This window comes from Amycolatopsis sp. NPDC031561, from assembly GCF_055580625.1.
Genome location: NZ_JBVILA010000002.1, coordinates 112,939 through 167,605, shown reverse-complemented (window position 1 = coordinate 167,605; position 54,667 = coordinate 112,939). Strand labels below are relative to the sequence as shown.

58 protein-coding genes (2 of these 58 running past the window's edge) are annotated in these 54,667 nt (G+C 69.0%); 23 read left to right on the top strand and 35 right to left on the bottom strand.

Going from position 1 to position 54,667, the window contains the following annotated elements; genetic code table 11:
* Window positions 1-1,682 carry the 3' portion of a DUF6541 family protein gene (locus ACZ5IK_RS06290; protein WP_465486831.1) on the top strand. The gene continues 256 nt to the left of window position 1, outside the view, so 1,682 of the gene's 1,938 nt are visible here — the last part of the coding sequence; its start codon lies off the left edge, out of view; the stop codon is at window positions 1,680-1,682.
* Between the two features lie 39 nt (window positions 1,683-1,721).
* On the opposite strand, the gene ACZ5IK_RS06285 is transcribed toward ACZ5IK_RS06290, so the two are convergent.
* The 7 genes from ACZ5IK_RS06285 to ACZ5IK_RS06255 are packed head-to-tail and all read right to left on the bottom strand — an operon-like array spanning window position 1,722 to window position 8,115.
* Window positions 1,722-2,690, bottom strand: coding sequence for a lysylphosphatidylglycerol synthase transmembrane domain-containing protein (locus ACZ5IK_RS06285; RefSeq protein WP_410601746.1), 969 nt, complete (start codon window positions 2,688-2,690; stop codon window positions 1,722-1,724).
* Window positions 2,691-2,723: 33 nt separating this feature from the next.
* The gene (locus tag ACZ5IK_RS06280; protein ID WP_465486830.1) at window positions 2,724-3,965 is read right to left on the bottom strand and encodes an acyl-CoA reductase; all 1,242 of its coding nucleotides are present in this window, start codon (window positions 3,963-3,965) and stop codon (window positions 2,724-2,726) included.
* The gene (locus tag ACZ5IK_RS06275; protein WP_465486829.1) at window positions 3,962-5,014 is read right to left on the bottom strand and encodes a LuxE/PaaK family acyltransferase; all 1,053 of its coding nucleotides are present in this window, start codon (window positions 5,012-5,014) and stop codon (window positions 3,962-3,964) included. The genes ACZ5IK_RS06280 and ACZ5IK_RS06275 overlap by 4 nt, the downstream gene beginning before the upstream one ends.
* Entirely contained in the window at window positions 5,011-6,408 is a 1,398-nt protein-coding gene (locus ACZ5IK_RS06270; protein ID WP_465486828.1) for an AMP-binding protein, read from the bottom strand. Before ACZ5IK_RS06270 ends, ACZ5IK_RS06275 begins: the two co-directional genes overlap by 4 nt.
* Window positions 6,408-7,133: an SDR family NAD(P)-dependent oxidoreductase gene (locus ACZ5IK_RS06265; protein ID WP_465486827.1), complete on the bottom strand. Its 726-nt coding sequence runs from the start codon at window positions 7,131-7,133 to the stop codon at window positions 6,408-6,410. The genes ACZ5IK_RS06270 and ACZ5IK_RS06265 overlap by 1 nt, the downstream gene beginning before the upstream one ends.
* Window positions 7,133-7,372: an acyl carrier protein gene (locus ACZ5IK_RS06260; protein WP_101611778.1), complete on the bottom strand. Its 240-nt coding sequence runs from the start codon at window positions 7,370-7,372 to the stop codon at window positions 7,133-7,135. The genes ACZ5IK_RS06265 and ACZ5IK_RS06260 overlap by 1 nt, the downstream gene beginning before the upstream one ends.
* Before the next feature lie 17 nt (window positions 7,373-7,389).
* Window positions 7,390-8,115 carry a UDP-N-acetylglucosamine acyltransferase gene (locus ACZ5IK_RS06255; RefSeq protein WP_465486826.1) on the bottom strand — a complete coding sequence of 242 codons (726 nt, stop codon included), beginning with the start codon at window positions 8,113-8,115 and terminating at the stop codon, window positions 7,390-7,392.
* Between the two features lie 158 nt (window positions 8,116-8,273).
* Here ACZ5IK_RS06255 and ACZ5IK_RS06250 point away from each other — a divergent pair, with 158 nt between their 5' ends.
* From ACZ5IK_RS06250 to ACZ5IK_RS06240, 3 genes are read left to right on the top strand one after another with little or no spacing between them, the layout of a single operon-like run.
* Window positions 8,274-9,380, top strand: coding sequence for a DegT/DnrJ/EryC1/StrS family aminotransferase (locus tag ACZ5IK_RS06250; protein WP_465486825.1), 1,107 nt, complete (start codon window positions 8,274-8,276; stop codon window positions 9,378-9,380).
* On the top strand, window positions 9,377-10,336 hold the full coding sequence (locus tag ACZ5IK_RS06245; RefSeq protein WP_465486824.1) for a Gfo/Idh/MocA family protein: 960 nt from the start codon (window positions 9,377-9,379) through the stop codon (window positions 10,334-10,336). The genes ACZ5IK_RS06250 and ACZ5IK_RS06245 overlap by 4 nt, the downstream gene beginning before the upstream one ends.
* Before the next feature lie 44 nt (window positions 10,337-10,380).
* Entirely contained in the window at window positions 10,381-10,887 is a 507-nt protein-coding gene (locus tag ACZ5IK_RS06240; protein ID WP_465486823.1) for a hypothetical protein, read from the top strand.
* Here ACZ5IK_RS06240 and ACZ5IK_RS06235 read toward each other — a convergent pair.
* The 3 genes from ACZ5IK_RS06235 to ACZ5IK_RS06225 form a co-directional block, all read right to left on the bottom strand.
* Window positions 10,877-11,617, bottom strand: a complete 741-nt coding sequence (locus ACZ5IK_RS06235; protein ID WP_465486822.1) for a hypothetical protein — start codon at window positions 11,615-11,617, stop codon at window positions 10,877-10,879. The two genes, ACZ5IK_RS06240 and ACZ5IK_RS06235, sit on opposite strands and share 11 nt — an antisense overlap.
* Window positions 11,614-12,123, bottom strand: coding sequence for a SigE family RNA polymerase sigma factor (locus ACZ5IK_RS06230; RefSeq protein ID WP_465486821.1), 510 nt, complete (start codon window positions 12,121-12,123; stop codon window positions 11,614-11,616). The genes ACZ5IK_RS06235 and ACZ5IK_RS06230 overlap by 4 nt, the downstream gene beginning before the upstream one ends.
* Before the next feature lie 139 nt (window positions 12,124-12,262).
* Complete coding sequence (locus ACZ5IK_RS06225; protein ID WP_465486820.1) at window positions 12,263-12,844, bottom strand: copper resistance CopC family protein; 582 nt, start codon at window positions 12,842-12,844, stop codon at window positions 12,263-12,265.
* A gap of 198 nt (window positions 12,845-13,042) precedes the next feature.
* Here ACZ5IK_RS06225 and ACZ5IK_RS06220 point away from each other — a divergent pair, with 198 nt between their 5' ends.
* On the top strand, window positions 13,043-13,615 hold the full coding sequence (locus tag ACZ5IK_RS06220; protein WP_465486819.1) for a hypothetical protein: 573 nt from the start codon (window positions 13,043-13,045) through the stop codon (window positions 13,613-13,615).
* Between the two features lie 48 nt (window positions 13,616-13,663).
* Here ACZ5IK_RS06220 and ACZ5IK_RS06215 read toward each other — a convergent pair whose 3' ends face one another.
* Window positions 13,664-13,864 (bottom strand): hypothetical protein, encoded by a 201-nt coding sequence (locus ACZ5IK_RS06215; protein WP_465486818.1) that lies wholly within the window; start codon window positions 13,862-13,864, stop codon window positions 13,664-13,666.
* Between the two features lie 41 nt (window positions 13,865-13,905).
* Between ACZ5IK_RS06215 and ACZ5IK_RS06210 the strand changes: the two genes are divergently transcribed.
* Complete coding sequence (locus tag ACZ5IK_RS06210; protein WP_465486817.1) at window positions 13,906-14,295, top strand: hypothetical protein; 390 nt, start codon at window positions 13,906-13,908, stop codon at window positions 14,293-14,295.
* On the opposite strand, the gene ACZ5IK_RS06205 is transcribed toward ACZ5IK_RS06210, so the two are convergent.
* Window positions 14,296-14,871: a Uma2 family endonuclease gene (locus ACZ5IK_RS06205; protein ID WP_465486816.1), complete on the bottom strand. Its 576-nt coding sequence runs from the start codon at window positions 14,869-14,871 to the stop codon at window positions 14,296-14,298. It lies immediately after the preceding gene.
* 374 nt (window positions 14,872-15,245) lie between these two features.
* Here ACZ5IK_RS06205 and ACZ5IK_RS06200 point away from each other — a divergent pair, with 374 nt between their 5' ends.
* Window positions 15,246-15,614 carry a hypothetical protein gene (locus ACZ5IK_RS06200; RefSeq protein ID WP_465486815.1) on the top strand — a complete coding sequence of 123 codons (369 nt, stop codon included), beginning with the start codon at window positions 15,246-15,248 and terminating at the stop codon, window positions 15,612-15,614.
* Here ACZ5IK_RS06200 and ACZ5IK_RS06195 read toward each other — a convergent pair whose 3' ends face one another.
* Genes ACZ5IK_RS06195 through ACZ5IK_RS06180 form a run of 4 tightly spaced genes read right to left on the bottom strand, consistent with a single transcriptional unit; the run spans window position 15,615 to window position 19,518 of the window.
* Window positions 15,615-16,241, bottom strand: coding sequence for an acyltransferase (locus ACZ5IK_RS06195; RefSeq protein ID WP_101611763.1), 627 nt, complete (start codon window positions 16,239-16,241; stop codon window positions 15,615-15,617). It abuts the gene before it with no gap.
* Entirely contained in the window at window positions 16,228-17,424 is a 1,197-nt protein-coding gene (locus ACZ5IK_RS06190) for a glycosyltransferase family 4 protein (protein ID WP_465486814.1), read from the bottom strand. The genes ACZ5IK_RS06195 and ACZ5IK_RS06190 overlap by 14 nt, the downstream gene beginning before the upstream one ends.
* Before the next feature lie 26 nt (window positions 17,425-17,450).
* Window positions 17,451-18,380, bottom strand: coding sequence for an NAD-dependent epimerase/dehydratase family protein (locus ACZ5IK_RS06185; RefSeq protein ID WP_465486813.1), 930 nt, complete (start codon window positions 18,378-18,380; stop codon window positions 17,451-17,453).
* A 7-nt stretch (window positions 18,381-18,387) separates the two neighbouring features.
* The gene (locus ACZ5IK_RS06180) at window positions 18,388-19,518 is read right to left on the bottom strand and encodes a DegT/DnrJ/EryC1/StrS family aminotransferase (RefSeq protein ID WP_465486812.1); all 1,131 of its coding nucleotides are present in this window, start codon (window positions 19,516-19,518) and stop codon (window positions 18,388-18,390) included.
* Window positions 19,519-19,622: 104 nt separating this feature from the next.
* On the opposite strand from ACZ5IK_RS06180, the gene ACZ5IK_RS06175 reads away from it, so the two are divergent.
* On the top strand, window positions 19,623-22,754 hold the full coding sequence (locus tag ACZ5IK_RS06175; protein WP_465486811.1) for an AfsR/SARP family transcriptional regulator: 3,132 nt from the start codon (window positions 19,623-19,625) through the stop codon (window positions 22,752-22,754).
* Here ACZ5IK_RS06175 and ACZ5IK_RS06170 read toward each other — a convergent pair.
* Window positions 22,736-23,419 carry a hypothetical protein gene (locus ACZ5IK_RS06170; protein WP_465486810.1) on the bottom strand — a complete coding sequence of 228 codons (684 nt, stop codon included), beginning with the start codon at window positions 23,417-23,419 and terminating at the stop codon, window positions 22,736-22,738. The two genes, ACZ5IK_RS06175 and ACZ5IK_RS06170, sit on opposite strands and share 19 nt — an antisense overlap.
* Window positions 23,416-23,631: a hypothetical protein gene (locus ACZ5IK_RS06165; protein WP_465486809.1), complete on the bottom strand. Its 216-nt coding sequence runs from the start codon at window positions 23,629-23,631 to the stop codon at window positions 23,416-23,418. The genes ACZ5IK_RS06170 and ACZ5IK_RS06165 overlap by 4 nt, the downstream gene beginning before the upstream one ends.
* Before the next feature lie 155 nt (window positions 23,632-23,786).
* Here ACZ5IK_RS06165 and ACZ5IK_RS06160 point away from each other — a divergent pair, with 155 nt between their 5' ends.
* A complete protein-coding gene (locus ACZ5IK_RS06160; RefSeq protein ID WP_465486808.1) occupies window positions 23,787-24,884 on the top strand; it encodes a C45 family autoproteolytic acyltransferase/hydolase in 1,098 nt (365 codons plus the stop codon).
* The gene (locus tag ACZ5IK_RS06155) at window positions 24,881-26,416 is read left to right on the top strand and encodes an MFS transporter (protein WP_465486807.1); all 1,536 of its coding nucleotides are present in this window, start codon (window positions 24,881-24,883) and stop codon (window positions 26,414-26,416) included. Before ACZ5IK_RS06160 ends, ACZ5IK_RS06155 begins: the two co-directional genes overlap by 4 nt.
* Before the next feature lie 61 nt (window positions 26,417-26,477).
* Here ACZ5IK_RS06155 and ACZ5IK_RS06150 read toward each other — a convergent pair whose 3' ends face one another.
* On the bottom strand, window positions 26,478-26,969 hold the full coding sequence (locus tag ACZ5IK_RS06150; protein WP_465486806.1) for a nuclear transport factor 2 family protein: 492 nt from the start codon (window positions 26,967-26,969) through the stop codon (window positions 26,478-26,480).
* Window positions 26,966-27,562, bottom strand: a complete 597-nt coding sequence (locus ACZ5IK_RS06145; RefSeq protein ID WP_465486805.1) for a TetR/AcrR family transcriptional regulator — start codon at window positions 27,560-27,562, stop codon at window positions 26,966-26,968. The genes ACZ5IK_RS06150 and ACZ5IK_RS06145 overlap by 4 nt, the downstream gene beginning before the upstream one ends.
* A gap of 8 nt (window positions 27,563-27,570) precedes the next feature.
* On the opposite strand from ACZ5IK_RS06145, the gene lhgO reads away from it, so the two are divergent.
* Window positions 27,571-28,827 carry an L-2-hydroxyglutarate oxidase gene (gene lhgO / locus ACZ5IK_RS06140; RefSeq protein WP_465487234.1) on the top strand — a complete coding sequence of 419 codons (1,257 nt, stop codon included), beginning with the start codon at window positions 27,571-27,573 and terminating at the stop codon, window positions 28,825-28,827.
* Here lhgO and ACZ5IK_RS06135 read toward each other — a convergent pair.
* A complete protein-coding gene (locus ACZ5IK_RS06135) occupies window positions 28,824-29,816 on the bottom strand; it encodes a DUF3558 family protein (protein ID WP_465486804.1) in 993 nt (330 codons plus the stop codon). The genes lhgO and ACZ5IK_RS06135 overlap by 4 nt on opposite strands.
* 18 nt (window positions 29,817-29,834) lie before the next feature.
* Complete coding sequence (serS, locus tag ACZ5IK_RS06130; RefSeq protein ID WP_101611750.1) at window positions 29,835-31,103, bottom strand: serine--tRNA ligase; 1,269 nt, start codon at window positions 31,101-31,103, stop codon at window positions 29,835-29,837.
* A gap of 157 nt (window positions 31,104-31,260) precedes the next feature.
* On the opposite strand from serS, the gene ACZ5IK_RS06125 reads away from it, so the two are divergent.
* Window positions 31,261-32,544, top strand: coding sequence for an aspartate aminotransferase family protein (locus ACZ5IK_RS06125; RefSeq protein ID WP_465486803.1), 1,284 nt, complete (start codon window positions 31,261-31,263; stop codon window positions 32,542-32,544).
* 69 nt (window positions 32,545-32,613) lie between these two features.
* On the opposite strand, the gene ACZ5IK_RS06120 is transcribed toward ACZ5IK_RS06125, so the two are convergent.
* From ACZ5IK_RS06120 to ACZ5IK_RS06105, 4 genes are read right to left on the bottom strand one after another with little or no spacing between them, the layout of a single operon-like run.
* The gene (locus tag ACZ5IK_RS06120; RefSeq protein WP_465486802.1) at window positions 32,614-33,519 is read right to left on the bottom strand and encodes a haloalkane dehalogenase; all 906 of its coding nucleotides are present in this window, start codon (window positions 33,517-33,519) and stop codon (window positions 32,614-32,616) included.
* A gap of 47 nt (window positions 33,520-33,566) precedes the next feature.
* Entirely contained in the window at window positions 33,567-34,019 is a 453-nt protein-coding gene (locus tag ACZ5IK_RS06115) for a DUF350 domain-containing protein (RefSeq protein WP_101611747.1), read from the bottom strand.
* A 53-nt stretch (window positions 34,020-34,072) separates the two neighbouring features.
* Window positions 34,073-35,239, bottom strand: coding sequence for a glutathionylspermidine synthase family protein (locus ACZ5IK_RS06110; protein WP_101611746.1), 1,167 nt, complete (start codon window positions 35,237-35,239; stop codon window positions 34,073-34,075).
* Window positions 35,240-35,857, bottom strand: a complete 618-nt coding sequence (locus tag ACZ5IK_RS06105; RefSeq protein ID WP_465486801.1) for a DUF1190 domain-containing protein — start codon at window positions 35,855-35,857, stop codon at window positions 35,240-35,242.
* Window positions 35,858-35,951: 94 nt separating this feature from the next.
* Between ACZ5IK_RS06105 and ACZ5IK_RS06100 the strand changes: the two genes are divergently transcribed.
* The 4 genes from ACZ5IK_RS06100 (at window position 35,952) to ACZ5IK_RS06085 (ending at window position 39,284) form a co-directional block, all read left to right on the top strand.
* Window positions 35,952-36,953, top strand: a complete 1,002-nt coding sequence (locus ACZ5IK_RS06100; protein WP_465486800.1) for a septum formation family protein — start codon at window positions 35,952-35,954, stop codon at window positions 36,951-36,953.
* A 4-nt stretch (window positions 36,954-36,957) separates the two neighbouring features.
* On the top strand, window positions 36,958-37,308 hold the full coding sequence (locus tag ACZ5IK_RS06095) for a metallopeptidase family protein (protein WP_007030570.1): 351 nt from the start codon (window positions 36,958-36,960) through the stop codon (window positions 37,306-37,308).
* A 213-nt stretch (window positions 37,309-37,521) separates the two neighbouring features.
* Window positions 37,522-38,787 carry an MFS transporter gene (locus ACZ5IK_RS06090; protein WP_465486799.1) on the top strand — a complete coding sequence of 422 codons (1,266 nt, stop codon included), beginning with the start codon at window positions 37,522-37,524 and terminating at the stop codon, window positions 38,785-38,787.
* A 59-nt stretch (window positions 38,788-38,846) separates the two neighbouring features.
* Window positions 38,847-39,284, top strand: coding sequence for a hypothetical protein (locus ACZ5IK_RS06085; RefSeq protein WP_101611744.1), 438 nt, complete (start codon window positions 38,847-38,849; stop codon window positions 39,282-39,284).
* A 1-nt stretch (window position 39,285) separates the two neighbouring features.
* Here ACZ5IK_RS06085 and ACZ5IK_RS06080 read toward each other — a convergent pair whose 3' ends face one another.
* The 3 genes from ACZ5IK_RS06080 to pheA all read right to left on the bottom strand — a co-directional run bounded on the left by ACZ5IK_RS06080 (window position 39,286) and on the right by pheA (window position 41,681).
* Window positions 39,286-39,939, bottom strand: a complete 654-nt coding sequence (locus ACZ5IK_RS06080) for a DUF4232 domain-containing protein (RefSeq protein WP_465486798.1) — start codon at window positions 39,937-39,939, stop codon at window positions 39,286-39,288.
* Between the two features lie 213 nt (window positions 39,940-40,152).
* Window positions 40,153-40,776 carry a histidine phosphatase family protein gene (locus ACZ5IK_RS06075; RefSeq protein WP_465486797.1) on the bottom strand — a complete coding sequence of 208 codons (624 nt, stop codon included), beginning with the start codon at window positions 40,774-40,776 and terminating at the stop codon, window positions 40,153-40,155.
* Window positions 40,773-41,681: a prephenate dehydratase gene (gene pheA, locus ACZ5IK_RS06070; protein ID WP_465486796.1), complete on the bottom strand. Its 909-nt coding sequence runs from the start codon at window positions 41,679-41,681 to the stop codon at window positions 40,773-40,775. Before pheA ends, ACZ5IK_RS06075 begins: the two co-directional genes overlap by 4 nt.
* Window positions 41,682-41,776: 95 nt before the next feature.
* Here pheA and ACZ5IK_RS06065 point away from each other — a divergent pair, with 95 nt between their 5' ends.
* The 3 genes from ACZ5IK_RS06065 to ACZ5IK_RS06055 all read left to right on the top strand — a co-directional run bounded on the left by ACZ5IK_RS06065 (window position 41,777) and on the right by ACZ5IK_RS06055 (window position 44,058).
* The gene (locus ACZ5IK_RS06065; RefSeq protein WP_465486795.1) at window positions 41,777-42,418 is read left to right on the top strand and encodes a macro domain-containing protein; all 642 of its coding nucleotides are present in this window, start codon (window positions 41,777-41,779) and stop codon (window positions 42,416-42,418) included.
* 157 nt (window positions 42,419-42,575) lie between these two features.
* Entirely contained in the window at window positions 42,576-43,508 is a 933-nt protein-coding gene (gene coaA, locus ACZ5IK_RS06060; protein WP_101611740.1) for a type I pantothenate kinase, read from the top strand.
* A 379-nt stretch (window positions 43,509-43,887) separates the two neighbouring features.
* The gene (locus tag ACZ5IK_RS06055; protein WP_168214462.1) at window positions 43,888-44,058 is read left to right on the top strand and encodes a hypothetical protein; all 171 of its coding nucleotides are present in this window, start codon (window positions 43,888-43,890) and stop codon (window positions 44,056-44,058) included.
* A 51-nt stretch (window positions 44,059-44,109) separates the two neighbouring features.
* Here ACZ5IK_RS06055 and ACZ5IK_RS06050 read toward each other — a convergent pair whose 3' ends face one another.
* The 5 genes from ACZ5IK_RS06050 to ACZ5IK_RS06030 form a co-directional block, all read right to left on the bottom strand.
* Window positions 44,110-44,526: a type II toxin-antitoxin system VapC family toxin gene (locus ACZ5IK_RS06050; RefSeq protein ID WP_101611739.1), complete on the bottom strand. Its 417-nt coding sequence runs from the start codon at window positions 44,524-44,526 to the stop codon at window positions 44,110-44,112.
* Window positions 44,523-44,822, bottom strand: coding sequence for a type II toxin-antitoxin system Phd/YefM family antitoxin (locus tag ACZ5IK_RS06045; RefSeq protein ID WP_233223062.1), 300 nt, complete (start codon window positions 44,820-44,822; stop codon window positions 44,523-44,525). Before ACZ5IK_RS06045 ends, ACZ5IK_RS06050 begins: the two co-directional genes overlap by 4 nt.
* Before the next feature lie 60 nt (window positions 44,823-44,882).
* Window positions 44,883-46,439, bottom strand: a complete 1,557-nt coding sequence (locus ACZ5IK_RS06040) for a DUF1841 family protein (protein WP_465486794.1) — start codon at window positions 46,437-46,439, stop codon at window positions 44,883-44,885.
* 199 nt (window positions 46,440-46,638) lie between these two features.
* A complete protein-coding gene (locus tag ACZ5IK_RS06035) occupies window positions 46,639-47,952 on the bottom strand; it encodes a hypothetical protein (RefSeq protein WP_465486793.1) in 1,314 nt (437 codons plus the stop codon).
* Entirely contained in the window at window positions 47,949-48,842 is an 894-nt protein-coding gene (locus ACZ5IK_RS06030) for a nitrate- and nitrite sensing domain-containing protein (protein ID WP_465486792.1), read from the bottom strand. Before ACZ5IK_RS06030 ends, ACZ5IK_RS06035 begins: the two co-directional genes overlap by 4 nt.
* A gap of 151 nt (window positions 48,843-48,993) precedes the next feature.
* On the opposite strand from ACZ5IK_RS06030, the gene ACZ5IK_RS06025 reads away from it, so the two are divergent.
* Entirely contained in the window at window positions 48,994-49,314 is a 321-nt protein-coding gene (locus ACZ5IK_RS06025) for a nucleotide pyrophosphohydrolase (RefSeq protein ID WP_101611734.1), read from the top strand.
* On the opposite strand, the gene ACZ5IK_RS06020 is transcribed toward ACZ5IK_RS06025, so the two are convergent.
* Window positions 49,311-50,813, bottom strand: coding sequence for a 3'-5' exonuclease (locus tag ACZ5IK_RS06020; protein WP_465486791.1), 1,503 nt, complete (start codon window positions 50,811-50,813; stop codon window positions 49,311-49,313). The two genes, ACZ5IK_RS06025 and ACZ5IK_RS06020, sit on opposite strands and share 4 nt — an antisense overlap.
* 187 nt (window positions 50,814-51,000) lie before the next feature.
* Between ACZ5IK_RS06020 and ACZ5IK_RS06015 the strand changes: the two genes are divergently transcribed.
* The 3 genes from ACZ5IK_RS06015 to ACZ5IK_RS06005 form a co-directional block, all read left to right on the top strand.
* A complete protein-coding gene (locus ACZ5IK_RS06015) occupies window positions 51,001-51,840 on the top strand; it encodes an excalibur calcium-binding domain-containing protein (protein ID WP_465486790.1) in 840 nt (279 codons plus the stop codon).
* Window positions 51,841-51,931: 91 nt separating this feature from the next.
* Window positions 51,932-54,451 (top strand): M14 family zinc carboxypeptidase, encoded by a 2,520-nt coding sequence (locus tag ACZ5IK_RS06010; protein WP_465486789.1) that lies wholly within the window; start codon window positions 51,932-51,934, stop codon window positions 54,449-54,451.
* 25 nt (window positions 54,452-54,476) lie between these two features.
* A protein-coding gene (locus ACZ5IK_RS06005; protein ID WP_465486788.1) for a hypothetical protein crosses the window boundary here: on the top strand, window positions 54,477-54,667 show its 5' portion. Its footprint extends 952 nt past the window's final position; 191 of the gene's 1,143 nt are visible here — the first part of the coding sequence; it begins with the start codon at window positions 54,477-54,479; its stop codon lies off the right edge, out of view.

Below are 54,667 nucleotides of genomic sequence, written 5' to 3'. Positions count from 1 at the left end.
GGCTCACCCTGCGCCGATGGCCACCTGAGCCGGAGGAACCGCTGTGGGGCCGGGCCGGGCACCTCGCCGTCGGGGCCTGTCTGCTGCTCGCGGCCGCCGTCGGGATGTACGCCGTGGTGCGCGGGATGGGCAGGCTGGACGCCATCCCGCAGGGTTTCGACGCCGTCTATCACGCGAACGGCGTGCGGCAGATCGCCGAAACCGGGGACGGCAGCCTGTTCGGCACCGGCGAGGTCAACTGGTACGGCGACGCGGCGCCGGTGTTCTACCCCAACGCGTATCACCTGCTCGCGTCCGTGGTGTACCTGCTCAGCCCGGCGACCATCCCGCTGACCCTGGACGTGAACACCGCACTGCTGCCCGCGCTGCTCGCGTTGTCGCTGATCACGATGGTGCGCGTGTTCCGGGGCCGGGCGGTGCTCGCGGGCGCGGTCGCGCTCGTCTCGATCGCGCCGGTGATGGGCCTGTACGAATCGATGAGCAGGGGACCTTTGCTGCCGTTCCTGCTCGGCCTGGCGCTGACCCCGCTGGCCGCCGTCGCGGTGAAGCGGTACCTCGACCGTCCGGCGCCCGACACCGGCTTCGTCCTGGTGATCAGCGCCGTCGGCCTGCTGTGCGTGCACTCGTCGGCGTTGTTCGGCGCGATGCTGTTCGCCGGTCCGCTGCTGCTGCAGCGCTGGGTCGCGCCCGGTGAACGGTGGCCGCGGATCGTGCGGGACCTGCGCGCGCTGGCGATCGTCGGCGCGATCGCGGTCGTCGTGGCGGGGCTGCAGCTGTTCGGCGCGATCGGCCTCGCGAACGGCGAGGTGCCCTACCGCAGCTGGCCGGTGGAATGGCGGGCGACGACGGCGCTCGGCGCCCTGCTGGGCTTCCAGCACCACGAGCCCTATCCGCAGGTGTGGCTTTCGGCCGCGTTGCTGGCGGGGTTCATTTTCTTCGCGCGGGCGGGCGCGTTGCGCTGGATCGGCGTGACGGCGCTGATCACCGGGCTCGCCTACATCGCGGTGACGTCGTCGGAGCAGCCGATCGTGCTGACACTGTCCCGGCCGTGGTGGAACGATCCGTACCGGTTCATGTCGATGGCCGCGATCCCCCTGTCGATCATCGCGGCGCACGGGCTCGCCGAGACGCAGGCGTGGCTGCGGGACACCGTGGTGCACCGCAAGGTGCCCGCGCTCGTCGTCGCGGTGGCGGTGTTCGGCGGGTTCGCTTTCTTGAGCAATGGTTTCTACGCGCGGTCCAACGCGGAGAAGATCGCGTCCGGCTACGCGAACACGCCCGGCATCAACACGCACAAACTGCCGGTGAGCCCGGACGAAGCCGCCGCAATGGAGAAGCTCGCCGAGTTCGCGAAGCCCGGTGAGCGCGCGGTGAACGACCGTCTGGACGGGACGGTGTGGACCTACGCGCTTTCCGGCGTCCGGACGACTTCGGGGCATTTCGACGAGACGCTGTCGCCGTCGGACGCGCGGCTGCTGGAGTGGCACTTCCGCGAGTACCCGTCGAACGCCGAGGTGCGGGCGGCGGTGCGGCGGCTGAACGTGCGCTGGGTGATCCTCGGGCAGTACGGCTACCCGCCCGGCGCCCAGCGTCAGGCAGGGCTGCGCGATCTGGACGGCTTGAGCTTCGTGACCGAGGTCTACCGGAACCCGGACGCGGTGATCTACCGGCTGAACCCCTGACCGCGTTTCGTCCTCTAGTTGCGGGACACGCCCCGGGGGTCAGCGTGGGGTGGCGAGGCGCGCGGAGAGAGCGGCGGCGCCGGCGGTGATCAGGTCCGCGACCGTGAACATGACCCGCGAAGCGATGGCGAAGGCGGTCGCCTGGCCGACGGTGAGGCCCGAAGCGGTCAGCACGGCGACCTGCGCGACCTCACGGACACCGACCCCGCTGGGCAGGATGAACGCGAACGTCCCGACGGTCATCGCGACGGCCATCGCGCCGACGCACAGCACGAATCCGCTGAAGCCCGGCGTGCCGACGGAGTTCGCCAGCAGCCACAGGTGCACGCCCTGCAGCGCCCACGCCGCCGTCGACGAGCCGAAGACCTTCCCGACGACCGACCAGCTCAGCCGGTGGTCGAGCGGCGGGCGGCGCAGGATGCGCAGCACGAGCGACGTGCCCCAGGTGAGCACCTTCGGGTGCAGCATCGCGAGGCCGACCGGGATGAGCACGAACAACCACATCGCGCGCGGGCTATTGCTGAACACCGCGGGGGCCGCGAGCAGCGAGACGACCAGCGCGGACACCACGCCGACGCCGAGCTGGATCAGCGAACCGGTGAAGATCCGGGCCCTGGCGAGCCCGGCCTTGCGCCCCAGTTCCATCTGCAGCAGGTACGCCCACACCGAACCCGGCACGTACTTGCCGAGCGAGCCGACGAGGCAGATCTGCGCGCCGCGGGCGTAGCCGATCGGCTTGCCGAGGTCGTCGACCATGACCTGCCAGCCGTAGGTCGACACCATGATGGCGGCGATCAGCGCGAGCAGGCTCAGCGTGGAGGATTCCCAGGCGACGTCGGACAACGTCCGCCAGAATTCACCCCAATTGGCGACAAGTGTCTTCGCCGCGAAAGCGACGACCAGCAGGATGGCAACCCAGCGGACGACGTCGAGGATCTTCGCCTTGGTGGATTTCGGTTGCTTTACCGCAACCGGGGATTCCCCCTCCGGCGTTTCGACTGTCGTCACTGAACCTCCTCGCTTGGCCTCTTTCGCCGCTGGTCAGGCCTGTACGGTCACCAAGCGGCTGAACTCGGTCAGCAGATCGTAGCCGTCCCAAATCGCGGAGAACGTCAGGGCCGATCCGAAGGGAACGACACGGTCGACGCCGCGCCCCGCCAATTCCGTCACGAATTGCGTCAATTCTTCTTTGCTGAAGCCGAATTGACCGACGGTTTGATCTTTGCGGAGCACGATCGGGACGAGGTCGGAAAGCGTGTCGACCCGCGCGTTGGCGAAAGTGCCCGCGCCGAGCCATTCGCGCGGGAGGATCGCGGGGTCGGCCAGTTCGAGCGTCGCGATGCCGTTGCCCTGGAACTCGATGCCGTTGACGAGCCCGTCGACGGCCGCGCCGTACGCCGAAACCCGCTTCTGGACGGCCATCGCGGGCTCGGTGACGTGCTGTTTCTTCGCCAGGACCTCGGCGAGCAGCTTCCGGAACTCCTGCCCGGCGGCCTTCGCGCCCGCTTCGTCACCGACCCAGAACACCGCGCGCGGCGACGAGCAGGCGGCCTGGTCGAACCAGTACGAGTCGTTGTAGAACCCTTCGGCGGCACCGCGGCGCTCGGTCTCGGAGGCCTCGTGCCAGCCACGCACCGAAGCGACCGCGAACGAAGACCGGTCCGGGAAGGTCAGGTCGCGCGCGTGCGGCGCCAGCGGGTACTTGCGCAGCGCCGCGACCGAGGCGTCGCCGCCCCAGATGACCCGCAGGTCCGCGGCGACCGACAACGCACCGCTGATCGCGTCACTGCGGTCGTAGGTGACCATCCGCTGCGTCGCGGTGATCGCGGCGGCGGTGTCGGAGTCCACTTCGGACAGTGCGGCGTTCAGTGCCTCCAGCACCGTTTCGGCGGCACCGGCCGAACGCGAGGACACGCGGACGACGTTGTGGTTGCCCGCCAGCGCGGAAAGCGCCCACGAGTACACGAAGATCGTGTCGACGTTGGCGGGCGGCACGTGGAAGACCAGTCCGCGAGGGAATCGCAGCGCGTCGCCGGAAGTTTCCAAAGTGGACAGAGCCTTGGCGATCTCTCCCTTGCGCAGGAAGAAACCGAGCGAGGCCAGCTCGGGGAAGCGGCGGGCCGTCGCGGGCGCGAGCAGCTTGCGCGCGAACTTCGTCAGGAACTCGACGACGCGCGGGTCTCCGACGCGAAGCCGTCCACCGACGGGCTCGGCACGCAGCTCTTCGACGAGCTTGTCGACCTCGATGCCGTCCGAAAGCGGGAAACGCTGGTTGAGGGTCATGCCGCCGCTCCCTGGAAGGTGTCCGAGCAACCGCGGGCTTCGGCCTTGGGCAGCCTGCCCATGACCGAGAAGTGCTTGCCCGGCCAGTCGCCGTCGTCGATTCCGTTGTAGACACCGAGGTCCTCGGTGAGCAGGACGTGTCCCGGATACGAGTGCGGCAGCGTGCTGACGACCTCGATCACGCCGGGCGCTCCGACCGGCTGTTCTTCCCAGGTTTCCGGGTTCCGGATCACGACATCGGCGAAATCGGGGCAGTACAACGAGTTCCCGGACGGTCCTTCGAGGAACACGGTGCCGATCTGCTCGATCATCCCGTAGTAGTTGTGGATCCGGGTGAGCCCGGTGTCCTCTTTGAAGCGGCGGCGGAACTCGGTGTTGTCGACCGCGCGGTCGATCAGCTTCTTCCAGCCGCCCGAGTGGATCAGGATCCCGTTCGACAGGTCGAGCTCGTGCTCACGCGCGACCTCGTACAGGTACTGCCACACCATGAAGGTGAACCCGAAGATCAGGAACGGCTTGTCGCCGTAGGTCGCGAGGAAGGTCTTGACCGCCTCGACGTCCGGCTCATCGTTCTCGTCGAGCACGTAGGTGTGCTTGCGGCCGAAGTTGGCCATGCCCAGCACTCCGGCGCCGCGCGCGGAGAACGAGCGGCGGTTCTTGATGATGCCGATGGTGTCGACCATCAGCATCGGCAGCCGCTCACCGCCGAGGACCTCCTGCAGCGTCGCGCCGAGCTGTTTGGTCTGCGCGCCGGCGGCGGCCTTGTCCAGGTAGATCCGCGACGCGCCCGCGCCGGTGGTGCCCGACGACGTCAGCGTCTTGAAGATCTCGGACTCCGGAATGGACCGGAGGTCGTGCGTCTTGAACATCCGCACCGGCAGCCACGGCAGGTCCGCGATCGAAGAGAACGAAGCGTCCCGCGCGATGCCCAGCGACGAGAGGATCCGGTCGTAACCTTCGGAGTTCTCGCGGTGGTGCGCGGTGAGCTCGGCCAGCTGCGGAAGCAGTGACTTCTCGCGCTCAGCCTGCGAAAGCGTGAACACACTCATACCTGGGCCTCCAGCGACCGGTAGTCGATCTTGCCGCTGGCCAGCAGCGGCACGGTGTCGCATGCGCGGACGTCGAACCCGCTGGTGTGCAGGTGGAGCCGCTCGGACAGCGCCTTCGCGGCGTCCTTGCACATATCTTTGTCCGCCCCTTCGGCGAACAGGACGACCTTGTCCCCGGCCGGGACGGCGGCCACGACGTCGATCCCCACCGAAGCAGAACGCACGGCGTGCTCGAGATCATCCAGGCTGACCCGGTTGCCGAAGACCTTGCCGATCCGCTTGAGCCGTCCGGTGATGTAGAGGAACCCGTCCTCGTCGAGGTAGCCGAGGTCGCCGGTGGGCAGCACGCCGCCCCATTCGTCGCCCGCGGCCAGCCCGGCCTCGTCGTCGGCGTAGCCCATCATCACGTTGGGCCCGCGGTACACGACCTCGCCGACGATCTTCGGGTGCTTGGTCTCGGAGCCGTCCTCGCGCCGGACGGCGAACGAGCCGCCGGGCAGCGCGGGCCCGGCGGAACCGAGCTTTTCCGCGAGCCGTTCCGCCGGGACGGTGGTCATCCGCGGCGCGGCCTCGGTCTGCCCGTACATGACGAACATCCGCCCGCCGACCGCGCGGATCTTGTCGTTGAACTGGGCGACGAGGTCGTCGCGGAGCTTGCCGCCCGCCTGGGTCAGCGTGCGCAGCGTCGGGTACTTCGCCGGGTCGAACTTGAGGCGCCGCAGCATCTCGTAGTGATACGGGACCCCGGCGAGCGACGTCACCTCGTACTCGTTGACCGCGTCCCAGAAGCCGCGCCCGAGCACCCCGGAGGGCTCGATGACCACGGTCGCGCCGCGGACGAGGTGGGAGTTCAGCACGGACAGGCCGTAGCTGTAGTGCAGCGGGAGGCTGGTCGGCGCGACCTCGTCACGGTCGATGCCGAGCACCTGCGCGATCGCGTCGGCGTTGGCGAACACCGCGCCACGAGAGAGCCGGACCAGCTTCGGGTTTCCGGTGGAACCGCTGGTCGGCAGGAGGACGGCCAGGTGGGGATGCGGCTCGACCCCTTCGGCGGACTCCCGGACCCAGTGCCCGTCGGAGACGCCGTAGCCCTCGGGTGCGGGCGCGTCCGGCGCGGACAGCACGGCGGCCGGGCGGAAGCGCTCGATGAGCCCCGCCAGGACGTCGGCGTCGAGCGCCGGGTCGATCAGCGCGATCGCGCGGCCCGCCTCGAACGCGCCGAGGTAGTTCAGCACGCTGGGCAGGTCCACCGCCATCCGCGCGAACAGCGCACCGGGCGGCAGCAGCGACAACGCGGTCCCCACGCGGGCGACCTCGGTGTCGAGTTCCTCGCCCGCGAGCGTCTTGCCGCTCGTGACGTCTATCAGTCGTGCGCCCACACCCAAAAGGGTCATTAGAGAACAAGTCCTCCGTCGATGCCCAGCACCTGCCCCGTGATGAACGCGGCGTCATCACTGACCAGGAACCGGATCGCGTTCGCCACGTCCTCGGGCGTCCCGAGCCGTCCGAGGGGCGTCTTGCCGATGTTCTCGGCCTTGGCATCCTCGGTCAGCCCCGAGGTCAGGTCGGTGTCGATGACGCCGGGCGCCACCGCGTTGACCCGGATCCCGGACCGGCCGAGTTCCTTCGCGGCCGAACGCGCGATGTTCGCCACCGCCGCCTTCGAGGCCGCGTACACGGTCTGACCAGCACTTCCGTGCTCGCCGACGATCGAGGCCAGCACCACGATCGCGCCGGTCTTCTTGCGCATCATCGCCCTGGCCGCGGCCTGGACGGTGTGCAGCGTGCCCGCGACGTTCGTGCTCAGCGTGGTGTCGATCAGTTCGTCGCGGATCATGCCGAGGAGCGCGTCCTCCATGATCCCGGCGTTGGCGACCACGATGTCGAGCTTGCCGTGCTCCTTGGCCACGCCGCGGACCACCGTCGACACGGCCTTGGCGTCGGTGACGTCCAGGGCGAGCCCGCTCGCGGCACCCGCCGCCGCGGCCGCTTCCTTGGCCTTCGCCTCGTCACGACCGGTCAGCACGACGGTGGCGCCCGCCTCGGCGAGCGCCCGCGCGGTGGCCAGCCCGATCCCCCGGGTACCGCCGGTGACCAGGGCGACCTTGCCGTCCAGCATCACTTGGACTGGAGGTCGGTGACCATGTCGACGGCGACCTTGAAGCTCGACATGTCGATCACCTGGTCGGTGTCGAATTCCACCTCGAACTCGTCCTCGATGGCCGCGACCAGCGCCATGTGCCCCACCGAGTCCCAGGCCTCGATGTCGCGGTACTTCAAGTTTTCGACGTCGACCTCGCCATCGAGGTCAAGCGCCTCGACGAAGACCTCACGCAGCTTGCCGGCGACTTCCGCCATCGTTGAACTCCTAGCACTCACTCGCGCGGACGGGCGTCCCACGCCTTCACCAAGGTAGAGAGGTCGCCGGGCAGCCGGTCGGCCAGCCCGTCCTCAGGGAGACCGCCCTTACCCTTCAGCCACGGTCCCAGTGCCTCGATGGTGGCCTCGTCCAGCCCGCGGCGGGACAGCCCGACGGTATTGACGCCGGTCACCCGCGCGGGGTTGCCGACGGCGATGGTGAACGCGCCCACCTCCTTGCGGACCGCGGAGCTCATCCCGACCATCGCACCGGGGCCGATCACGACCCGCTGGTGCAGGATCGCGCCCATGCCGAGGTTCGCCCCGGCCCAGATGTGGCAGTGGCCACCGGTGATCACGTTCGACGCGACCGTGACGGCGTCCTCGACCAGGCAATCGTGGGCGATGTGGGAGCCGCGGAGGAAGTAGCCGCCGTCGCCGATGGTGGTCGTGCGCCAGGTGCCCTGGTGGACGCTGACGTACTCGCGGATCCGGTTGCGGCTGCCGATGACGACGCCGTGCCCGTCGTGATCGGGATCACCGTTCGGCGCGGAGTCCCAGGCGGCGGGGTGCTCACGGCCGCGGTCCTCGCCGGGGGTCCCGATGGTCACGTGCGGGCCGATCCAGTTGCCGTCACCGATCCGTGCCGGGCCCACGATGACCGTGAACGGTCCGATGACGTTGTCGTCACCGAGCTCGACACCCTCGCCGATGACTGCTGTCGGGTGGATGCGGTTCACCACGTGAGATCCGTTCGTTGTGGCTGGGAGGCAGCCTGGGGTAATGGGCGCTTCGGCGGTCCCGGTAACGTGTGGCCCGCGCCAGAGAGGGCGGCCGGGCGCAGAACCGGCGGCTCACTGTACCGGACGCACCAGAACGCCCAGTCGAGAGAGACTTGCAGATGATCCCCATTACCGTGGTCGACGTCCGTGACGCGGAGGACCTCGTCGTCGAGGTGCTGCGATCCGGCGCCATCGCACAGGGACCGATGGTCAAGCGCTTCGAGGATGCGTTCGCGAGCGTTTCCGGCACGAAGCACGCGATCGCCGTCAACAACGGCACCACCGCGCTGGTCGCCGCCATCCAGGCGCTCGACCTCAAGCCGGGCGACGAGGTCGTCACCTCGCCGTTCACCTTCGTGGCGACGCTGAACGCGATCCTGGAGGCGGGCGCGACCGTCCGCTTCGCCGACATCCGCCGCGACGACTTCGCGATCGACCCGGACGCCGTCGCCGCCGTGATCACCGACCGCACCAAGGTCCTGATGCCCGTGCACCTCTACGGGCAGACCGCGGACATGGGCAAGCTCGCGCCGCTGGCCGCCGAGCACGGCCTCAAGGTGATCGAGGACTCCGCGCAGGCCGTCGGGGCCTCCTTCGAGGGCAAGCAGGCCGGATCCTTCGGGATCGGCTGTTTCTCCTTGTACGCCACCAAGAACATCACCACCGCCGAGGGCGGCGTCATCACCACGGATGACGACAAGCTGGCCGACGCGCTGCGCGTGCTGCGCAACCAGGGCATGCGCGCCCGCTACCAGTACGAGGTCGCCGGGCACAACTACCGGATGACCGACCTGCACGCCGCCGTCGGCATCCCGCAGCTGGAGAAGCTGGACCAGCTCACCGCCTCCCGCCAGGCCAACGCGAAGCGCCTCTCCGAAGGCCTCGCCGGCACGCCGGGTCTGGACCTCCCGCAGGTCCTTCCGGGCCGCGAACACGTGTGGCACCAGTACACCGTGCTGGTCGGCCCGCACGCGTTCCTCTCGCGCGACGAACTCGCCGCCGCCCTCACCGAACGCGGCATCGGCAACGGGATCTATTACCCGAAGATCGTCTTCGACTACGACTGCTACCGGAACAACCCGCTGATCCCCGACGCGAAGGTCGAGGACTTCCCGGTGGCCGCTTCCGTCGCCGCGCAGGCGCTTTCGCTGCCCGTGCACCCGCACCTCTCCGAGTCCGACCTGGACACCATCATCGAAACGGTTCGCGAGGTTCTCGGCGCATGACGACGCACAAGATCGCCCTCATCGGCACCGGCAACATGGGTTCGCTGCACGCCCGTGTCCTCGCCGCGAACGAGCGCGTGGACCTCGTCCGCGTGATCGACCCGCGCGAAGAGGCGGGCCGCAAGGTCGCCGAGCGCTACGAAACCCAGTGGACGCCCGAAATCGGCTCGCTGTCCGATGTGGACGCCGTCGTGCTCGCCTCGGCCACCGAGGCGCATTACGAGCTGGCGCAGGAGATCCTGGGCCAGGGCAAGCCGTTGCTCGTCGAGAAGCCGGTCTGCAACAGCCTCGAGTTCTCCAAGGAGATCGTCGGACTCTCGGCGAAGAAGGACGTTCCGCTGATGTGCGGGCTCCTGGAGCGCTACAACCCGGCCGTGATGACCGCGCGGGCGCTGGTCAACGAGCCGATCCACCTGATGGCCCGCCGCCACGGCCCGTACGCGCCGCGCATCAAGACCGGTGTCGCGTGGGACCTGCTGGTGCACGACGTCGACCTGGCGATCCAGTTCTTCGGCGGCGCGACCCCGCAGCGGGTCGCCTCCGGAGCGGGCTACTTCCACCCGAACTCGGTCGAGGGCGCCGAAGACACCATCGAGACGGTGCTGTCGTTCGAGTCCGGCCTCGCCACGGTTTCCGCGTCCCGCCTCGGGCAGCGCAAGGTCCGCTCGCTGTGGGTGTCCGAACTGGACCGCATGATCGAGATCGACCTGCTCCGCCGCGACGTCACCATCTACCGGCACGTCTCGCACGACTCGGTCACCGAGGACGGCCTCGGCTACCGGCAGCAGACCGTCATCGAGATCCCGGAACTGGTCACCGCGCGCGAACCGCTCGCGACCCAGCTGGACCGGTTCCTCGAACTGCTCGAAGGCAAGATCGACGCCGACGTCGAGCGGGATCTGATCCTGCCGTCGCACGCCGTCGTCGACCAGGTGCTGACCCAGGCCGCCGCCTGACCTTCCCGGGACCCGTCCCGGCTGGGCACGGCTACCATCCGCGAGTGCCCAAGACCCTGAAGCGTGCGACGACCGTTCTGGCCCTGGCGGCCTTGACGTGGATGATCACCTCGGGGCTGTTCTCGATCCTCGCCTTCATGCAAGCCGCGGACGGGTCCCGCTTCCGTCCGGAGGATTCGGATCCGCCGGTCGTCGTCTGGTTCCTCGTGCTCGGCGTCGTCCAGATGGCACTGTGCGTGGTGACCCGGGCGGGCCGGAACTGGGCACGGGTGGCCGTCACCGTTTCGGCGAGCCTCATGAGCCTCATCTTGCTGATCACCGTGATCGCCGCGGTGGTCGACTATCTGTACGCGACAGGGCGCGCCACCACGGTGGGCGGCGAAGTACAGGTGTCAGGCCTGGGGATCGTCCTCGTCGTGATCGACGCGGTAACCCTCGTGGGGACGGTGCTCGGCATCGTCGGGTTGTACCGGTCCTCGGTCAAGGCCTATTTCGCCGAAATCCGGCGACCACACCTCGGCTCGGGTGAAGATCGGTCGCTCACTTCGTGAGGCGCTGGCCCCTCGCGTCGTAGGCGACGAGTGGGGTCAGCACGCCCGTCGACTCCACGTCCGACGGGGAGAACCAGAAGATCATGACCGACGGGTCCCCGCTCCAGGGCACCACGTTCGCCTCGACCGGCTTTCCCCGGACCGTGCTGGTGATCCGCGTCGCCGGACCGGCGAAGTAACCGAACACGGGCACGAAGGTGTCCTGGACGATGTCGCCGCCGTCCACCGCGTGGAAGCCGAACGACCGGTCGGACCCCTTGAACTCGTTGCTGCCCAAGAGCGCTTCGTAGCTGCCGTCGACGTTCCGGTAGGCGACCTGCAATCCGAACTCGACGCCCGGCAGCGCGGGCTCGTCGATCGGGAAGGCGTAGATCACCAGCTCCCGGCCATCCTCGCCCTTCGTCCCGAGCGAGGTGGTCTCGCCCAGCGGTACCGGGCTCGTCTTCGACGGGGCTTCGGTGACCATCGGCTCCGACGCCACCGGCGGCTGTGCGGACGGGGTGCTCGCGGCGGGCGGCAGCGGGCGCTGCGAGGGTTCCTTCAACGCGACGGCGCCGACGATGACCAGCACCGTCACCACCGCGGCGGCCACGCCACCCGCGCCGGTCGCGAGACGGCGACGGCGGCGGATGCGCCTGCCCTTGGTCATGATCGCGCCGAGGTCGGGCTCGGCGAACTCCTCGGCAGGCGGTTCCCGCAGTGCCGAGCGCAGCGACTCGAGGTCGGTCATCGTCCCAGCCCGCCGATCAGTTCTGTTCCGTCCTCCGCGGTGATCCGCAGCTTGGTGAGGGCGCGGGAGTTCGTGCTCTTCACGGTGCCCACCGAGACACCCAGCTCGCCGGCCACATCGGACTCCTTCAGATCGAAGAAGTGCCGGAGCACTACGACGGCTCTCTCCCGGTCTGTGAGCGTACGCAACGCGTCAAGCAGCCATTTCCGCTGGACAACGGCCCCGGCGACGTCCGCGCCGCTCGGCCGCTCGGGGATCTGCTCGGTCGCGTTCTCGCGAATGGGGCGCCGCCAGCCGTCGATGATGTGGTTGACGAGGACCTGCCGCGCGTAGGCGTAGGCGTCCTTGCGGCGCACCCGCGACCAGGCCGCGTACGTCTTGGCGAGCGCCGTCTGGGCGGCGTCCTCGGCCTGATGGCGGTCGCTGGTCAGCAGGTAGGCCGCGTGCTGCAGACGGTTCGACGAGTTCCGCACGAACTCGACGAACTCGTCATCGCCGCGAGCCACCCTGGTCCTCATCTCAGTTCGACGGTTGACCACCTGAAAGGTTGCCTCAACCTTTTCGGGCGCTCTCCCGTAGAGGTCTTTGAATGATCTTCGACCACGGGGAGGTAGGGCAAAGAAGATCACCCGGGAAGTGGATGCCTCAGTCGTTCTTGCGCCGGACGAAGCGGAGCGCGACGACCAGCCCGGCGACGACCACTGCGACCGCGAGGACGATCCACACCCAGGTCGGCACTAGGTTGTCGGGGGTGGTTTCCTCCGCCGCCGGAGCGGGCGTGGCACTGGCCGCGGGTGCCGCGCTGCTGGCCTGCGCCTGGCTGCTCGCCGTCGCACTACTGGACGACGGCGGCGCGACCGGGGCGCTGAGGTTGAACTTCACCGAGCCGCTCGCGGCGTGCGTGTCCTCGAAGGTCACCTTGTAGCGGAGGGTGTACTCACCGGCGGGTCCGACCGCCTGCACCGGCGCCGTGACGACCATCCCGGCGACCTCCGCCCGGCCGACCGTCCACGACGCGTTCTCGGGTCCGGTGATCTGGATCGGGTCGTCGGCGAGGGTGACCGGGCCGGAGAAGGTCAGCTTGATCTGCGTCGGCGGCGTCGCCAGCGAAGCACCCCTTGCGGGGTCGCTGCTCTTCAGCTCCGAGTGGGCCAGCGCCGGGGTCGCGGCGCTCAGCAGGGCGATGCCCGCGACCAGTAGCGACGCGCCGAACCGGTTGAACCTCATCTGACACCCTCCTCGCCGGGAACTCCCCGTCGAGCCTAGTAGTCGGGCTCGGGAGGGCAATGGTTCCCGGTGGGGTCGTGGGTGGGACGTCGAGTGTCTCCATTCGACCAGTACGCACGAGCACTCTTCGAAGTTGCCCCCACGCAAGAACCATCACGGAAATCCCCGATGTTTCCGCAGGTCAGCTACATTTCGAGGATGAAAAGAACCTGGGGGCTCTTGTTCGTCGGCATGCTCTTTTTCGTCACCTCCTGTAGCGGCGAGCCAGCGCCGCCGCCGTCCCCGTCGGCCCCGTGGCCCACCTCGGTGAGCAAACCCGCGAGCACCACTCCCACGACACCGCCACCACCCGCCTCGCCCGCCATGATCAGGGAGGCCTGTCCGTTCCTCCCGCTCACCGAGGTCCACCAGATCATGGGCACCGCGGAGTTGGGCCAGGGCAAGAGCCAGCAGGAGGCGGAGGTACAGGAAGAGGACGGCATCACCAAGTACGCGTGCCAGTACAACGGCGTGAACGGCCTGTACCTACACGTCGTTCCGGAGAAGGAACAGTCAGTGCCGTCGATGGTGACGCAGACCAAGAAGCTGTGCGTGCAGTCGCCGACGATGTTGCCGGGCATCGGCGATGCGGCCTGGTACTGCGAAGTAGAGGGCGACTTCATGTCGACGGTGGTCTACAAACGCGGACACGGCCAGATCAGGTTCGCACTGGTCTACCTCATCGGCACGACCCGGTCCGACGTCTACGAGAGGCTGGCAGAACGCCCCTGATCGCTCAGGAAGAATTGGCTGATCGCCCAGCATCCTGAACAGCTAAGTTCACGCCGTGCACAGATCGAGGGGGACCCTCACCACCGCATTCCTGCTGTTCGCCGTCACGGCCTGCTCGAGCGGCGCCGCGACCGAGCCCGCGCCGGCAGCGCCCGCATCGTCGGCACCGCCGACGTCCTCGGCGCGGCCTGCCAGCAGCACGCCACCCAGCCCCACCACGGCGCCACCGGCGCCGCTCGCCAAGATCACCGCGGGCCTGCCCTGTCCTGAGCCCGACTGAGTTCCTTCAAGTGATCGGGAGATCAGACGATCTGGTCGCCAACGAAGGCGAAGCCGAACGGGTCGGCACCGGCAAGGCCTACCGGTGCGCTTTCGAGGACCCCAAAGGGAAATACGGGAAATCGGCGGAGCTCTTCGTCGCGGCCATCCCCGGGAACCAGCCGCCTCACACGACGATCGACAAGCTCGCGAAGGAATGCAAGCAGCCGATCACGCAGCTTCCGGGTATCGGTGAGCAGGCCTTGTGGTGTTCGATCCCCACCGACGGGCCGGATCTCGACATCCTGGTGACCGCGGGGAAACGCAGCCATGGTGAAACGCGGGTCGCGACGCTGTACATGTACAGCACCAGGAGCGACGTCTACGCGACGCTGGCGAAAATGCTGGCCGACAGGCTGTGATCAGGGGCGCTGCGCGTGGCGGGTGGTCAGCGCGTCGAGGTCGAGGGTGAGCGGGGTGCCGTCGAAGTCGAGACCGACCTTGCCGGTGTGCTCACCGAAGTTCTCGTACTCGCCGTCGACCAGGCGGTAGGTGACCATGCTCGCCGGGTCGTCGAGGTCGACGATCCAGTAGTGCTCGATGCCGACCTCGGCGTACTCGGAGAACTTGGTGACCCGGTCGGTGCGGACGGTGCCCTCGGACAGGACCTCGATCACCAACCGCGCCGCGTCGGCCGGAACACGAGCGGGACTGCTTTCCATGATCTCTGTTCTGGCCACCACCACATCGGGTACCCGGACGGTGAGCGGAGCGACGCCGACGATCATCTCGGCCTCGCTCCAGGCGCTGAATCCGACGGGCAACTGGTCATGGAGCAGAAAGCCCAGACGCGTGACGGCCCACTGATGGACCAGCAACGGACGCGGCGACACGACGACGACCCCTTCGACGACTTCAGCGCGGTTCTCCGGGTCTTCCGGTAGCGCGGCCCAGTCGTCGAGGGTCACGAGGCGGTGATGCCAGTGCACGACACTCATCGAACTCCTCCTTCGCCCGTGATCGCCAGACCATCTTCCCACGGTTTCGCCAGAACCGTACCATCACACAAGGTAGCGAAAGAACACTCTGCGAAGTTGCCCGCATGCAAGAACCACCGCGGAAATCCCCCATGTTTCCGCAGGTCCGCTACATTTCACCGATGAAAAGAACCCGGGGGCTCTTGTCCGTCGGCACACTTCTTTTCCTCACCGCCTGTAGCGGCGAGCCGGCGCCGACGCCATCATCGGCCCCTCCATCGACGTCAGCGAACAAAGCCACGAGCACCACGCCAACGACGCCTCCACCGCCCGCGTCACCCGCCAAGATCACGGCGGCCTGCCCGTTCCTCCCGCTCACCGAGGTGCAGCAGATCATGGGTGACGCGATCTACGGCTGGAAAGAGGGACAGCAGGAAGCCGCGGTGAAGGAAAAGGACGGCATCACCGATTACGCGTGCCACTACAACCGCTCGGACGGCTTCCACCTGAGCGTCGTCGCGGAGCAGGGCTGGTCGGTGCCGTCGATGGCGGCGGAGACCAAGAAGGAGTGCACGAAACCGCCGACGCCGTTGCCGGGAATCGGCGAAACGGCGTGGTACTGCGACGGCAAGGACCAGCGGGTGACGACCGTGGTCTACAAACGCGCCCACGGCCAGATCCGGGTCGCGCTGGTCGACCTTTCCGGCACGATCCGGTCCGACGTCCACGAGACGATCGCCAAGAGGCTGGCGGAACGCCTCTGACTACTCCGTGAAGTCGCCCGCCGGAGCGCCCCAGGACGACGACGTGTCCCCGCGCTCCTCCGCCAGCGCGCGCCGCCGCGCGTTCTCGCCGCGCACACGCTCCACTTCGGACTGGATGTACTCGTCGTCGTAGCGCTGGAACACGCGCGCCGGGTTTCCGGCGACCAGGGTGCGCGGCGGGACGTCCTTGGCGACCACGGAATTCGGCTGCACGGTGGCGAAATCGCCGATCGTCACGCCCGCCATGATCACCACGAGGCCGCCGATGAAGCAGCCCTTGCCGATTTTCACCGGTTTGCGTTCGATGAGATCGCTGCCGGAGTGGTTCTGCAGCGTCATGTTCGCGAGCCAGCTGGAATGCGTGAAGATCAGCGTGTTCAGGCCGATGCTGGTGTGCTCGCCGATCTCCAGCCCGCCGCTCGCGTCGAGCGCGGCGCCCTCACCGATCCAGCAGTGTTCGCCGATCTTCAGGTTCTCGGGGCTGATGATCTTGACGCGCTCACGCACCCGCGTCGACTCGGGCAGTCCGTAGAAACGAGCGCGCTCGGCGTCGTTCATGTACTGCGAAACGAGTTCGGTCAGGATCTGCGGGCGCAGCCGGTTGCTGCGCTCGTCATCGAAGAACATCGGCCTCGGTCACCAGTTTCTCGAAGGTGCGCAGGTGTTCCTCGGCGACGACGTCGAGGCCGAAGTTGGCCCGCACCATCGAGCTTTCCCGCTGCGCTACCGAAGCCCGCTTCTCCGGGTCGTCGAGCAGTTCGATGACGGTGTTCGCCACCGCCTCGCTGTCGTCCGGCCGCACCAGCAGGATGTTCTCGCCGTTGCGCAGTTCGATGCCGGGGTAGTTGTCCTCGGTGACCGACGCGATGGTCGCGGTGCCCGAGAGCATCGCCTCCAGCGACGCGGTGCCGCAGCCGCCGTTGAGGTCGTGCGTGACGATGTCGGCCGCCGCGAAGTACGAAGGCACATCGGCCTTCGGCACGGCGCCGGTGACGATGATGGCGTCCACGACGCCGAGTTCTTCCGCCCGCTTCAAGAAGACGTCGTGGTACACGCGGCCGACGACGACCACCTTCACCTCGGGGTGCTTGTCCAAAATGGACGGAAGCGCTTCGACGAGCGGAAGCCGGTTGCGCAGCGGGATCACGTGCCCGAGCGAGACGATCACCGGACCGTCGCCCAGCTTGTGTTCGGCACGCACATCGAGAGTGAGCGGCTTCTCGAAGTTCCCGGTGTCGACGGCGATCGGGAAGTAGTCCGAGTTCGCGTCGCTCGTGCCGTAGCGCTCGACGCAGTAGTCCACGCCGAGTTTGTCGAGGATGACGTACCGCGGCTTGAGGTAGCGCAGGATCGGGTTCACCAGCACGGTGTCCAGGAACCGGAAAACGCCGCCGTACAGCTTGTTGTCGCTGATCAGCAGGGTGTGGATGGTCAGCAGCATCGGCAGCTTGTGCCGCCGCGCGTACCGCCCGGCCAGCCACGACAGGTCGAAGAACTGCCCGTGCAGGTGGATCGCGTCCGGTTTGAACTCGTCCAGCAGCTTCCGCAGCCGCCGCCAGTTCCCCGGCCGCAGCGAGGCGAAGCTCATGTCGAAGTCGATCGACAGGCCCAGCTGCGGCATCTTCACCGCGGGCAGGCGGACGACGCGATAGCCGTCCTTCGTCTCGTCGGCCGGGGCGTCGGCGTAGGCCGCGGTGATCGCGAGCACCTCGTGCCCGCGCGCCGCGTACTGCTCGGCCAGGGACGCCGCCATGTGCGCGCTTCCGCCCACCCTCGGCGGGAAGAAGTTGTTCACGACCGCGATGCGCATTGCGCGGCTCTCCCCCGGCCCGGCAGTCACTCCGAGGCCTTGACCAGCTCGTACATGCCCTCTTCCACGGAGATCTTCGGCTCCCAGCCGAGGACCTCGCGGGCACGGGCGATGTCCGCGGCACGCCGCGAAACGAGCACGTCGCGCTCGTTGAACAGCGGCTCGACGTTCACGCCGACGGCGTCGATGAGGATCTTCGCCAGCGTCGCGATCGAGGTGTCGATCCCGGTGCCGATGTTGATCGGCACGTTCGCCTGGTCCGATTCCAGCGCAGCGACGACGGCGCGGGCCAGGTCCGTGACGTGCACGAAGTCCATCGACTGGTCGCCGCGGCCGTCGATGATCGGCGGCTGGCCGGCGCGCAGGCGCTGGATGAAGTGGTTGATCACCGACGTGTAGTAGGCCTCGATCTTCTGGCCGGGGCCGTACACGTTGAAGAACCGCAGCGCGTTCCAGGACAGGCCCTTGGTGCGCTCGTAGAAGCCGAGCATGTCCTCGCCCGCACGCTTCGAGATGCAGTACGGCGTGAGCGGCTTGAGCTCGTCGTCCTCGTGCATCGGCAGCCGCTTCGGGTCGCCGTAGACGGACGCGGTCGACGCGAACACGACCCGCTCGACACCTTCGTCCGCCGCGGCGGCGAAGACGTTGTGGTTGCCGACCATGTTGATGTCGATGGACTCGTGCGGGTCGGCGACCGACTTGTTGATCGACACGGTGGCGAAGTGGATCACGTGCGTGCAGCCGCGCATGGCCTCACGCACGGCGCCGCCGTAGCGCACGTCCTTCTCGACCAGTTCGACCTTGCCGGTGGCGACGAACTCGTTGATCCTGGCGCGGTCGCCACGCGTCATGTTGTCGAAGACGCGGACGGTGTAGCCGCCGTCGATCAGCATCGGGATGACGTGCGCGGCGATGAAACCGCCGCCCCCGGTGAAGAGGACCTTCTTGTCGGGCATTTCTCTCCTAGCTCGGCAGTGCGGCGCTGACGGTCCCGATGACCCGGTCGACCTGGTCATCGGTGAGGTTGGCGTGCATCGGGATGGCGAGATGACGGGCGAAGAGGTCCGCCGAAACCGGCAAGGTCTGCTTCTTGCCGTAGATGGGCTGGAGGTGCGAGGCGTAGGTGCCGAAGTTGCACTGCACGCCCTGCTCCCGGATCCGCAGCGCGAGCGCGTCGCGGTCGATCTCCGGGACCACGGTGAGGATGTAGGCCTGCCACGGGTGTTCGCGGTCGGGCAGTTCCACGGGGACGTCGAGACCGGGCAGGTTCTCGAACGCCTCGTGATAGCGCTTGGCCACCGAACGGCGGGCCGAGAGCAGGTCCGGGAGCCGGTCCAGCTGAACGTTCATGATCGCGGCCTGCACGTCCGAGAGCCGGAAGTTGTAGCCCAGCTCGTGGAACTCCGGGATCGGCAAGGCACCGGAGCCCTCGCGGGTGATGGCGGGCTCGATGCCGTAGGTGTGCAGCTTGCGCGCGTGCGCGATGAGGTCTTCGCGGTCCGAGACCAGCGCGCCGCCTTCGCCCGCGGTGATGCCCTTGCGGCCGTGGAAGGAGAACGCGGCCAGGTCGGCGAGGCTGCCGGCGGGGCGGGTCTTGTACGTCGCGCCCGCGGCGCAGGCGGCGTCTTCGAAGAGCCACAGGCCGTGCTTGTCGGCGATCGCGCGGTACTCGTCGAAGTCACCCGGCTGCCCGGCGACGTCGACGGCGAGGATGCCGACGGTGCGCGGGGTGATCAGGGCTTCGATCGACGCCGGGTCGGCGCTCCACACGTCCGGGCGAATGTCGGCGAACACCGGGGTCGCACCCGCCTGGAGCACGGCGTGGCCGGTGGCGGGGAACGTGTAGTCGCCGACGATGATCTCGTCGCCCGGCTTCACGCCGAGTACACGCAGACCGAGGAAGAGTGCGGAGCCACAGTTGCTGGTGGTCAGCGCGTGCGCGGTGCCAACGGTCTTCGCGAAGCGTTCCTCGAAGCGGCGGCACGCGGGGCCGGCACCGGCCAGCCAGCCGGACCGGAACACCTCCGCCACGGCGGCGAGTTCTTCTTCGCCGACGGTCGGCTGACCGAGGACCACGGGTTCGTGCTCAGACATACCTCTCCCATTGCGTGGGGACCCGGCGAAGTGTATAGACGCCGATCGGCGTAGTTCGGGCGGGCTGGATCCGCCCAGGTCAACAACGCTCTAGGGTTTGCTTTATGCGATTCGGCGTTCTGGGGGCGACGGAGGTGCGCCGCGAGGACGGCACCGCCGTCCCGGTCGGCGGGCCCAGGGTCCGGACGCTGTTCGCGTTGCTCGCGCTGGAGGCGGGCCGGGTCGTCCCGCCCGAGCGGCTCATCGACGGTCTCTACGGCGAGCAGCCGCCGGACGGCGCCGCGAACGCACTGCAATCGCAGGTCTCGCGGCTGCGCGGGGCGCTGAAGGACCTCGCGCCCGTCGAGTTCAGCCCGGCGGGTTACCGGCTGGCCGTGGCCCCTGACGACGTCGACGCGCTCCGGTTCGAGCGGCTCGCCGCCGAAGGCCGACGCACTCTCGCGGCGGGAGACGCCGCGAAAGCGGCAGAGCTGCTTCGCGACGCTCTCGCTCTCTGGCGGGGCCCGGCGTTCGCGGACATCACCGACGCGCCGTTCCGCGATCCGCAGGTCACCAGGCTGAACGAGCTGAAGACGTCCGCGGTCGAGGATCGCGTCGAGGCCGAACTCAAGCTGGGAAGGCACGAAGACGTCCTCGCCGAGCTTCGCGAGGTCATCGCCGCCCAACCGCTGCGGGAACGGCCACGGGCGCTGCTGATCCGCGCGCTGTACGCCGCGGGACGCCAGGCCGACGCGCTCACCGCGTTCGAAGACGCCCGCCGTGTCCTCGCCGACGAACTCGGCGCCGACCCAGGACCGGATCTCGCCGCCGCACATCTGGCCGTTTTGCGCGGCGAGGCACCGAAGGCCAAGACCACGACCGCACCGCTCCCCGCGCAGCTCACCAGCTTCATCGGCCGCGAGGGCGACCTGCGGCACGTGCTCGGCCAGCTCGACCACTCGCGGCTGGTGACGCTGACCGGTCCCGGCGGGAGCGGTAAGACGCGGCTGGCCATCGAGACCGCCGCCGCGACGGACCTCCCGGTGGTCTTCGTCGAACTCGCGCCCTACACCGAGGACGCCGAGGACTCCACTGTCGCCCATGCCGTGCTGACCGCGCTCGGCCTGCGGACGGTCCCGATCGGGGCGGCCACCGCCCCCGTGGAGCACGCGCCGCTGGAGCGGCTGATCGACGCCCTCGCGGACAGGGCGCTCCTGCTGGTGCTCGACAACTGCGAGCACCTGGTCGGCGCCGCCGCGAAACTGACCGCCCGGTTGCTCGGCGGGGCCCCGGCGCTGCGCGTGCTCGCCACCAGCCGGGAACCGCTGGGCATCACCGGCGAGGTCGTCACCCCGGTGCCGCGGCTCGCCGTGCCGCCGCCGGGCACGCCGCCCGGCCGGTCGCTGGAGTTCGCCGCCATCCGGTTGTTCGCCGACCGGGCTCAGGCCAACGACCCGGGATTCACCGTCGACGACACCACCGCGGGCGACGTCCAGCGCATCTGCGCCGCGCTCGACGGGCTGCCGCTGGCCATCGAACTCGCCGCGGCTCGCGTCCGGACGCTGCCCGTCGGCGAGATCGCCTCAAGGCTGGACGACCGCTTCAAGCTGCTCTCGCGGGGAAGCCGGGTCGCCGAGGACCGGCATCGCACCCTGCGCGGCGTCGTCGAATGGAGCTGGGACCTGCTCGACGAGGACGAACGCCTGCTCGGCAGGCGCCTGACCGTCTTCGCCGGCGCCACGAGCCTCGCCGACGCCGAAGCGGTCTGCACCGTGCCGGACATCGAGGACCTGCTTCCGTCCCTTGTGGACAGATCGCTCGTCGAACGCGGCGGGAACCGGTATCGGATGCTCGAAACCATCCGGGCGTTCTTCGCCGAGAAGCTCATCGAAGCGGACGAGGCCGAGCAGCTGCGGCGCGCGCACGCCGAACACTTCCTCGCCCTCGTCGAAGAGGCGGACCCGCTCCTTCGCACCGGTGACCAGCTCGTCTGGCTCGACCGTCTCGACGACGCCTACGACGATGTCCTGGCCGCCCTGCGCTGGGCTGCCGAAGCCGACATCCGGATCGCTCTGCGGCTTTCGGCCTCACTGGTGACGTACTGGTGGATGCGCGGACGCCGGTTCGAGGGGTCGACGCTGAGCATGGAGGTGGTCAAGCGGCTCGGCCCGCGGCCACCGGACGGCCTCGAAGAGGAGTACCAGCTCTCCGTGCTCAACGCCGTCGCCGGACTTCGCGGTCACGAGGCCCTGGAACGGCATGTCCCGGCGGTGAAGGACCTGGTGCACAACAACCTGGCCAAGGCGCCCCGGAATCCGGCGCTGCTCCTGCTGATGGGGGTGGTGGCGGGCCCGCCCGGTGACGACGACGCGCTGATGAGACGCAGTCAGGCCCTCCTCGCGCACAGCGACGCCTGGAGTCTGGCGCTTTCGCCGACCGGCTACGGGCTTCGTGCGCTGATGCGAGGCGAACTCGAGACGGCGGAAGAGTTCCTGCGCGCCGGGGAGAAGGCGTTCCGGGAGCTCGGGGAGCGCTGGGGCCTTTCGATGGTCCTCGATCACCTGTCACAGATCTTGGTCTGGACGGACCGTCAGGCCGAAGCCCTCGAAACGATGAACGAAGCGCTCCGGTTGATGCGGGAACTCGGCGCGTCCGACGACGACGCGGATCTGCTGTGCCGTCGCGGCGCCAGCAAACTGCTCCACGGCGACGCGGCGGGGGCGCGGGAGGATTTCGACCTCGCCATCGCGATCGCGCGCCGCTCGGGGATGCCGGAAAGCCGGGCCACCGGGTACATCGGGCTCGCGTTCCTCGCCCGGCACGAAGGCGACCTGCCCGCGGCTCGCGCGCTGAGCGAGCTCGCGCTTTCGGAATGCCCCGGTGGTTCGTTCGCGGCCGAGGGGGTCCGTGCCGGGGCGATGATCTCGCTGGGCTGGGTCGCGGCCGCCGAAGGTGACGCCGACCAGGCCGAGGAACTCCACCGGCTGGCGCTCGTCTCGGCGGACAACTGGCATGACAGCACCACCATGGCCTGCGCCGTCGAAGGCCTCGCCGGGGTCGCGCTGCTCCGGGGCGACCCCGAGCGGGCGGCGGTCCTGATCGGCGCCGCGGTGACCGTGCGGGGCACCGCGTACGCCGTCGATCTGGACGCCGCCCTGCTCCGGACGACCGTGCGGGAGCGGCTCGGTGCCGGCTTCGACCGGCCGTACCGCCAAGGGCTCGGCATGCGCGGCGCCGCTCAATTGACGGGGTTCTGAGTACCGGTCAAGAAGATCCCCTGCGGCGCGAAGCGGCCGACGGCCTCGGCGAGCTGGCGCGGGTCGAGTTCGTTGTCCTGGACCGCGACGTACAGCGGTGCCGCGTTGACCGGGATCGCGCCGAGCCGGGTCATCCCGGGGCCGACCGGGTCGGTGGTGAGGCGGGTGACGTCACGCCACGGGACGACGGTCCGCTCGATCCGGACACCCACCGCGTCCAGTTCGAAGAGCACCCACTGCTGATCGTGCAGCGACCTCACGTAGGCGATGGTGCCGCAGCCGACGGCGATCAGGACGACGCGCAGCGCGCCGGGCGCCTCGATCGAGCCGAGCAGGGCGGCGATCGCGAAGAAGGCCACCAGGAGCCCGGTGAGTTTCGCGGCGCCGATCAGACCCGCGTTCGGCTTGTGCACCCGGAACCGCACGTTCCGCATCAGGTGTTTGGTGAGCACGCCACCACCGACGGCGACGGCCAGCGCGATCATCGTCACCGCCAGCGAGACCGGCGAGAACTCCATGAGGACGTTGTAACCGGCGATCAGGGCGACGAATCCGCCCGCGACGGTCAGCATCAGCGCGAGCTTGCCCTTGCGGACGTCCCGCTCGCGGCGGTCGAGCGAGGCCTGGTCCGGGGTGGCGAGGAAGCCGCCGTCGATGTTCCTCATCGGGCATCACGCTGCGTCGCGGCGGCGCGGCGCTCGCGCTGACGGCGGTCGAGGACGTACAGCAGGGCACCGGCGCCGGCGCTCAACGCGGCGTAGAACAGGTCTTGCAGGCCGTCCTCCGGGTAGCCGGTGGAGAACTCGGCCATCGCGAGCACGATGAAGAGGACGGTGATCACGCCTCCGGCGATGACGTACACCTTGTTGCTGAGCATCGAATCCCTCGTTTCCGTTGTCGGTGAGGCAACTTTGGCGCGGGGCACATGACATTCCGATGACAGCGCTGCCAGCACTGCCAGCGCTGCCAAGCACAGACAAGCGGTCAGCGCGTGGTGCGCGGACGGTCAGCGGCGGCGGACACGCTCCCGGCATGACTTATCTCGCGGGATCTCCTGAAGACTTCCTCGCCGTGCGGCAGCTGACGTTGCGCGGCACCCAGGCCGAGATCGGCCACGCGCTCGCGGCCGAGATGAAGGCGCGGACCGACTGGACGCCGCAGCCCGCCGATCCGATCGTGGCCAAGGCGCGGCGTGTCTGGTTCGAGCGGAACTGGCCGCAGTACGCCGCGCGTACGGCCGGGTTCGCCGAGGCGTACGGACTCCCGGCCGACGCGGCGGTGTCGTTCGACAACGCGAGCGCCTTGCCCGCCGGATCGGGCTGTTCGGCGCTGTGGACGGGGAGCGTGCTCGGCCGGAACTACGACTTCTTCACCTTGAGCTGGAGCCAGCTGGGCGCGGTGATGGCGGGTGCGGAGCCCGTCGACGACGGGACGGTGCCGATGGCGTCACGGCCCTACGTCCTGACCACGATCCCCGACGACGGCATCGCCTCGACGTCACTCTCCATGTCCACAGTGGACGGTGCGATGGAGGGCGTCAACGAGGCCGGGCTCGTCGTCGCCCTGCTGATGGCCGACATCGAGGCGGCCGCGCCGCTGGAGCACGACCCCGGTCCGCAGGCGGGCCTCTCGGTGACCCAGGTCTGCCGGTATCTGCTGGACACGTGCGAAACCGTCGACGAGGCCAAGGAAGCGCTGATGCTCGCCAAGCAGTACGACCACGGCGCGCCCTGCCACTACATCGTCGCCGACGCTTCCGGCCGCGGCTTCGTCTACGAGCGCGGCGCGCACGACGTCGAGCACTTCGTCGAGGTCGCGGACGGGCCGCTGTGCGTCACGAACCATCCGCTGCACCGCTACCCGGACATCGACGCGCTGCCGGAGGACACCGCGGAGACCATGCTCACCTACCAGCGGCTCCGCACCCTCACCAAGGAGGCTGAGGCCGGGCCGCGCGACGCGCTCGACGCGGTGTCCGTCGCGATCGAGCCGGGCGCGCCGTGGCGGACGTTGTGGCGCAGCGTCCTCGACCCGGCGTCCCGCACCATGAGCACCCGGTTCTACCTCGGCGACGGAGAGCACGGCACCGCGCGTCACTCGACGGAATTCACCTTCGGGGTTTCGCGGTGACCATCGGCAAGGGCCGCAAGATCGGCACCATCGCGGTCTGTGTACTGGCACAACTGCTGATCGCGATCGACCTGACCGTGCTGCACCTGGTGCTGCCGTCGCTTTCGGAGCAGATGCACCCGTCGACGACGGAAATGCTGTGGATCGCCGACGCGTACGGTTTCGCGCTCGCCGGGCTGCTGATCACGATGGGGAACATCGGCGACCGGGTCGGCCGCAAGAAACTGCTGCTGATCGGGGCGTCGCTGTTCGGCGTCGCTTCGGTGATCACGGCGTACGCGCCGACGGCGGAGCTCCTGATCGCCGCCCGCGCGCTGCTCGGGGTCGCCGCCGCGACGCTGATGCCGTCGACGTTGTCGATCATCCGGAACGTGTTCACCGGAAAGGAACGCGCGGCCGCGATCGGCGTTTCGAGCGGGCTGACGATCCTCGGTTTCGGCATGGGCCCGCTCGTCGGCGGTGTCCTGCTGGAGCACTTCTGGTGGGGTTCGGTGTTCCTGGTCAACGTGCCGGTGGTGGTGGTCATGGTGATCGCGGGCGCGCTGATCCTGCCCGAGTCGAAGAACCCGGCGCCGGGCCGGATCGACGTGCCCAGTGTGCTGCTGTCCGTCGTGGGCATGGTCGGGATCGTCTACACGATCAAGGAAGTCGCGTACCAGGGCTGGGGGCACTGGGACGTCGCGGTCGCGACGGTGCTCGGCCTCGGCTGCCTGCTCGTGTTCGTCCTGCGGCAGCCGAGGCTGGCCGAACCGCTGATGGACCTGAAACTGTTCGCGCAGCGGGCGTTCTCGGCGACCGTCGGCACCACCATCCTGGCGATGTTCGCGCAGCTCGCGGTCTCGCTGATGTTCGCGCAGTATCTCCAGCTGGTGGTGGGCTGGTCGCCGCTGAAGTCCGGGCTCGCCGGGCTGCCGGGGATGGGCGGCGCGATCGTCGGCGGCGTTTTCGCGCCACTGGCGATCAAGGCCTTCGGCCGGGCGGTCACGATCGCGCTGGGCTGTGCTTTGTCGGCGGTCGGCTTCGCGTTGTACTCGGGTATCGGCGTGACGATCGTCTACACCGACCTGCTCGCCGCGATGATCATCTTCGGCGTCGGGCTGGCGCTGATCCTCGCCGTCGCGACGGACACGGTGCTCGGCGTGGTACCGAAGGCCAGGGCGGGCGCGGCGTCGGCGATCTCCGAGACGGCGACCGAACTCGGCGGGGCGCTGGGGATCGCGGTCCTCGGCAGTGCGCTCGGCGCGCTGTACCGGAGCGAACTCGTCATCCCGGCGGGTGTGCCGCCCGAGGCGATCTCGGACACCCTCGGCGGCGCCGTCCAGTTCGCCGCGCAGTTGCCGCCCGAGCAGGGGGCTTTGATCCTCGCCAACGCGAAACTCGCGTTCGTCGACGGGTTGCAGGTGACGATGGTGTGCTCAGCGGGGCTGATGGCGCTGCTGGCGGTCAGCGCGCTGTTCACCTTGCGCGGCGTGCCGAAGGTCCTCGAGGACCCGGAGGACGAGCCGGCGCCGGTTCCGGTCGCGACGGCGTGAAGTGTCATGAAAGCCCCTTTCCTGACGTTTTTCGTCAGGAAAGGGGCTTTCATGACACTCGTCAGCTCCTCGGTCCGGCGAGCGGCACGGCGTGTTTGTCGCCCGACCGCACCATGGCCAGCAACGGTTTCGCGGCCACACCCAGCACCCGCGCCGCGAAGGTGCGGCCGTTGCGGCGCGCGATGTCCGGGCCGAAGGCGTCCATCAGCGCGACGAGCCCGGGCAGCGGCCGCACGAACAGCGTCACTTCGGTGATGAGCCCGTCCTCGCGGAGCTTCAGCACCGCCGCCTCTTCGATCTCCTCCGCGCCGATGCGCGCGGTGTAGACGACGACCCGCGTCGACGCGTCGCCCGTGTCGGTGTGGAAGCTGACGTCACGCAGATGCGAATAGGCGACTTCCAGCAGCGGCCGGAGTTCCTCGTGCCCGGTGAACCGGACCCGGCTGGTCAGCGGCGAGTGCACGACCGCGTCCGGCGCGAAGGCGCTCAGCGCGAGTTCCACGTCCCGGGTCTCGAGGGCCCGGCGGTACCGCTCGGTGGTGTCGATGCTCATGTTTCCTCCTGGATCAGGGCTCCCAGACCGCGCCACAACAGATCCGTCGTGAGCGCGACGACTTGCTCCCGCGGGATGTCGCGGTTGCTCCACCACCAGGTGGCGATGGCGTTCAGCGCGCTCTTCGCCGCTTCGGCGAGCGCTTCGTTCGCGCGGTCGCGCGGCAGGTCCGCGGTCAGCGCCAGGCCTGGGACCTGGGCGAACACCTCGGTCAGCTGCCCGGTGGCCCTGGCCTGCCCGCGCCGGTGCGCCTCGGCGACGCCTTCGTCGGACGGCGTTTCGGCGAAGATCATCCGCCAACCGCGTTCGTTCGTCTCCATCCACGCGAAGATCGCCGCCACCCTGGCACGCAGCAGTTCCTCCGCGGTGCCCGACTGCGGCAGCTCCGCCCAGCCGGCCAGCAGACTGTCCACTTCGGACTCCAACAGACCGGCGTACAGCCGGGCCTTGGACGGGAAGTGGTCGTAGAGCACGGGCGTGCTGATCCCGGCCGCCGTCGCGACCTCGCGCATCCCCGCCGCGTCGTAGCCGGACGCGGCGAACACCCGCGCCGCCGCGGCCAGGATCCGCTCCCGGCGTTCTTCCTTGCTCAACCGCTTACCTGACATCGGTCAGGTACGCTACCACTCAACCTGACAGCTGTCAGGTAGCGTTCCGGGTAACCTGGTCGATCGTGCGCACAGTCGTAGTCATCGGGGGCGGAATCGTCGGGCTCGCCACCGCCTGGGAGCTGACCAAACGTGGCCTGGACGTCACGGTGCTCGAGAAGGAGGACCGCTGGGCGGCCCACCAGACCGGGCACAACTCGAACGTCGTGCACGCGGGGCTCTACTACAAGCCGGGTTCCTTCAAGGCCAGGATGTCCACCGCGGGCAATCGGTCCATTGTGGACTTCGCACGGCAGTACGGGGTGCCGGTCGAGGTCTGCGGCAAACTCGTCGTCGCCACCTCCGAAGCGGAGCTTCCGGCGCTGAAGGTGCTCGCCGAACGGGCCGAAGCCAACGGCGTCCCGGCCAAGCTGATCACCCCGAGCGAGGCCCGCGAGTACGAACCCGAGGTCTCGTGCGTCGCCGCGCTGCGCGTGGAGTCCACCGGCATCATCGATTTCCCGGCCGTCTGCACCGCGCTCGTGCGGCTGCTCGACGAATCCGACGCCGACCTCCGCCTCGGCACGCCCGCGCTGGGGATCCGCGCGGGCCGCACCGGCGGCGTCGAGGTGGCGACCGGCGACGACGTGATCCACGCGGACGCGCTCGTCAACTGCGCGGGCCTGCACGCGGACCGCGTCGCACGGCTCGCCGGGATCACCCCGAGCGCGCGGATCGTGCCGTTCCGCGGCGAGTACTACGAACTGAAGCCCGAACGCCGCCATCTGGTGCGCGGCCTGATCTACCCGGTCCCGGACGCGTCGCTGCCGTTCCTCGGCGTGCACCTGACCCGCATGCTCGACGGCAGCGTGCACGCCGGCCCCAACGCCGTGCTCGCGCTGCGCCGCGAGGGCTACACCTGGCGCGACGTCTCCGCGAAGGACCTCGCCGAAGTCGCCCGCTTCCCCGGTGTCTGGCGGCTCGCGCGCAAGTACGCGTACCCGACCGGGCTCGACGAGGTCCGCCGGTCGTTCTCCCGCCGCCGCTTCGCCGAAAGCCTCGCGCGGCTCGTGCCCGCCGTCACCGAGGACGACATCGTGCGGCACGGCTCCGGGGTCCGGGCACAGGCCCTGCGCCCGGACGGCGCGCTCGTCGACGACTTCCTGATCGAGACCGCGCGAAACCAGGTGCACGTCCTCAACGCGCCCTCACCGGCGGCGACCAGCGCGCTGGAAATCGCGAAGCACATCGCCGACGAGGTGTCCGACTAGGCAGCGGGCGCGTTCGCGGTCACGAGCGGCATCACGGCCTGCGGGATCTCGCAGGCCTTGGCGTTGTCGCTGAGGTCACCGGTGTCGAGTTTGATCGACGAGGTCTCCGTGATCGGGAAGAGCGCGACGCAGATCGGGCTGTCCGGAGCGGAGTAGACGATCCACTTCCGGCCGTTGACCATCTGCTCGGCGGGGGTGCCTTCCAGCCCTGGCACGTCCTCGGTCCTGGTCGCCGTGTAGATCCAGAGGTCGAGCGCCTTCTTGCCCTTGTCGCCGTCCGTGTCGTCCCACTGGCAGCCGTTCTTGGGATCCCGCGAGGAGCCGTTCATCGGCCGCGCGGACAAGAGCTGGAGCGGGGCGACCTGCTCGGGTTTGAGCAGGGTGCACGGGTCGACGTTCACCAGCGGACCGGACGGCTCGACCGGCTTCTGCCCCGGCGGCGCGGTGATCTCCGGGCTCGGCTGCCCACCGGGCAGATGCGAGGCGACCGCGGGGAGCGCGGCCTTCGCCAGGTCACAGGCCTTGGTGTTGTCGTTGCCGGGGGCATCACTGGCGACCTCGACGAACGTCTTCGCGTCCAGTTCCGTGGTCAACGAGCAGTAGCTCGGCCCGAGGATGGTCGCGTACCTCGTCCAGGTGAACCCGCCGACGCCGAACTTCTCCCCGGGCAGCGCGCCCGCGTAGTAGTCCTCCGCCGAGAGGTCCTTGCTCTGCGAAACCTCCAGCGCGACGCCGTCCGGCGCGTCCTCCAGTTCGGGGAACCGGCAGACCGCGGCGATCTTCTGCTCGGGTTTCGCCGGGCGTTCCTTGCCCGGATACGTGACGCCCAGCGCGGCGGCCTGCTCCGGCGTCAGCAGCGCGCACGGCTCGGCCTTCGTGACGACCGGCCCCTGTCCCGGGACCGGCGAGGCCGACCCGCCGATCGTCGACGTGCAGCCGCCGAGCGCCAGCACCGCCAGCCCGATCGCGAGCGAATTCCGATACCGCATGCGTCCCTCCTCCGGTCCCTACTTCGATGCGGGTGTGAGGACCTCGGTTCCGCCGAGGAAGGGGCGAAGCGCTTCCGGCACCCGGACCGAACCGTCTTCGAGCTGGTGGTTCTCCAGGATCGCGACGATCCACCGCGTGGTGGCGAGCGTGCCGTTCAGCGTGGCGACGGTCTGCGGGCGGCCGTCGTCGTCGCGGTAGCGGATGCCGAGGCGGCGGGCCTGGAACGTCGTGCAGTTCGACGTCGAGGTCAGCTCGCGGTAGGTCTCCTGCGACGGCACCCACGCCTCGCAGTCGAACTTCCGGTACGCGGACGTGCCGAGGTCGCCGGTGGCGGTGTCGATCACCCGGTACGGGACCTCGATCTTGGCGAGCATCTGCTCTTCCCAGTCCAGCAGGCGCGCGTGCTCGGCTTCGGCGTCCTCGGGACGCGTGTAGACGAACATCTCGACCTTGTCGAACTGGTGGACGCGGATGATGCCGCGGGTGTCCTTGCCGTACGAACCGGCCTCGCGGCGGTAGCAGGACGACCAGCCCGCGTAGCGCTTCGGGCCCTTCGCCAGGTCCAGGATCTCGTCGGCGTGGTAGCCGGCGAGCGGGACCTCGGAGGTGCCGACGAGGTACAGGTCGTCGTCGCGCAGCCGGTAGACCTCCGACGAGTGCGCGCCGAGGAAGCCGGTGCCCGCCATGATCTCCGGCCGGACGAGGCTCGGCGTGATCATCGGCGTGAAACCGTTCGCCGTCGCCTGCGCGACGGCCATGTTCAGCAGGCCGAGCTGCAGCTGGGCGCCGATGCCGGTGAGGAAGTAGAACCGCGAGCCCGAGACCTTCGCGCCGCGCTCCATGTCGAGCGCGCCTAGGCCCTCGCAGAGTTCGAGGTGGTCCTTCGGGGTGAAGTCGAACTTCTTCGGCTCGCCGACGTGCTTGAGCACGACGTAGTCGTCCTCGCCGCCTTCGGGGGCTTCGGGGTGGACCAGGTTCGGCACCAGGCGGTGCAGCTGCTCGAACTCCTCCGACGCCTCGGTCTGCTCGACCTCGGCGGCCTTCACCTGGGCGGCGAGCCCCTTCGCCTTGGCGAGCAGTTCGGCCCGTTCCTCGCCCTGCGCCTTCGGGACGAGCTTGCCCAGCGACTTCTGCTCGGCACGCAGCGTGTTGGCGGCGGCGATCGAAGACCGGCGGCGGGAGTCGAGGGAGAGCAGCTTGTCGACCACTCCTTCGTCCTCGCCACGGGCGCGCTGCGAAGCGCGCACGACGTCCGGGTCATCGCGCAGAGTCCTGGGGTCAATCACGATTGCAGAGGTTAGTCCTAGCTCCGAGCGCGCTTCGAGGCAGTTTCCCCGTACAGACTGTGCGGGCCGCCGCGGATAACCCGACAGTCTGATCGTTGTCGCCCGTTTCGGGCCCTCCCCATACTGAGATCTCCCTGCTGCGGACGGAGAAAACGCGATGACCGATGCGGACCTGCTGGCGCGGCACAAGGCGGTACTGCCGTCCTGGCTGGCGCTCTACTACGACGAGCCGATCGAGATCGTGCACGCGCAGGACCGCCGGGTCATCGACTCGACCGGGCGGAGCTATCTCGACTTCTTCGCGGGCATCCTGACGAACTCGATGGGCTACGACGTCTCGGCGATCAGCGACGCCGTGCGCAAGCAACTCGACACGGGGATCCTGCACACCTCGACGCTGTACCTGATCCGCTCGCAGGTCGAACTGGCCGAGCGCATCGCGAAGCTCTCCGGCATCCCCGACGCGAAGGTGTTCTTCACCAACTCCGGGACCGAGGCCAACGACACCGCGCTGATGCTCGCCACCCAGTACCGGCGCAGCAACCAGGTGCTGGCGATGCGGAACTCGTACCACGGGCGGTCGTTCGCGACGGTCGGCATCACGGGCAACCGCGGCTGGTCGGCGTCGTCGCTCAGCCCGGTGAAGGTGAGCTACGTCCACGGCGGCTACCGGTACCGCAGCCCGTTCCGGGCGCTTTCGGACACGGAGTACATCGACGCGTGCGTCGCGGACCTGGTCGACGTCCTGGAGACGGGCACCTCGGGCGACGTCGCCTGCATGATCGCCGAGCCGATCCAGGGCGTCGGCGGGTTCAGCTCACCGCCGGACGGCCTGTTCAAGGCGATGAAGGAGGTCCTCGACCAGTACGGGATCCTGTTCATCTCCGACGAGGTCCAGACCGGCTGGGGACGGACCGGGGAACACTACTGGGGGATCCAGGCGCACGACGTCGTCCCCGACGCGATGACCTTCGCGAAGGGCCTCGGCAACGGCCTCGCGATCGGCGGTCTCGTGGCCCGCGGCGACCTCGTCGACTGCCTGACCGCGAACTCGATCTCGACCTTCGGCGGCAACCCGGTCGCGATGGCGGGCGCGGCGGCGGTTCTCGACCACATCGCCGACCATGATCTGCAGGCCAACGCGCTCGCCCGGGGCAACGAACTGCTGTCCGGCCTGCGCGCTTCGGGGCATCCGCTGATCGGGGACGTCCGCGGCAAGGGCCTGATGATCGGCGTCGAACTGGTCAAACCGGGCGGCATGGAGCCGGACACCCAGGCCGCGGCGCGGATGATGGAGGAGACCAAGGCGCGCGGGCTGCTGATCGGCAAGGGCGGGCTGCACGGCAACGTGCTGCGGATCGCGCCGCCGATGACGCTCACCGCCGATGAGGCCGCGGAGGGCCTGGGGATCATCGTGGACGCGCTGGCGGCCATCTCCTGACAAGTGTCATGAAAGCCCCTTTCCTGACGAAAAACGTCAGGAAAGGGGCTTTCATGACACTTACGGGAATCAGGACTTCACAAATCGGGCGATGACCTCGCCCAGCCGGACGCCGGCGTCCTCCTGCAGGAAGTGACCGGCCCCGGTGATCGTCGGATGCTCGAGTTCGCGGGCGCCGCGCATCGAGCCCCGCAGTTCGAGGCCCCACGGCGCGGTGATCGGGTCGCCGTCGGAGAACGAGACCAGGAACGGCTTGTTCAGTTCGGCGAGCACCTTCAGCGCGGCCCGGTTGGCGGCCGAGGCCGGATCGTCCGGGGTGACCGGCACCAGTGACGGCATCGCGCGCGGCGCGGCCTTGTACATCTCGTTCGGGAAGGGCGCGTCGTAGGCGGCGCGGACCTCCTCGGACAGCTTGGTCTGGCAGCCCGACTGGACGAACCGGCCGACGTCGAGGACCTGGGCGTTCTCGACGGTGGCGCGGAACTTGTGCCAGATCTCCGGCATGTCGGTGTCGCCGGTGGGGAGGCCGGTGTTGGCCGCGACGACCCGGGAGAAGCGATCGGGGTTCTCGGCGACCAGCCGCAGGCCGATCAGGCCGCCCCAGTCCTGGCCGACCAGGGTGACTTCGGTCAGGTCCAGCACGTCGAAGGCGAACGCGCGCATCCACTCGACGTGCCGCTGAAAGGTGTGGTCGACCATGTCGCCGGGTTTGTCGGATCGACCGAAGCCGACCAGGTCGGGCGCGATGGCGCGCAGTCCGGCGTCGGCGAGCACCGGGATGACCTTGCGATAGAGGTAGGACCAGGTGGGCTCGCCGTGCAACAGGAGAACGGGCGGCCCATCCGCGGGTCCGGCCTCCACGTAACCCACTCTGATCACGCCGCCGTGAAGGTCGACGAGTTCCGCGTAGCGCGGTTCGAAATCGAAATCGGGCAGGTCCGAGAACCGGTCGTCCGGTGTCCTCAAAAGGCGCACGACACCCACGTTAGTGGGAATCGTGCGCCTATGCCGGTTTCGTCAGGTCAGGAGATGCCGACGGCGACGACCAGGCCGAGGGCGAGGTGCGCGGCGGCGACCACGACGCTGACCGGGGCGAACTTCTCGCTCTCGATGGTCGAGCGCACGTCGATGCGGGTCGCCCACTCCAGCAGCCGGACGGCCAGCACCTGCACCACGATGCCGAGCAGGCCGTAGACCAGCGAGGTGATGAGGCCCTCGGTCAGGTCGCTGGCGGAGTTCGCGATCGCCACGACGACGATGAACGCCATCGACAGCAGACCCGACGCGGTCACGATGACCGCGTTCGGCAGGCCGCGGCTGACCAGCTGGGCCAGCTTGCCGGGCGTGGTCCAGTCGATCGCCCAGAACCCGGCGAACATCAGCAGCAGGCCGACGACGCCGTACAGCAGGATCGCGCCGATCCCTCGCACGAGGTCGGAGCCGAACGTGTCGGACAGCGCAAGGGTGGTCGTCACAGGGTTCTCCAGAGGTACCGGTCGAAAATGTCAGGTTTGTGCGGTTGCTTCTATCACGTCTCGACGATGCGGTGCGGGACGAATGCCGCACCGTCGTCCGTAACGAGACCTGCGGTTTCGCGGATCCCGAGGCCGGCGGCGTGGTCGCCGACGATCCACGCGCCGAGCGCGGGCCGGTACCCCTGGAACTCCGGGAGCGGGTCGAACGCCTGGTAGACGTAGCCTTCTGCGCCGTAGACGCCGTCGGTCTGCGTCTCGTACCCGGTGGCGACGATCTGCACGTTCGCGCCCTCGCGGCCGAGTTTCGGCTTGCGGACGTACTCGGTCAGCAGACCGGGGTCGTCGGCGAAGGCGGGCAGCAGGTTCGGGTGGCCCGGGTAGTTCTCCCACAGGATCGCGAGCAGCGTCTTGTTGGAGAGGATCATCTTCCACAGCGGCTCGACCCACAGTGTGCGAGGCATCGTCTCGACGGCGAAGCGGCCGAACTCCTCGTCGACCACCCATTCCCACGGGTAGAGCTTCACCACGGTCGCCATCTGCGCCTCTTCGAGGTCGACGAACCGCTTGAGCACCGGGTCCCAGCCGATCTCCTCGATCGACAGGCCGACGGTGTCGAGCCCGGCCTCGGCCGCGGTCTCCTGCAGGTACGCCGTCGTCACGTGGTCCTCACCGGACGGATCGGCGGACGACCAGGTGAAGTGCAGTTCGTTCGAAGGCAGCTTCTCGGCGAGCTCGCCCCAGCGCTCGACCAGCTTCTCGTGGATCGAGTTCCACTGGTCGTCCTCGGGGAAGACCGCGGTCTTCCAGTGCCACTGCAGCACCGCGGCCTCGAGCAGCGAGGTCGGGGTGTCGGCGTTGTATTCGAGCAGCTTCGCCGGGCTCTTGCCGTCGTAGCGGAGGTCGAACCGGCCGTAGACGTGCGGATCCTGCCGCTTCCACGACTCGGCGATGTGCGGCCAAACCCACTCGGGGATGCCGAAGCGGTGGTACTGCTCGGTGGTGATCACGTTGTCGACGGCTTCGAGGCACATCGAGTGCAGCAGTTCCACGTCCGCCTCGACGGACAGGATCTCGTCCATCTCGAAGACGTAGTGGACCGACTCGTCCCAGTACGGCCTGGACTTGCCGGCGCCGTCACGAGCGGGGGTGCCGAAGACCAGCCCCTGCTCCTCGACGATGTTCTGCCAGTCCCGCCGGGGCGGCTTGGAATCCCGATACAACTACGAGCCCCCGCTCTTGCCGGTACCGCCGGAGGTACCGCTCTTGCCGCTGATGCCGAACCCGCCGCGCTGGACGGACTTGCCCGATTTGGTGCTGACGTTCGCCCCTGACGGCGCGGTGTACGAACCGCCGGACACCCGCTGCCCGATCTGACCGGAGCCGCCGTAGTTGTAGCGGTAGCTGTTGTAGCCGCCGCCGAAACCGCCGATCGGCATGAAGAAGAAGCCGCCCGCCGAGTACCCGCCATGCGTCCGGACGTAGTTCTCGTCGCAGTTCTGGTCGTCTTGGACGATCTCCGTGTCCTTGGTGGCGCAGACCGCCGTGACCTCTTCCGGCTTCGCGACGGTGTAGAACGTCGCGACCAGCCCGACCAGTCCGACGGTCACACCCGTGCCGATCAGGATCTTCTTCTTGGTCGAAGACTTCTTCTCGGCGGCGCGCGCGGCTTCGGCGTCGAGCACCTCTTGGCGCTCCTGCTCGGCCAGCGCCTGCTGCCGTGCCCGCTGCTCGGCCAACGACGGTTGCCGCGCCTGCGTGCTGTCGTCCTGGAACCGCATCGAACCGCGCTTCGGCGGTTCCTGGGGCCGCTCCGCCCCCTGGTTGTCATCCTGCGTCATCGAAGCTCCGTAATCGCCCGCCGGCCCGAACCCGTGTCCAACACTAACCACCCGGTATGCGCACCTTACGTGCGGCGCGGGCATCATGGAGTGGATGTCTCAACAGGCCGAGCGGTTCCGTTATCCGCGAAACGCGCTGAGCACCCTGCGCACCCGGCTCGTCATGGCCGGTGTGTTCGTGGGCGCGATCATCGCGCTTTCGCTGAGTGTGGCGTTCTCGTGGAACGTGGGCCCGGAGGGCGGTGCGGGCGGCGGCGCCCCCAAGCTGTCACCCGCGGCGGTCGAAGCGTTCCAATCTCCCCCAGGCACCTGCCTGACCTGGAACAACCCGGACGCCAACGACGCGCGGCGCGTGCCGTGCGCGGAGTCCCATCTGTTCGAGGTCACCAGCATCGTCGACATCGGCGCGCAGTATCCGGCGGGCGTGCCGAGCCCGAACCTGGAGCAGTGGCAGGAGATCTCCCGGTCACGCTGCACCGTCGACGTCAAGCCGTACCTCGGCCGCACGCTGGATCCGTACGGCAAGTTGAGCATGAACCTGCTCCGGCCGACTCCCGCACAGTGGGAGGACGGCGACCGGCAGCTGCGCTGCGGCCTGCAATGGGCTGGTCAGGGCGGCAAGCTGCAACCGACCAAGGGGCTGGCGAAGGAGCAGGACCAGTCCGCGGTGTGGGAGCCCGGCACCTGCCTGGCGCTGCTCAACAACAGCTTCGGCGATCCGATCGACTGCGCCCAGCCGCACTCCTACGAGATGATCGCGACACTCGACCTCAAGACGAAGTTCAAGGACGGCTACCCGTCACAGGAACAGCAGAACACCTGGCTGGACACCGAATGCTCGACGGCCGCGCAGGACTACACCGGCAACGCGGACCTGGCGGCGAAGAAGCTCATCATCGGCTGGGACGTCCGTGAACAGGAGAGCTGGGACGCCGGGTCGACGCTGGTGAACTGCAAGGTGGCGGCGCCCCTGCCGGACAACAAGGGACTCGCGGCCGTCACCGGCAGCGTCAAGGTCGGCAACGGCGAGGCCCCGCCCTCGTCCGCCGGCGGCGCCCCGCCGGCGTCGTCCTCGTCCCCGAAGACCGGCGGGTGATCGCGTGCCCGTCGAGATGACGCAGCAGCGCTTCGAAGAGCTGGTTTCGGAGGCGCTGGACGAGCTTCCGCCCGAATTCGCGGACGCGATGGACAACGTCGTGGTCCTCGTCGAGGAGTTCAACGAGGAGTCGCCCACGATCCTCGGGCTCTACCACGGGGTCGCCCTGACCGAGCGGACCCACGAGTACGGCGGGGTGCTGCCCGACCGCATCTCGATCTACCGGCGGCCGCTGCTGCAGATGTGCGACACCGAGGAGGATGTCGTCGAGGAGGTTCTGATCACGGTGGTCCACGAGGTCGGCCACCATTTCGGCATCGACGACGCGCGCCTGCACGAACTCGGCTGGGGCTGAACCGCGGGACAGGCGATAGCAAAGGTCCCTTGCTCCTTCCCGGCGGATTCCGCGCCGGTAGCGGCATGGTCGGTGATTTTTGTGCGTCGGGCACCAACGGTTCTTCGGATTCTTAACTAGGCGTAACAAGCCGGCCACTTTGGGCGACAACCCCGCTAAACTTTTCGACACGTTGTCGTCGGCCGGCGCCGGCGAAAGCCTGGGGAGGCGTACATGGCCGAGTCGACGACGGGCAGGAGGGGCGACCGGCGATTGCGCTGGTTGCTCGCGTCCAGTGCGGCGTCGAATCTCGGCGACGGGATCGGCAAGGTCGCGTTCCCGCTGCTCGCGGTCACCCTGACCCGCGATCCGCTGCTCATCGCCGGTCTCTCGGCGACCCAGTTCCTGCCGTGGCTGCTGTTCGCGCTCCCGGCGGGCGCGCTCCTGGACCGGATCGACCGGCGGCGCGCGATGGTCCTCGCGAACAGCGCCCGCGCGGTGGTCGTCGGCGGGATGGCCGTCCTGGTCGCGGCAGGCGGGGTGACGATCTGGGTGGTCTACGCCGCCGCCCTGCTCGTCGGCGTCGCGGAGGTCGTCGCCGACAGCGCCGCGAACGTGCTCATCCCGGCGGTCGTCGACAAGGGTTCCCTCGACAGCGCGAACAGCAAGCTCCAGGCCTGCGAGATCGTCGGCCAGACCTTCCTCGGCGGGCCTGTCGGCAGCGCCACCTTCGCGCTCTTCGCGACGTTCCCGTTCCTGCTCAACTCGGTGGGCTTCGCGATCGCGGCGGTCGTGCTGATCGGGCTCGCCGGGAGCTACCGGGCTCGTCCTTCCGCCGATCAGGGCGCCCGCGCGGACCTTCGCACCGAGCTGGCGGAGGGTTTCCGCTGGTTGAAGCACAACAGGCTGATGATGCGCCTGGTCGTCGTCGCCGGTCTGATCAGCCTGGTCAGCGAACTCGCGCAAGCGCAACTGGTGCTGTACGCGATCGAGCACCTGCACCTCAGCGAAGCGGCCTTCGGGCTCTTCGCGTTCGTCGGAGGCATCGGTGGCTTGCTGGGCGCGGGCATCGCCCCGCGGCTGGTGAGAACGTTCAGCCGCCGTGCGGTGCTCCTCGCGGGCACCGCCTGCTGCGGCGTGGCGTTCACCGGCATGGGGCTGACGAGTTCGCCGGTGGCCGGGGCGGCGCTGTTCGGCCTGTTCGCGGCGGCCGTCGTCTCGGTGAACATCGTGCTGGGGACGGCGAGGCACACGCTCGTCCCCGGTGAACTGCTCGGCAGGGTCCTCGGTGTGTGGCGCACCGTCGTCTGGGGGGCGATCCCGGTCGGGGCCCTGCTCGGCGGGGTCCTCACCCACGCTCTCGGATCCCCGGCCCGGACGTTCCTCACGTCCGGGCTTCTGCTGTTCGGTGTGGCCGGTTTCGCGTTCGTCTCGTCACGGCAAGGCGCGTTCGATGACGAATCGGCCACGGAGGAGCGGGTTCTCCACCAAGACCAGTGAAAACAAAGGCCTTTGGTGCTGAAATAGCCCATCACCCGTGCTGGTGAGGGAGGTCCGCGATGCAGCAGACACTGGTGCCGGAGGCCGGCGTGGGGACGACAGAACCTTCCAGACGCCCGCAAGTGCTCACCGCTGTCGCCGGTTTCGTGATCGGCGCCGGTGTGATGGGCATGCTGTGGGCTCTGTCGAGCGTCAACGCGGGAGCGCTGGAAGACGCGCAGGAGGCGTGCAACGCCCTGGCCAGGGTCGGGACGATCCCGGACACCACCGACGCCGCGCCCGGCGAGCGGACCGTGGCGGTGCTGGCCCCCGAGATCCTGCACCGGATGACGGCCGCCCGCGAACTCTCCGCCGCGGCGGCCGCCGCCAACGACACCTACCGGCCGCTGGCCGAGCACATCGACGGGGTCAGCCGGATGGTGTTCAGCCTGCACTTCAACCAGATCTCCGGCCAGCGGCATCTGGCGCAGGCCGAACAGCTCTGCACCCAGCTCTAGGTCATGCTCCCTTGTGGACCGTCTTGACGGTCAGCTGGTTGCCGGGGACCTTCCCCGCGCAGCCGAGCCCCTGCACCGACACGAAGTTCGACGCCGTCTCCTGCGGCAGGTACACCCGCAGCCCCCGGGTCTCGGTGGGCTTGCAGGCCGCCTCGTCGTAGTTGCGGACGTTCACGAAACCGATGTCGGCGGACGCGCTGTCGCCATTGTTCAGCTGGACAGGGTCGCCCTTGGCGCCGTCGCGGAACGCGGCCTCGCCGACCTGGTGGCCGTCCGCGCCGGTCACGTAGGAGACGCCGGGGAAGCCCTGGATGGTGCACGCGTGCCCGCTCGTGTTGGTGATGACGAGCTTCCGGTACACGGTCCCCGCGGCCGCGTCGCCGCCGCCGACGGACAGCTTGACGTCGCCCGCCTTGCAGAGCCCGTCGTTCTTCTGCGCCGGGGCGGGTGCCTGGGCGGGCTGCGAGGCGGGTGCCGGACTCGACGAGCTCGCACTGGGCGCGACGGAGGTCTCCGGTGCCGAACTGGACGGCGACGCGGACGAACTCTGCGCGACGGGTGCGGTTTCCGAACCGCAAGCGCTGAGCAGCAGGAGCCCGGCGGTACCCGCGATGAGACCGCCGATGGAGATCCTCTTCGAACGAACCATGGTCATTCGCCTCCCTGTAGCCGGGTGACCCACCACTGAAGTAGACGTGTTGTCCGCCGCGGAGGTTGCGCTCCTGCGGTTAATTCCCCACAAGGTGTTAATCGATCTCGTGGGGGGTATTCCCCGGTGGGAGCGGAGGCAAACGCCCGCGTTTCGTCCTCTAGTTGCGGTAGTTGCGCGTGCAAGGACCGCAACTAGAGGACGAAACGCGGGAGGGGGCTAGGCGGGTTCGACGGGGGCTTCCGCCCAGGTGAGACAGGTCCAGCCGTCGGAGGTCGCGACGAGCTCGACGACGCCGGTGTTCGGGATGAGGCCCTGGTTGGCGACCTCGGCGGTGACGTTCCCGGCGAGCCACTCGCCGCCCAGCCGGATCGCGCCACCGTGACTCACCAGCACCACCGTGCCGTCGGGGTCGGCCTGCTCGTGCTTGGCGCGCAGCCGGGCGACCGCGTCGAGCATCCGGGCGCGGACCTGCGCGCCGGTCTCGCCGCCGGGGATCGGCGGGTCGAGTTCGCCGAGGGTCCACCGGCGCACGACGCTCATGTAGGTCGTGATCGAGTCCTTGTCGGTCTTGCCTTCGAGGTCACCGGCGGCGACCTCGTGCACGCCGTCGACGACCTGGACGTCGATGCCGAGCTTGGCGGCCAGCGGCGCGGCGGTCTGCTGGGCACGGACCGCCTGCGAGGCGTAGACCGCGACGACCGGCTCGCCGTCCAGCCGCGACACGAGCTGCCGGGCCTGTTCCTGGCCCAGTTCGGTGAGCGGCGGGCCGGGCAGCGCGGTGTCGAGCGCGCCCCGGACGTTGCCGTCGGTCTGGCCATGGCGGACGAGGAGGAGTTTCACGCCTGTGCTCCCTTCCTGACCGAAGCGACCCAGTCGATCGCGTCGGTGAAATCCTCGTTGGCGGCGCCCGGCTCGATCTCGGTCGTGCCGTTGTCCGCCCGCGGGTGGGAGCCCAGGAAGCGCACGTTGCGGCACCGGCGGCGCAACGCGGCCAGCACGTCGCCGATCCGGGGCTCGGCTACATGTCCCTCGAAGTCGATGAAGAAGCGGTACTCGCCGAAGTTGTTCCTGGTCGGACGGGCGTCCAGCTTGGTCAGGTTGATCCCGCGGACCGCCAGTTCGGTGAGCAGTTCGGCCAGCGCGCCGGTGCGGTTCGTCGCGGCGGCGACGATCGACGTGCGGTCGGCACCGGTCGGCTCCGGCAACTCGCCGGGCGCGCGGACCAGCAGGAACCGGGTCTTGGCGTCGCGGACGTCGGCGACCTCGGTGGCCAGCACCTCCAGCGGGTAGTGCTCGACGGCGACCGGCGCGGTGATGGCCGCGTCGAACTCGCCCGCGTCGACCGCGACCGCGGCCGCGGCGGTGGACGACGTCGCGACCGGATGCGCGCCGGGCAGGTTCGCCTCGACCCAGTGACGGACCTGGGCGAGGGCGTGCGGATGACTCGCCACGGTGCGGATCTCGGTCGTCCCCGGCCGGGTCAGCACGCTGAAGTGGACCGGCAGCAGGACCTCGGCCACCGCGACGAGCGGCTCGGCCTCGCTCAGGCTGTCGAGGGTGGCGGTGACCGCGCCCTCCACGGAGTTCTCGATCGGCACGCAGGCCGCGTCGGCCCGGCCGGCGCGTACCGCGGCCAGTGCCGCCGGGATGGTCTCCGCGGGGATCAGCTCCTCGCCGGGGGCGAGCCGGCGCGCGGCCTGTTCGGTGAAGGTTCCCTGGGGGCCGAAGTAGGCGATCCGTGACACCCCGCCAGATTACGCACGCCGCGCACGGAGTTTCACTCGGACAGCCGGTACGCGCACCGGTTACGCCGGGTGGCTTTTTTTGCCATGCTTACCGCGTGACCGCCGAACCGGGCACGCGCACCGGCCACGAGGACGCCGACTCCTCCTTCGCCCCCTTGCCGGACCATCCCACCCCGGAGCTGGTGCTGTGCGCCGTCGATGACCTGCTCGCGCAAGCCTGGACCACCGTCGCGGACACTGTGGACGGGCGGATCTTCGTGCACCGCGGGTCGGTGCTCGACGTCGTCGCCCAGGCCGTCGTCAGCCCCGCGAACTCCTACGGTTGGATGCGGGGCGGCATCGACGCCGTCTACGCCCGTGCCTACCCCGACGTCGAGCAGAACGTGCGCAGCGCCGTCCTCGCCTACCACGGCGGGGAGCTCCCGATCGGCGAAGCCGTGATCGTGCCCACCGGCGAAGCCGAGCCCGCCTGGCTGATCAGCGCGCCGACGATGCGGGAACCCGGAGAACGCCTCCCCCGTGACACCGTGCACCCGTACCTGGCCGCCCGGGCCGTGTTCCAGCAGTGGCGCGACGGCAGGCTCGACCAGGGCCGGGTCCGTGATCTGGTGCACACGATCGCGATGCCGGGGCTCGGTACCGGCGTCGGCGGGGTCGCTCCCGCCTCGTGCGCCCGGCAGGTCGCCGCGGCGTGGGACGAGGTCTTCGCCCCCGGCCGCCCCCGTAACGGACGGTAACGCCCCGAAGCGGGCTACATCACATCGCAGCGCGTTCACGAGCCGTAAGCCCTACCGTTAAAGCGGCTTCATCCGGTTCGAGGCACGCTTTCCCGCCGAGAACTCGTCTACACGGTTTTGTACGGCGCCAGCGCTGGCGACGGGCGAGGAGTGTGCGATGCCGCGGGTCCGTGAGCTCAGTCCCTACGTCGAGCTGCACCGTGAGCAGTGGCGCGAGTTGCGCAGGTCGACGCCCCTGCCGCTGACGGCCGCGGAACTGCTGCGGCTGCGCGGTCTCGGCGAGCAGGTCGATCTCGCGGAAGTCGCCGAGGTCTACCTGCCGCTCTCCCGGCTGATCAATCTCCAGGTCGCCGCCCGGCAACGGCTGTACGAAGCCACCACCACCTTTCTCGGTGAAGACAGTCGGGGCACCAAGGTGCCGTACGTCATCGGAATCGCCGGAAGCGTCGCCGTCGGCAAGTCGACCACCGCGCGCATCCTGCGCACCCTGCTCGCCCGCTGGCCGGATCACCCCAGGGTCGACCTGGTCACCACCGACGGGTTCCTCCACCCGCGGGCGGAACTGGTCCGGCGCGGGATCATGCACCGCAAGGGTTTCCCGGAGAGCTACGACCGGCGGGCCCTGCTGCGGTTCGTCACCGACGTGAAGTCCGGGGCGGAACGGGTCAGCGCGCCGGTGTACTCGCACCTCGCCTACGACATCCTTCCCGGCGAGGAACAGGTCGTCCAGCAACCCGACATCCTGATCCTCGAAGGACTGAACGTCCTCCAGCCGGGCCCCCGGCTCACCGTCTCCGATCTGTTCGATTTCTCGATCTACGTGGACGCGCCGACGACCGACATCGAGCGCTGGTACGTCGAGCGCTTCCTCAAACTGCGCCACACCGCGTTCGCGGACCCCGCGTCGCACTTCCACCACTTCGCCGGTCTCCCGGACGACGAGGCACGCGCCGAGGCGCGCCACCTGTGGCGCACGATCAACGAGCCGAACCTGATGGAGAACATCAAGCCGACGCGGCCTCGCGCGACCCTCGTCCTCCGCAAGGACGCCGACCACACGATCAACCGGGTCCGGCTGCGCAAGCTCTGACGAGATCGGGCTCCGCGAGTGACCCTGGCCCACCGCTGTCCGAGCCCTAACCGAGGACGCTGCGTAATCGGGCACGCGCGGAATCTCTACTCACGGCGAGTATTCACGGCGACATCCAAGATCACTTCGCCGGAAGCCGATCACACGGGCGGATTCCGGCTGTTCCCTCACAAGTACCAGCCTTCGCACCACCGGCGAGCCGACAGTGGCGCCCGGTCGCGCACCGCGACCGGTGGGTGAATTTCCTCGGCCGATCGGCCGATCCACGCTCAGTACGTGTAACCGGTTGGCCGATACCGGCTACAGCCCCCCGAGGCGACCCTTGTGTCAGGGGTTCACGAGGTCTCAAAAAGGACCTTGAGCAGGGAGGAGGCTCACGATGTTCTCGATCATCCTGACCTGGGTCGGCTCAATTCTCGGACTCGCACTCCTGGTGGCCATGGCCGCCGGCGCCTTCGTCGTCGACTTCGACGACGCCCGCGGGGACCGCCGCCGGAAGAAGTCGCAAGTCACGGAGAGCAAGAGCACCCCGGCAGCACCGCTGGGCTGAGCACCACCGATCCAGGCGTCCGGACGTCTGGATCGTGTTCTTTCAGGAAACTCAATCGAACGGGTTGTGCACCTGCGCGCCGAGTCCGGCCATGTCGGCCAGGTTCCGGGTGACCAGGGTCAGCTCGTGGATCCGGGCGGTCGCGGCGATCAGCCCGTCGACGGACGGCACTTTCCGCGGCGCGTGCTGTCGGCCCCATTCGGCCGCGATTTCGGCGGTCACCGGAAGGATCCGTTCCGAGAACTGCGCGGTGAGCCCGGCCAACCAGTCGGCGAGCGCGTCCGCCCGCTCCCGGTCTTGATCCCCTCGATGCCTGAGTTTGTGGATTCCCCTCTCGATCTCCCCCACCGTCAGCACGCTCAGATAGAGCCTGCTCGACGACACCCCGCCCCACCACCGGGCGAAACCCGGGTTCTGCGTGCGTCGCCGGGCCTCGGACACGATGTTCGTGTCCAGCAGAAAGCTCACCCGCTCACCTCCGTGACATCCCTCGGCAGGTCCTCCGCGCGTTCGGCGGCGATCTCCTCCAGCACGTCGGCCAGCGCCTCCCCGTATTCGGGATGGTGCTGCTCACCGGAGAGCACGAGTTTGAAATCGACGGCTTCACCGCCTCCAGCCAGCCTGCGGTAATCCATGATGTCCAGCACCACGGCCACCTCCTCCCCGTGTTTGGTGACGAACTGCGGTCCCTCGGCCGCGGCCCGGCGCAGCAGCTCGCTCAGCCGCTGCTTGGCGTCCTGCACTTGCCAGGTTGCTGCTTCCATCTAGACAGACTAGACGGATTGGGGAGGGATGGCAAGGAGGTGGCTGGTGGGGACGGGCCGTCAGGCGAGTTCGCCGAGCGCCTTCCGGTAGTCGTCGACGTCGTAGTCCATCTCGTGCTCGCCGGCTTCGGTCAGCTGCGCGGACAGCGCGTCGACGAGGCGATCGAAGATCTCGTCGCGCTCCTGCCCGGTCTCGCTCAGCCGCCGGACGGCCTGCCAGACCTCGGCGGGCTCGTCGTCCCAGAGCTGGTCGACGATCGTGGTCTTGAGCGCGAGCCGCATCCTCGGCTCACCGTCGAAGGTCTCGTCGGCCAGCGCCTCGTGGTACTCGGGGTGCTCACCGATCACCAGCAGACGGCGCTGTTCGGGGTCGACGGGCTCGAGTTCCAGCTCCTCGTCGCCGATCTCCGTGTAGACGGTCGGGACGGCGAACATCCGGCGCTCGAGGGCCTCCGCGAGTTCCGCCGGGTCTTCGATGCCCTCGGAGCCGTCGAAGTAGACGTCGAGCGTGGAGTCCTCGTCCTGCGCGAACTCCTCCAGGAACTCGGTCGCGCTCTCCAGCAGCGCCACGCGGGCGGCCTCGGGAAGCCCGGCGCGGTCGGCGGCCCAGGTGACCCAGCCGAGCAGCGCGGGCTCCAGCGCGTCCTCGTACGCCTCGTCGACCTCGAACTCGCCGTCCAGCAGCGATTCGAGGAACCGGGCGAGCTTCTCGGGCCCGACCCGCAGCGGGCTGCCCGGCTCGGTCTCGCAGCCGTAGTCGACGAGCAGGCGCGCGTAGAATCTCGTCGCCTCGGTGTCCTCGACGAGCCCGGATCCGATGAAGTCGGCGACGACCTCGTCGCGGACCTGCTCTGGCCATTCGGTGATCTCGGGCGAGGGTTCGGGAGCGGGCAGCGCCCGGATCCAGCCCAGCGCGATCGCGTGGAAGCGCGCGTAGTCCTCGCTGACGTCGGGCTCCTCGACGACGTCCGTCGCGGCCAGCCCGTCCGCGAGCAGCTGGTGGGCGCGCTCGGGCAGCACCTGCTCCAGCGTGACCAGCTCCGGGTCGTCCGCGGCTTGCTGCCGCATCTCGGCCAGCACGTCCTGCGGCTTGTCGACCACGACGACGTCGCGGATCCGGCCACCCTCGGTGAAGTCGACCAGCGCGAGCAGCCCGTGCTCCGCGCCGCCGCGCGAGAAGACGCAGAGAAGAGACGACTCGTCACCGAAGACGTCCCCGGTCCGCCAGCAGTCCCCGACGGTCACCGCGGCCAGGTCCGCCGCCCACTCCGGCTCCGGGATCCCTCGGCCCAGCACGGTGTTCAGCGCCGAGGCGGCCGCCTCGCGCTCCTCTTCGGTCTCGGCGAACACCCGCAGCCCGGCGAGCAGCGCGGCCGCGGCGGGGGTGATCTTCCGCTCGGCGAACGCGATGAGCTCCAGGCCAAGCGGCTGTTCGCCCTCCTCGACCTCGATCTCCCACCACTGGCCGAGCACCTCGGAGGTCAGCAGTTCGACGTCGAGCACCTCGGGTTCGGCGCCGAGGGTCGAGAAGTCCCGGAGGACGTCCTTGAAGAGGCCCGTCACACTCGGAGTGGAGGGCTGGGCTGCCTTCTTGCGTGCACGACTCACCGGACTCATGAATCACATGTTTTCACGCGGACCCCATCGGGCTCGTCGCGGTGGTCCTGGGCGCGCAACGCGGGGTCCCGGTCGCGGGGAGGGCGCGGGCGGACACCGGTTCAGGACCACCGCGACTTCGTCGGCCCACCAGTGTGGCTCGACCTTCTCCGCCGGGTTTCCTCGGTTCACTTCGAATAACGACCGGCGGTGGAAGCGGTTACGCCCGAATCGTTTTCGGAATCGCGATCCTCGCCGCCTTGATCTCGGCGATCAGCCGCGTCTTGCGTTTGTGTATTTCCACCAACGTGCCGAGGTACGAGCTGAATTCCTCAGCCGTACCAGCCTTTTTGTGCACCGCGCGGAGTTTGCGCAGCTGCCGGGCCGCCTCACGGTAGGAGTTCGGATCTTTGTGCGTGATCAATTCTTCGACATGGTCCCGGTATATGGGAATGGTTTCGGCCGGATGGGCTACGGAACGCGAATCCGCGAGTTCGACGCGCACCGGTAAAGAAGCCTCGAAACGCACCGCCGCACGCCACGCCTCGTCGGTCCGGTCCTCCCCGAGCAGCGCGCGGACGAGCTCGTCGGCGGCCTCCGTGTTTTCGGCGGCGAGTTCACGCAGCCTGGCCAGCGCGGTCTTCCGCTGCGCGACCCACCGCCCCGTTTCCAGCGACTCCTGACGCAGCGCGAGATACGTCGCACTGCCGGGACTCTCGTCGAAAACCTTGCGAGACAAGGGAACCGGCTCCTCTTCGAGCGGAGGCGCCTCTTCCTTCTTGTCGTGGGTGAGCGCCCGCGCCGCGTGCGCTATGGCCTCACTGTGCCGTCCCGCCGCGCGCAGGACGCGCACGATCTTGAGGCTGACGTCGACCCGCGGCGGCTTGGCGGCGAGGATCGCGACGAGCGCGTCGACGTCGCCGGACACCTCCGCGAGCTCTTCGCGCAGCCGCTCGGCGGTCTCGCGTTTCACCCCGGACGGATGCTCCGCGAGCACACTGTCCACAGTGGACTTTATCCGGGCGATCCCCTTGTCCCCCAACGCCGAGGCGAAGTCGGCCAACTCGATGACCGGCCATCCTGGACCGTCGAACTCCACCTCGAGGATCCAGGCGGCCAGGCTCTCGGGGTCCGGCGGGCGCGCGGCGCAAGCCCGCGCGTACAGCTCGACGGCCCGGTCCAGCCGGTCCGTGACCTCGCCCGAGGCGTCGTCGATCTGCTCCAGCATCTCGCTGATGTCGTCGACCGTCCGGCGGGCGAGCGGGGCGAGATCGGCCCGGCTACCGGCGTCGAGAAGCCGCTGAAGGGTGTCGAGGACGGAGCCGACTTTCGCGGCGTACTCGACGTTGCCCGCCATCACGGCGGTGTCGAGGAGACGGTGCGCCTCGGCGAGGTCACTCCCCTGGGTGACGAATCGGCTTTCCAGGGCTTGTCGTAACACAGGGTCACGCTCGGCATGGGCATGAAGCAGGTCCGCCAGCGTCTCCGCGTCCAAGGTGCGCAGGTAGGGGCGCAGATCCGTCGTGGAACTCACCCGGACAAGTCTGCCCGACCGGTTCGCCGACGCGTGTGGGCCAACAGCGTGCTCTTTCCGGCGTAATCGCTCACCAGGTGTGACCAGGTCAGCGGCGTCGCTTCGAGGCGCGAAGGGCAGCGGATGACCGGGATCGGGAGCCGCCGGGCGAGCAGCATCACGATCGCCATCACCACCCCCGCGAGCAGCGAGATCGACGCGGCGGCGGCGAGCGCGCCGCTCAGCACCCGGCGGCCGCCGTCGATCGCGAGCTGCGCGGAGTACTCGATCTGGCGGGCGGCGAGGTCGCCGAGAGAGCGGCCGACGACGCCGGCCGCGACGCGCCAGGCGTCCTGCCCGACGGGTGGCGGCGTGGCCGCGCTCAACGCGGTTTCGACCGCGCCGAACCGGCTCCAGTCCTCGCTGCCGATGAGCTCCCGGTAAATCCGGCGACTACTTTCCGTCAGCTTTCCGGCGACGGCGTCGAGCCTGGACCGGTAGGCGCCGACCGCCGCGGCGTAGTCGAGGCGGCCCTCGTCGTCGATTCCGGCGACCGCGAGGGAGTCGCTGCGGTCCAATCCTTCGACGGCGGTGAGCAGCTCGACGGCGATCGTCTGCTGGTAGCCGACCTCGGCGTCGGGAGCGGCCCGCGCGATCTCACGCAGGGAGGAGAGCGAGGTGTCGATGCGATCGGCGTACGCGGTGTAGATGGCGGAACGGCTGCCCGGCGCCTTCAACGCGACTGCCCGGTCTCTCTGCAGCAACGCGATCACCCGGCTCGCGTCGGCCATGACGACCGCTCCGTTTTCGGCGTCGTCGCGGTCCTGAATGGCCTGCTGGACGAGGAATCCGCCGATGAACAACGCGACGAGCACCAAGGCCGCGCTCGGCACGAAGGCGATGGAGAGCATGCGAGAGCGAAGGCTTCGCTGGTACGTCAAGGCTTTCCTTCCGGATCGGGTCCCCGACGCGGAGCGACGCTATGCAAGTTGCAAATTGCACGTCAACGCCCGTCCGCCATACGGCGGTTAGCGCACCGTGACGATCTGGTAGGCACGGCACGTGACTCTCGACGACCTCAACCAGCGCCTCCGCGACTTCGCCGCCGCCCGGTCCTGGGAACCGTTCCACACCCCGAAGAACCTGGTCATGGCCCTGTCCGGCGAAGTCGGCGAGCTGACTTCGCTGTTCCAGTGGCTCACTCCGGAGGAGTCCGCGAAGTGGCGTTCCGACCCTGAGCTGGCGCACAACGTCGTCGACGAAATCGCCGACGTGACGCTGTACCTGCTGCAGCTGGCGAACAGCCTGGACGTCGACCTGATCGAAGCGGCCAACGCGAAGATCGACCGGAACGAGCACCGTTTCCCGGCGCCCGGGAGTTAGGCCCTGACGGCGATCTGCCAGCCGCCGAGCAGCCCGCCGACGCCCAGGACACCGACGAAGATGCCCGCGGCGAGTCCCGCTCCGCCGAACAGCGCGAGCACCGTGACGAACATGAGCAGCATTCCGAGCCCCATCAGGACGCGTCCGGCCCAGAGCGTCACAGACGGCGTCCGCGGAGGAGGTGTGAAGACACCGGTCCGCCTGTCATGGGCGGGCCAGTGCGCCGGAGGCGCGGGGACCGGAATCGGGGCGGGGGCCGGGACAGGCGCGGTCGACGGCTGAGGAACGAGACCCAGCGCTTGGCGCGCCTCGGCGATTCCGAGCACCTTCGCACCGAGTTCGCCCGCCCGGGCGATCCGCGGCTCGGCAGGCGGAACCCCGGATCCCACGACCAGGTGGGTCACCGACGCGGTGAGCTTCTTCGCGAGTTGGAGCCCCGCGTCGAGGACCGCGGCGCGCAAGCCGTCCTCTGCCAGCCCGTCGCCGAGAACGAGGACGCGGCGGCGCACGCCGGACGAGGTCGCGGTGGCCTGGAGCCCGTGCAGCACCTCCGGCACTCTCAGTGCCGCCGCGACGGTGCGCAGATCCCGCTCTTCCTCGGTGGTGATGACGCCGTCGCTCTCGGCGAGCTCTCGCATCGCGCGGACGAACCCGGTGTGCACCCGGTGCAGATCCGCGTCCGACATCCCCGCCGCCGAAGCCGCGGCGACGAGGGCCCTCGCTTCGGCGTCCGAGATGTGCCTGTCGGCCAAGGCGTTCCCGAGCAGTTCGACGTAGGCGTCCCGCAGCGGGCCGGGCACGCCGAAAACGGCCTCGGGTACCCGATCCACGAAGTCCGCCATCCAGGTGCCGCCGCTCGGCACCACCGCGCGGCGGGGCGAGAGGCGTGCGGCCGGCGCGAACCGCGGTAGTTCCGGGAACACCGGCGGGGACGCGAACCTGAGTCCGTGCGTGGTCACCAGGGTCGTCACGATCCGCGCGCACACATACGCGTCGGCGAGTGCCGTGTGCGCCGCGAACTCTCCGACACCGACCGCCTCGGCGACCGTGGCCAGGCGGTAGTTCGGCAGCCGGAGCGAGCGTCGTGCCGCGGCCAGCGTGCACACGCCCGGCATGGCCGGGACCCGGGCGCCCAGCCTGCCGAATTCCCCGCCGAGGAACCGCGCCTCGAAGGGCAGGTTGTGCGCGACGAGGACACTGCCTTGGCAGAGATCGAGGAAATCGCCCAGCACCTCGCCGAGGTACGGCGCGTTGTCGAGTTCGCGGCGGGTGATCCGGTGCACGTGGGCCGGGCCGGGGTCCACCCCGCGGCCGGGATTGACCAGCGTCGAGAATTCGCGCAGGACCGTGCCGTCCGCACGGACACGCACGGCGGCGACCTCGACCACGTGCCCCGGATGCAGGCCGGTGGTCTCGAAATCGATGGCGGTGAACTCCGTCGTGCCCACGGCGAACCGGCCGTCTCCGGTCAACGCGAGATTTTCGACTGTCTCCGCCATTTCGTTTCCTTTTCTCGAAGCGTCTACCGGTGGATCGCGACGCCGTCGCCCGCGTAACGCCCGAACGCCGACGGTGACCCGTTCGTGGCCGCTTCGTGACGAAATATCCGGGTTTGTAACAACATTCGGTGGATGAACGACAAAAACCGGCAAAGCCCACCTGAGGCAAGAATTCCGAGGACGCCCCATGCGCACCGATCCCACCGAACGGCCTTCACGTGAGAAGCGGATGCCCCGCTGGATGATGATCGTTCTCGCCGCTTTCTCGGTGCTCTTCGTACTCGGTGCGGTCTTCGGTAAAACACCACAGCCACAACAGGAACCGCCTGCCGCCGCGGCTGTTCGCGTCGAACAGACGCCGAGCCCGGCGACGTCTTCGTCCACCGCCCCGAATACCTACCGGGTGGCCGAGGTGATGGATGCCGGCACGATCAAGGTGACCGGCCCCGGTGGCGAGAAAATCATCCATGTTCTCGGTTTGACGACCCCTCCGAGCACCAATGGATGTTTCGCCACGGAAACCGTCACGTGGGCAAAGAACACACTCGCGGGACAGGAAGTCGTCATTCAGGCCGTGTCCGATGACGCCGGTGTCGCGCTGGCGTCGGTCGGCATGGTGAACGGTGGCGATTACTCCACCGTCGCGCTCAAAGCGGGATACGCGAAATACACGAGCAAGGCTGTCGAGAAGGCAGCCGGTGTCGCGCTCCAGGCCGCGGAGGACGTCGCGCGGTCGGCCGGGAACGGGCTCTGGGGGCCGCCGTGCCTCGGCAAGATCGACACGCCGCCCACTTCCGTCGCGCCACCGCAGCAGCCCGTCGCGGCGCCGCCGACGACCACTCGGGCCGAGCCCACCACGAAGAAGACCACGCCTCCGCCCGCGGCCGAGGAACCGGACCCGCCCAAGGCCGCTTACTACCCGAACTGCGCCGCCGCGCGGGCGGCAGGCGCGGCGCCCTTGTACGCGGGCCAGCCCGGCTACAGCCGCAAACTCGACCGGGACGGCGACGGCGTGGCCTGCGAGTAACCGTTTCCCCGGCGCCCGGTTAGCCCCCTTTCGGGTCTTGTGACGTCTTTCGCGAGCCGAAACACTGTGCCGACGTCCTTGGAGGTGGCCCTTGTCGCGTTCGGCTCGCACCGTGGTCCTGGCACTGATGCTTTCCCTGAGCGCGGTCGCCGCGCCGGCGCACGCGGCACCACCGCCGTCGGCGCCGCACCGGGACCCCGGCAACGGGCCGGAACGCAACGACGTCGCCGCGACCGACCCGGCGATGGGTGCCGCGCGGGCCGCCGCGGGCGAGAACGTCGCAGGCGACCACTCCGGGTATCCGCGCAAGACCAAGCTGCGGGTGTATCCGGAGAACCCTGCCGACAAGTCGATCAAGCTCGGGCTCGCGCCGTATCACGCGATCGCGCCGAAGCTGAACGCGCTGCAGGCGCGCGGCAACCGGGTTTCGGTCGAGATCGCCGGGCAGTCGGGCCTCGGCCGTGACCTCTACCTGGTGACGGTCACCGCGCCGGAGAGCCCGTTCGAGACGCGGCGGCAGGACGCGTGGCGGTCGCTGATCGAGAACGACCCGGTCCGCGCCGCACGCGACCCGTTCCTGCGCCACGGTTACAAGGCGCCGGTGTGGATCAACAACAACATCCACGGCAACGAATGGGAAGGCACCGACGGCGCGCTCCGCGTCATCGAGAAGCTGGCGACGTCGAACGATCCCAAGACCGCCGAACTGCTGAAGCGGAACCGCTTCTACTTCAACGTCACGGCCAATCCGGACGGCCGGGTCGCCGGTACGCGGCAGACGTCGCAGGGCTTCGACCCCAACCGCGACTTCGTCACCGCGTCGCAGCCGGAAGTGCGGGCCATGCGCGGGATCGCCATCGGCAAGCAGCCGCTGATGATGCTGGACGAACACGGCTACGTCGAGAACACGCTCATCGAGCCGACCACCCCGCCGCACGGCCAGAACTACGACTTCGACCTCTACCTCAAGCACGGGTACGCCAACGGACTCGGCATGGAGAAGGCCGTGAAGGCGCTGGGGCGACCGGAGACGGCGAAGCCGGAGATCCCGTTCCGCGACTACGACCCCGGCAGCTGGGACGGCTGGGCGCCGATCTACACGGCCCAGTACGCGATGTACCACGGCGCGGTGTCGTTCACGATCGAGATCCCGATGCGGGTCAACAACGCGGACTACGAAACGCGGCCCGTCGCGGAACTCCAGCGGCGCTCGGTGATCAACACCGAGGTCGTCGAGGCCACCATCGGCAGCACGCTGACCTACGTCGACCGCAACCGCGGTGAGCTGATCGCGAACCAGATCGAGATGTTCCGCCGCGGCGGCGCGGGCGAGGCGCAGCGCGAGATCCCCGACGGGTTCGTGCCCGGCTTCGGGCCGGAAGACCGCTACCGCACCGAATTCCCGCGTGCGTACGTCATCCCCGCGGGCGCCGACCAGCGTTCGGGTGTCGCGGCTTCGCGACTCGTCGACCATCTGGTGGCCAACGACGTCCGCGTACGACAGGCCGACCGCCCGTTCTCGCTGGCCGGGCGCCGGTATCCGGCCGGTTCGTACCTCGTGGACATGCACCAGCCGAAGCGCGGCCTGGCGAACGTGATGCTGGAACAGGGCAGCGACATCTCGGCGAAGGTGCCGGTCATGTACGACATCTCCGGCTGGAGCCACCGCCTGCTGTGGGGCGCGTCGGTCGACATCGTCTCCCACGGCAGGCTCGACGTCCGCGCGCACGACGTCACCGCAGCGTCGCCCACCGGCGGCATCGACGCCGCGCCCGGCCGGGACCTCGCGCTGAAGCTCGTCGACGGCAAGGACGCCGGCGCCGTCAACGACCTGCTGAACCGCGGCCTCGCGCTGGGACGCGCGGAGGACGGCACGATCGTCGTCCCGGCGTCGGCGCGACCAGCCGCCGCCGAGGTGGCGGACCGCTACGGCGTCCGGTTCACCGAGGCTCGCGGCGCGGCGAGCCCGCTGAGCCGTAAGACGATCGCGGGAGCCGTCGGGCCGGACGAGTTGAAGGCGTTGCGGGACATGGGCTTCGACGTCCGGCCGGTGTCGGCGGCGGTACTCAACGCCGGTTTCGACTGGTCCAAGGTGGACCTGTTGTTCGTCTCTTCGGGACTGCGGTACACCGACCTCACCCCGGCCGCGAAGGACGCTCTAAAGGCCTTCTTGGCCCGCGGCGGCGTGGTCACCCGTGGTGCCACGGGCGCGCGTTTCAACACTGACGTGGGACTTCTCGAAGCGCGTCCGGTGGCGGGCTGGGAGGACGGCAACGGCGTCGTTTCGGTCGTCGACGGGACCGGTCCGGTAGGGACCGGCGCGCTGCCGGACTCGTTCGTCTACGGGCCGTTCTGGTTCACCGATCTCGGCTCCTCGGTCCGGGTCGAGCAGCGCTACGCGACCGGGAATCCGCTGGTCGCGGGGCATTGGCGGACCCGGGACGACGGCACCGGCGGGCCGCTGCAAGCGGCGGGACAGGCGGCCGTCGTCTCCGGCACTTCGGGGCTCGGCGGACGGGTGGTGCTGTTCGGCACCGAGCCGCTGTTCCGCGATCACCCGAAGGGCTTGTACTCGCAGGTGGCCAAGGCGGTTTTCTGGGCGGCAGGCTGATCTAGACGGGCTACGCTTTGCGGCCATGTCCCCCGTTTCCCGTGGCCGGAAGCCGAAGAAGGCCAAGAAGAACAAGAAGCAGGCGACAAAGCCGAAGGTGCCATTGACCGCCGAACCGGAGCCCTTGCCGGACTGGTTCGAGGCGGGAGTCGAGAACATTCTCGGCGGCGTCGAGGGGCTGATGGCCTGCAAGACGGCTCGCGACCTCGAGCAGGC

What these genes read in the sequence shown, in the direction of transcription:
- ACZ5IK_RS06280 (WP_465486830.1), bottom strand. Translation starts at nt 3,965, where the DNA reads ATGACCCTCAACCAGCGTTTCCCGCTTTCGGACGGCATCGAGGTCGAC.
- ACZ5IK_RS06275 (WP_465486829.1), bottom strand. Translation starts at nt 5,014, where the DNA reads ATGAGTGTGTTCACGCTTTCGCAGGCTGAGCGCGAGAAGTCACTGCTT.
- ACZ5IK_RS06270 (WP_465486828.1), bottom strand. Translation starts at nt 6,408, where the DNA reads ATGACCCTTTTGGGTGTGGGCGCACGACTGATAGACGTCACGAGCGGC.
- ACZ5IK_RS06265 (WP_465486827.1), bottom strand. Translation starts at nt 7,133, where the DNA reads ATGCTGGACGGCAAGGTCGCCCTGGTCACCGGCGGTACCCGGGGGATC.
- ACZ5IK_RS06260 (WP_101611778.1), bottom strand. Translation starts at nt 7,372, where the DNA reads ATGGCGGAAGTCGCCGGCAAGCTGCGTGAGGTCTTCGTCGAGGCGCTT.
- ACZ5IK_RS06250 (WP_465486825.1), top strand. Translation starts at nt 8,274, where the DNA reads ATGATCCCCATTACCGTGGTCGACGTCCGTGACGCGGAGGACCTCGTC.
- ACZ5IK_RS06245 (WP_465486824.1), top strand. Translation starts at nt 9,377, where the DNA reads ATGACGACGCACAAGATCGCCCTCATCGGCACCGGCAACATGGGTTCG.
- ACZ5IK_RS06235 (WP_465486822.1), bottom strand. Translation starts at nt 11,617, where the DNA reads ATGACCGACCTCGAGTCGCTGCGCTCGGCACTGCGGGAACCGCCTGCC.
- ACZ5IK_RS06225 (WP_465486820.1), bottom strand. Translation starts at nt 12,844, where the DNA reads ATGAGGTTCAACCGGTTCGGCGCGTCGCTACTGGTCGCGGGCATCGCC.
- ACZ5IK_RS06220 (WP_465486819.1), top strand. Translation starts at nt 13,043, where the DNA reads ATGAAAAGAACCTGGGGGCTCTTGTTCGTCGGCATGCTCTTTTTCGTC.
- ACZ5IK_RS06205 (WP_465486816.1), bottom strand. Translation starts at nt 14,871, where the DNA reads ATGAGTGTCGTGCACTGGCATCACCGCCTCGTGACCCTCGACGACTGG.
- ACZ5IK_RS06200 (WP_465486815.1), top strand. Translation starts at nt 15,246, where the DNA reads ATGGGTGACGCGATCTACGGCTGGAAAGAGGGACAGCAGGAAGCCGCG.
- ACZ5IK_RS06195 (WP_101611763.1), bottom strand. Translation starts at nt 16,241, where the DNA reads ATGTTCTTCGATGACGAGCGCAGCAACCGGCTGCGCCCGCAGATCCTG.
- ACZ5IK_RS06190 (WP_465486814.1), bottom strand. Translation starts at nt 17,424, where the DNA reads ATGCGCATCGCGGTCGTGAACAACTTCTTCCCGCCGAGGGTGGGCGGA.
- ACZ5IK_RS06185 (WP_465486813.1), bottom strand. Translation starts at nt 18,380, where the DNA reads ATGCCCGACAAGAAGGTCCTCTTCACCGGGGGCGGCGGTTTCATCGCC.
- ACZ5IK_RS06180 (WP_465486812.1), bottom strand. Translation starts at nt 19,518, where the DNA reads ATGTCTGAGCACGAACCCGTGGTCCTCGGTCAGCCGACCGTCGGCGAA.
- ACZ5IK_RS06175 (WP_465486811.1), top strand. Translation starts at nt 19,623, where the DNA reads ATGCGATTCGGCGTTCTGGGGGCGACGGAGGTGCGCCGCGAGGACGGC.
- ACZ5IK_RS06170 (WP_465486810.1), bottom strand. Translation starts at nt 23,419, where the DNA reads ATGAGGAACATCGACGGCGGCTTCCTCGCCACCCCGGACCAGGCCTCG.
- ACZ5IK_RS06165 (WP_465486809.1), bottom strand. Translation starts at nt 23,631, where the DNA reads ATGCTCAGCAACAAGGTGTACGTCATCGCCGGAGGCGTGATCACCGTC.
- ACZ5IK_RS06160 (WP_465486808.1), top strand. Translation starts at nt 23,787, where the DNA reads ATGACTTATCTCGCGGGATCTCCTGAAGACTTCCTCGCCGTGCGGCAG.
- ACZ5IK_RS06150 (WP_465486806.1), bottom strand. Translation starts at nt 26,969, where the DNA reads ATGAGCATCGACACCACCGAGCGGTACCGCCGGGCCCTCGAGACCCGG.
- ACZ5IK_RS06135 (WP_465486804.1), bottom strand. Translation starts at nt 29,816, where the DNA reads ATGCGGTATCGGAATTCGCTCGCGATCGGGCTGGCGGTGCTGGCGCTC.
- ACZ5IK_RS06125 (WP_465486803.1), top strand. Translation starts at nt 31,261, where the DNA reads ATGACCGATGCGGACCTGCTGGCGCGGCACAAGGCGGTACTGCCGTCC.
- ACZ5IK_RS06105 (WP_465486801.1), bottom strand. Translation starts at nt 35,857, where the DNA reads ATGACGCAGGATGACAACCAGGGGGCGGAGCGGCCCCAGGAACCGCCG.
- ACZ5IK_RS06100 (WP_465486800.1), top strand. Translation starts at nt 35,952, where the DNA reads ATGTCTCAACAGGCCGAGCGGTTCCGTTATCCGCGAAACGCGCTGAGC.
- ACZ5IK_RS06090 (WP_465486799.1), top strand. Translation starts at nt 37,522, where the DNA reads ATGGCCGAGTCGACGACGGGCAGGAGGGGCGACCGGCGATTGCGCTGG.
- ACZ5IK_RS06085 (WP_101611744.1), top strand. Translation starts at nt 38,847, where the DNA reads ATGCAGCAGACACTGGTGCCGGAGGCCGGCGTGGGGACGACAGAACCT.
- ACZ5IK_RS06080 (WP_465486798.1), bottom strand. Translation starts at nt 39,939, where the DNA reads ATGACCATGGTTCGTTCGAAGAGGATCTCCATCGGCGGTCTCATCGCG.
- coaA (WP_101611740.1), top strand. Translation starts at nt 42,576, where the DNA reads ATGCCGCGGGTCCGTGAGCTCAGTCCCTACGTCGAGCTGCACCGTGAG.
- ACZ5IK_RS06055 (WP_168214462.1), top strand. Translation starts at nt 43,888, where the DNA reads ATGTTCTCGATCATCCTGACCTGGGTCGGCTCAATTCTCGGACTCGCA.
- ACZ5IK_RS06045 (WP_233223062.1), bottom strand. Translation starts at nt 44,822, where the DNA reads ATGGAAGCAGCAACCTGGCAAGTGCAGGACGCCAAGCAGCGGCTGAGC.
- ACZ5IK_RS06040 (WP_465486794.1), bottom strand. Translation starts at nt 46,439, where the DNA reads ATGAGTCCGGTGAGTCGTGCACGCAAGAAGGCAGCCCAGCCCTCCACT.
- ACZ5IK_RS06030 (WP_465486792.1), bottom strand. Translation starts at nt 48,842, where the DNA reads ATGCTCTCCATCGCCTTCGTGCCGAGCGCGGCCTTGGTGCTCGTCGCG.
- ACZ5IK_RS06020 (WP_465486791.1), bottom strand. Translation starts at nt 50,813, where the DNA reads ATGGCGGAGACAGTCGAAAATCTCGCGTTGACCGGAGACGGCCGGTTC.
- ACZ5IK_RS06015 (WP_465486790.1), top strand. Translation starts at nt 51,001, where the DNA reads ATGCGCACCGATCCCACCGAACGGCCTTCACGTGAGAAGCGGATGCCC.